Annotated in this window: 52 protein-coding genes and 1 pseudogene (2 of these 53 cut by a window edge); 36 read left to right on the top strand and 17 right to left on the bottom strand. The window is 71.2% G+C overall.

Annotated elements, in window-relative coordinates:
* On the bottom strand, nt 1–413 hold the start of the coding sequence (hrpB, locus tag ACX9I7_RS14195) for an ATP-dependent helicase HrpB (protein WP_459387535.1). 2116 nt of this gene lie to the left of the window's left edge; 413 of the gene's 2529 nt are visible here — the first part of the coding sequence; the start codon lies at nt 411–413; its stop codon lies off the left edge, out of view.
* A 117-nt stretch (nt 414–530) separates the two neighbouring features.
* Complete coding sequence (locus ACX9I7_RS14200; RefSeq protein ID WP_387577565.1) at nt 531–1328, bottom strand: class I SAM-dependent methyltransferase; 798 nt, start codon at nt 1326–1328, stop codon at nt 531–533.
* Between the two features lie 508 nt (nt 1329–1836).
* On the opposite strand from ACX9I7_RS14200, the gene rpsA reads away from it, so the two are divergent.
* The 7 genes from rpsA to ACX9I7_RS14235 all read left to right on the top strand — a co-directional run bounded on the left by rpsA (nt 1837) and on the right by ACX9I7_RS14235 (nt 7377).
* A complete protein-coding gene (gene rpsA, locus ACX9I7_RS14205) occupies nt 1837–3330 on the top strand; it encodes a 30S ribosomal protein S1 (RefSeq protein ID WP_189455052.1) in 1494 nt (497 codons plus the stop codon).
* Between the two features lie 178 nt (nt 3331–3508).
* Nucleotides 3509–4453, top strand: coding sequence for a PAC2 family protein (locus ACX9I7_RS14210; protein WP_126913648.1), 945 nt, complete (start codon nt 3509–3511; stop codon nt 4451–4453).
* Nucleotides 4454–4478: 25 nt separating this feature from the next.
* Complete coding sequence (gene coaE / locus ACX9I7_RS14215; protein WP_459387536.1) at nt 4479–5087, top strand: dephospho-CoA kinase; 609 nt, start codon at nt 4479–4481, stop codon at nt 5085–5087.
* Nucleotides 5088–5286: 199 nt separating this feature from the next.
* On the top strand, nt 5287–5865 hold the full coding sequence (locus ACX9I7_RS14220; protein WP_459387537.1) for a hypothetical protein: 579 nt from the start codon (nt 5287–5289) through the stop codon (nt 5863–5865).
* Between the two features lie 82 nt (nt 5866–5947).
* Nucleotides 5948–6268, top strand: a complete 321-nt coding sequence (locus ACX9I7_RS14225) for a type VII secretion target (RefSeq protein WP_459387538.1) — start codon at nt 5948–5950, stop codon at nt 6266–6268.
* Between the two features lie 7 nt (nt 6269–6275).
* Nucleotides 6276–7025: a WXG100 family type VII secretion target gene (locus tag ACX9I7_RS14230; RefSeq protein ID WP_459387539.1), complete on the top strand. Its 750-nt coding sequence runs from the start codon at nt 6276–6278 to the stop codon at nt 7023–7025.
* A gap of 28 nt (nt 7026–7053) precedes the next feature.
* The gene (locus tag ACX9I7_RS14235) at nt 7054–7377 is read left to right on the top strand and encodes a hypothetical protein (RefSeq protein WP_189455042.1); all 324 of its coding nucleotides are present in this window, start codon (nt 7054–7056) and stop codon (nt 7375–7377) included.
* 21 nt (nt 7378–7398) lie between these two features.
* On the opposite strand, the gene ACX9I7_RS14240 is transcribed toward ACX9I7_RS14235, so the two are convergent.
* The 3 genes from ACX9I7_RS14240 to ACX9I7_RS14250 form a co-directional block, all read right to left on the bottom strand.
* Nucleotides 7399–7689 carry a DUF6343 family protein gene (locus ACX9I7_RS14240; protein WP_358238562.1) on the bottom strand — a complete coding sequence of 97 codons (291 nt, stop codon included), beginning with the start codon at nt 7687–7689 and terminating at the stop codon, nt 7399–7401.
* Nucleotides 7690–7731: 42 nt separating this feature from the next.
* Complete coding sequence (locus ACX9I7_RS14245; protein WP_459387540.1) at nt 7732–8304, bottom strand: methylated-DNA--[protein]-cysteine S-methyltransferase; 573 nt, start codon at nt 8302–8304, stop codon at nt 7732–7734.
* A 64-nt stretch (nt 8305–8368) separates the two neighbouring features.
* The gene (locus tag ACX9I7_RS14250; protein WP_387577580.1) at nt 8369–9367 is read right to left on the bottom strand and encodes a glycerophosphodiester phosphodiesterase; all 999 of its coding nucleotides are present in this window, start codon (nt 9365–9367) and stop codon (nt 8369–8371) included.
* 246 nt (nt 9368–9613) lie between these two features.
* Between ACX9I7_RS14250 and uvrB the strand changes: the two genes are divergently transcribed.
* The 4 genes from uvrB to ACX9I7_RS14270 all read left to right on the top strand — a co-directional run bounded on the left by uvrB (nt 9614) and on the right by ACX9I7_RS14270 (nt 16003).
* A complete protein-coding gene (uvrB, locus tag ACX9I7_RS14255) occupies nt 9614–11761 on the top strand; it encodes an excinuclease ABC subunit UvrB (protein WP_387577582.1) in 2148 nt (715 codons plus the stop codon).
* 200 nt (nt 11762–11961) lie between these two features.
* On the top strand, nt 11962–12540 hold the full coding sequence (locus ACX9I7_RS14260; RefSeq protein WP_387577584.1) for a TerD family protein: 579 nt from the start codon (nt 11962–11964) through the stop codon (nt 12538–12540).
* Nucleotides 12541–12615: 75 nt separating this feature from the next.
* Nucleotides 12616–14850 carry a TerD family protein gene (locus ACX9I7_RS14265; protein WP_459387541.1) on the top strand — a complete coding sequence of 745 codons (2235 nt, stop codon included), beginning with the start codon at nt 12616–12618 and terminating at the stop codon, nt 14848–14850.
* A 136-nt stretch (nt 14851–14986) separates the two neighbouring features.
* On the top strand, nt 14987–16003 hold the full coding sequence (locus ACX9I7_RS14270) for a TerC family protein (RefSeq protein WP_387577588.1): 1017 nt from the start codon (nt 14987–14989) through the stop codon (nt 16001–16003).
* A 44-nt stretch (nt 16004–16047) separates the two neighbouring features.
* Here the strand turns inward: ACX9I7_RS14270 and ACX9I7_RS14275 are convergent, their stop codons facing one another.
* The 3 genes from ACX9I7_RS14275 to ACX9I7_RS14285 form a co-directional block, all read right to left on the bottom strand.
* A complete protein-coding gene (locus ACX9I7_RS14275; protein ID WP_459387542.1) occupies nt 16048–17358 on the bottom strand; it encodes an MFS transporter in 1311 nt (436 codons plus the stop codon).
* Between the two features lie 145 nt (nt 17359–17503).
* On the bottom strand, nt 17504–18160 hold the full coding sequence (locus ACX9I7_RS14280; protein ID WP_387577592.1) for an MBL fold metallo-hydrolase: 657 nt from the start codon (nt 18158–18160) through the stop codon (nt 17504–17506).
* Between the two features lie 10 nt (nt 18161–18170).
* Nucleotides 18171–18857, bottom strand: coding sequence for a maleylpyruvate isomerase family mycothiol-dependent enzyme (locus tag ACX9I7_RS14285; protein WP_459387543.1), 687 nt, complete (start codon nt 18855–18857; stop codon nt 18171–18173).
* 210 nt (nt 18858–19067) lie between these two features.
* On the opposite strand from ACX9I7_RS14285, the gene uvrA reads away from it, so the two are divergent.
* Nucleotides 19068–22094 (top strand): excinuclease ABC subunit UvrA, encoded by a 3027-nt coding sequence (uvrA, locus tag ACX9I7_RS14290; RefSeq protein ID WP_459387544.1) that lies wholly within the window; start codon nt 19068–19070, stop codon nt 22092–22094.
* Between the two features lie 108 nt (nt 22095–22202).
* Nucleotides 22203–22643: a Rieske (2Fe-2S) protein gene (locus tag ACX9I7_RS14295; RefSeq protein WP_358630198.1), complete on the top strand. Its 441-nt coding sequence runs from the start codon at nt 22203–22205 to the stop codon at nt 22641–22643.
* Nucleotides 22644–22671: 28 nt separating this feature from the next.
* Here the strand turns inward: ACX9I7_RS14295 and ACX9I7_RS14300 are convergent, their stop codons facing one another.
* Complete coding sequence (locus ACX9I7_RS14300; protein ID WP_358630195.1) at nt 22672–23628, bottom strand: hypothetical protein; 957 nt, start codon at nt 23626–23628, stop codon at nt 22672–22674.
* Nucleotides 23629–23937: 309 nt separating this feature from the next.
* On the opposite strand from ACX9I7_RS14300, the gene ACX9I7_RS14305 reads away from it, so the two are divergent.
* From ACX9I7_RS14305 to pgi, 13 genes and pseudogenes are all read left to right on the top strand, one after another.
* Nucleotides 23938–24534: a papain-like cysteine protease family protein gene (locus tag ACX9I7_RS14305; protein ID WP_387577643.1), complete on the top strand. Its 597-nt coding sequence runs from the start codon at nt 23938–23940 to the stop codon at nt 24532–24534.
* A gap of 5 nt (nt 24535–24539) precedes the next feature.
* On the top strand, nt 24540–25463 hold the full coding sequence (locus tag ACX9I7_RS14310) for a hypothetical protein (RefSeq protein WP_459387545.1): 924 nt from the start codon (nt 24540–24542) through the stop codon (nt 25461–25463).
* Nucleotides 25464–25619: 156 nt separating this feature from the next.
* Nucleotides 25620–27605 (top strand): excinuclease ABC subunit UvrC, encoded by a 1986-nt coding sequence (gene uvrC / locus ACX9I7_RS14315; protein WP_387577601.1) that lies wholly within the window; start codon nt 25620–25622, stop codon nt 27603–27605.
* 142 nt (nt 27606–27747) lie between these two features.
* Nucleotides 27748–28680, top strand: coding sequence for an RNase adapter RapZ (rapZ, locus tag ACX9I7_RS14320; RefSeq protein WP_189455010.1), 933 nt, complete (start codon nt 27748–27750; stop codon nt 28678–28680).
* Nucleotides 28677–29729, top strand: a complete 1053-nt coding sequence (locus ACX9I7_RS14325; RefSeq protein WP_189455008.1) for a gluconeogenesis factor YvcK family protein — start codon at nt 28677–28679, stop codon at nt 29727–29729. Before rapZ ends, ACX9I7_RS14325 begins: the two co-directional genes overlap by 4 nt.
* Nucleotides 29720–30727 carry a DNA-binding protein WhiA gene (gene whiA / locus ACX9I7_RS14330; protein ID WP_126913628.1) on the top strand — a complete coding sequence of 336 codons (1008 nt, stop codon included), beginning with the start codon at nt 29720–29722 and terminating at the stop codon, nt 30725–30727. The genes ACX9I7_RS14325 and whiA overlap by 10 nt, the downstream gene beginning before the upstream one ends.
* A 161-nt stretch (nt 30728–30888) precedes the next feature.
* Nucleotides 30889–33132, top strand: a pseudogene (locus tag ACX9I7_RS14335) (M14 family metallopeptidase); the annotation flags it as partial.
* A gap of 274 nt (nt 33133–33406) precedes the next feature.
* Nucleotides 33407–34411, top strand: coding sequence for a type I glyceraldehyde-3-phosphate dehydrogenase (gap, locus tag ACX9I7_RS14340; protein ID WP_189455004.1), 1005 nt, complete (start codon nt 33407–33409; stop codon nt 34409–34411).
* 125 nt (nt 34412–34536) lie between these two features.
* A complete protein-coding gene (locus tag ACX9I7_RS14345) occupies nt 34537–35748 on the top strand; it encodes a phosphoglycerate kinase (RefSeq protein WP_358630182.1) in 1212 nt (403 codons plus the stop codon).
* 6 nt (nt 35749–35754) lie between these two features.
* Nucleotides 35755–36531 (top strand): triose-phosphate isomerase, encoded by a 777-nt coding sequence (gene tpiA, locus ACX9I7_RS14350; RefSeq protein WP_387577605.1) that lies wholly within the window; start codon nt 35755–35757, stop codon nt 36529–36531.
* A 120-nt stretch (nt 36532–36651) separates the two neighbouring features.
* On the top strand, nt 36652–36888 hold the full coding sequence (gene secG / locus ACX9I7_RS14355) for a preprotein translocase subunit SecG (protein WP_126913623.1): 237 nt from the start codon (nt 36652–36654) through the stop codon (nt 36886–36888).
* Nucleotides 36889–37071: 183 nt separating this feature from the next.
* Nucleotides 37072–37407, top strand: a complete 336-nt coding sequence (locus tag ACX9I7_RS14360; RefSeq protein WP_003957010.1) for an RNA polymerase-binding protein RbpA — start codon at nt 37072–37074, stop codon at nt 37405–37407.
* A gap of 139 nt (nt 37408–37546) precedes the next feature.
* Entirely contained in the window at nt 37547–39199 is a 1653-nt protein-coding gene (pgi, locus tag ACX9I7_RS14365) for a glucose-6-phosphate isomerase (protein WP_459387581.1), read from the top strand.
* 94 nt (nt 39200–39293) lie between these two features.
* On the opposite strand, the gene pgl is transcribed toward pgi, so the two are convergent.
* Genes pgl through tkt form a run of 5 tightly spaced genes read right to left on the bottom strand, consistent with a single transcriptional unit; the run spans nt 39294 to nt 45881 of the window.
* Nucleotides 39294–40073, bottom strand: coding sequence for a 6-phosphogluconolactonase (gene pgl / locus ACX9I7_RS14370; protein ID WP_189455002.1), 780 nt, complete (start codon nt 40071–40073; stop codon nt 39294–39296).
* On the bottom strand, nt 40070–41125 hold the full coding sequence (gene opcA / locus ACX9I7_RS14375; RefSeq protein ID WP_459387546.1) for a glucose-6-phosphate dehydrogenase assembly protein OpcA: 1056 nt from the start codon (nt 41123–41125) through the stop codon (nt 40070–40072). The genes pgl and opcA overlap by 4 nt, the downstream gene beginning before the upstream one ends.
* On the bottom strand, nt 41122–42645 hold the full coding sequence (gene zwf, locus ACX9I7_RS14380; RefSeq protein WP_387577610.1) for a glucose-6-phosphate dehydrogenase: 1524 nt from the start codon (nt 42643–42645) through the stop codon (nt 41122–41124). The genes opcA and zwf overlap by 4 nt, the downstream gene beginning before the upstream one ends.
* A gap of 1 nt (nt 42646) precedes the next feature.
* Complete coding sequence (tal, locus tag ACX9I7_RS14385) at nt 42647–43762, bottom strand: transaldolase (RefSeq protein WP_189454997.1); 1116 nt, start codon at nt 43760–43762, stop codon at nt 42647–42649.
* Nucleotides 43763–43799: 37 nt separating this feature from the next.
* Entirely contained in the window at nt 43800–45881 is a 2082-nt protein-coding gene (gene tkt / locus ACX9I7_RS14390) for a transketolase (protein ID WP_387577612.1), read from the bottom strand.
* A gap of 455 nt (nt 45882–46336) precedes the next feature.
* Here tkt and ACX9I7_RS14395 point away from each other — a divergent pair, with 455 nt between their 5' ends.
* The 3 genes from ACX9I7_RS14395 to ACX9I7_RS14405 all read left to right on the top strand — a co-directional run bounded on the left by ACX9I7_RS14395 (nt 46337) and on the right by ACX9I7_RS14405 (nt 48868).
* Nucleotides 46337–47278: a heme o synthase gene (locus tag ACX9I7_RS14395; RefSeq protein WP_189454992.1), complete on the top strand. Its 942-nt coding sequence runs from the start codon at nt 46337–46339 to the stop codon at nt 47276–47278.
* Nucleotides 47279–47369: 91 nt separating this feature from the next.
* Nucleotides 47370–47729 (top strand): hypothetical protein, encoded by a 360-nt coding sequence (locus ACX9I7_RS14400; protein WP_358630166.1) that lies wholly within the window; start codon nt 47370–47372, stop codon nt 47727–47729.
* A gap of 77 nt (nt 47730–47806) precedes the next feature.
* A complete protein-coding gene (locus ACX9I7_RS14405) occupies nt 47807–48868 on the top strand; it encodes an amidohydrolase (protein WP_387577615.1) in 1062 nt (353 codons plus the stop codon).
* On the opposite strand, the gene ACX9I7_RS14410 is transcribed toward ACX9I7_RS14405, so the two are convergent.
* From ACX9I7_RS14410 to ACX9I7_RS14420, 3 genes are all read right to left on the bottom strand, one after another.
* Nucleotides 48841–49830, bottom strand: coding sequence for a COX15/CtaA family protein (locus ACX9I7_RS14410; RefSeq protein ID WP_387577617.1), 990 nt, complete (start codon nt 49828–49830; stop codon nt 48841–48843). The two genes, ACX9I7_RS14405 and ACX9I7_RS14410, sit on opposite strands and share 28 nt — an antisense overlap.
* A gap of 64 nt (nt 49831–49894) precedes the next feature.
* Nucleotides 49895–50683, bottom strand: a complete 789-nt coding sequence (locus ACX9I7_RS14415) for an ABC transporter permease (RefSeq protein ID WP_387577619.1) — start codon at nt 50681–50683, stop codon at nt 49895–49897.
* Nucleotides 50680–51606, bottom strand: coding sequence for an ABC transporter ATP-binding protein (locus ACX9I7_RS14420; protein WP_189454984.1), 927 nt, complete (start codon nt 51604–51606; stop codon nt 50680–50682). The genes ACX9I7_RS14415 and ACX9I7_RS14420 overlap by 4 nt, the downstream gene beginning before the upstream one ends.
* Nucleotides 51607–51743: 137 nt before the next feature.
* Here ACX9I7_RS14420 and ACX9I7_RS14425 point away from each other — a divergent pair, with 137 nt between their 5' ends.
* The 7 genes in view from ACX9I7_RS14425 to sufU are tightly spaced (at most 59 nt apart) and all read left to right on the top strand, a layout consistent with a single transcriptional unit that may run on beyond the window.
* The gene (locus ACX9I7_RS14425) at nt 51744–52544 is read left to right on the top strand and encodes a helix-turn-helix transcriptional regulator (protein ID WP_459387547.1); all 801 of its coding nucleotides are present in this window, start codon (nt 51744–51746) and stop codon (nt 52542–52544) included.
* On the top strand, nt 52541–53962 hold the full coding sequence (gene sufB, locus ACX9I7_RS14430; RefSeq protein WP_189454980.1) for a Fe-S cluster assembly protein SufB: 1422 nt from the start codon (nt 52541–52543) through the stop codon (nt 53960–53962). The genes ACX9I7_RS14425 and sufB overlap by 4 nt, the downstream gene beginning before the upstream one ends.
* Nucleotides 53963–54021: 59 nt before the next feature.
* Nucleotides 54022–55203 carry a Fe-S cluster assembly protein SufD gene (gene sufD / locus ACX9I7_RS14435; protein ID WP_459387548.1) on the top strand — a complete coding sequence of 394 codons (1182 nt, stop codon included), beginning with the start codon at nt 54022–54024 and terminating at the stop codon, nt 55201–55203.
* Nucleotides 55200–55520: a non-heme iron oxygenase ferredoxin subunit gene (locus ACX9I7_RS14440; RefSeq protein WP_126913610.1), complete on the top strand. Its 321-nt coding sequence runs from the start codon at nt 55200–55202 to the stop codon at nt 55518–55520. Before sufD ends, ACX9I7_RS14440 begins: the two co-directional genes overlap by 4 nt.
* A 7-nt stretch (nt 55521–55527) precedes the next feature.
* Nucleotides 55528–56292, top strand: coding sequence for a Fe-S cluster assembly ATPase SufC (gene sufC / locus ACX9I7_RS14445; RefSeq protein WP_358630146.1), 765 nt, complete (start codon nt 55528–55530; stop codon nt 56290–56292).
* A 2-nt stretch (nt 56293–56294) separates the two neighbouring features.
* Entirely contained in the window at nt 56295–57548 is a 1254-nt protein-coding gene (locus ACX9I7_RS14450) for a cysteine desulfurase (RefSeq protein WP_358630350.1), read from the top strand.
* Nucleotides 57549–57560: 12 nt separating this feature from the next.
* Nucleotides 57561–57671: the 5' portion of a Fe-S cluster assembly sulfur transfer protein SufU gene (sufU, locus tag ACX9I7_RS14455; protein WP_459387549.1), read on the top strand. The gene runs 363 nt beyond the window's last position; only the first 111 of its 474 coding nucleotides appear in the window; its start codon is at nt 57561–57563; its stop codon lies beyond the right edge, outside the window.

Below are 57671 nucleotides of genomic sequence, written 5' to 3' on the forward strand. Positions count from 1 at the left end.
AGGTGGCGTTCGTGGCACTCGTCGAGCACGACGACGTCGACGCCGGCGAGCTCCGGGTCGCGCTGGAGGCGCTGGAGCAGGACACCGGTGGTGACGACCTCCACCACGGTCGAGGGCCCGGCCCGGCGCTCGCCGCGCACGGTGAAGCCGACCTTCCCGCCGACCTCCTCGCCCAGCAGCCACGCCATCCGCCGCGCGGCGGCGCGCGCGGCGATCCGGCGGGGCTCGGCGACCAGGACGCGGCGCACGGGCCCGGAGCCGGTCAGCCCCGCCAGCGCGAGCGGTACGAGCGTCGTCTTCCCGGTCCCGGGCGGCGCGCACAGCACGGCCGCACCGTGCCCGTCCAGGGCATGGACAAGGGAGGGCAGGGCGGCGCGTACGGGCAGCTGTTCGAGGACGTCGGTGCGGATCACACGCCAAGTCTCGCCCACCGGCGGATGCGCCCCGTCAGGGGCGCGGGGAACTGCGCGCCTAGCCACGGACGGCCGGCAGCCGACAAACGGCCGTCTCCCCATAAGCAGCCCGCAGGGCTACTCGCACACGAAGATCGCCGTCCCCGGAATCAAATGCCCCCGCAGCGGGGACCAGCCACCCCACTCCTGCTGGTTCCACGCGGGCCACTCCGGCTCGACCAGGTCGACCAGCCGGAAGCCCGCGGCCACGACATCCCGCACCCGGTCCCCGACCGTCCGGTGGTGCTCCACGTACACCGCCCGGCCCGTCTCGTCCTGTTCCACGTACGGCGTGCGGTCGAAGTAGGACGCGGCGACGGACAGCCCCTCGGGCCCGGGCTCGTCCGGGAACGCCCAGCGGATGGGGTGGGTCACCGAGAACACCCAGCGGCCCCCCGGCCGCAGCACCCGCCGCACCTCGCGCATCAGCCGCACCGGGTCGGCGACGAACGGCACCGCGCCGTACGCGGAGCAGGCCAGGTCGAAGGAGCCGTCCGCGAAGGGCAGGGCGCAGGCGTCGGCCTCCACGAGGGGGAAGTCCACGCCGATCCGCAGGGCGTGCTGGAGCTGCCGGTGGGAGAGGTCGAGGGCCACCGGGCGGGCGCCCCGCGCGGCCAGCCAGCGCGAGCACTGGGCGGCGCCGGCGCCGATCTCCAGGACGTCGCGGCCCCTGAGCGATTCCGCCGGGCCCAGCAGGGCGGCCTCCGCCTCGTCGAGGCCCTCCGGCCCCCAGACGAAGCGGTCGTCGCCGAGGAAGCCGCCGTGCTCGTTCTGGTACTCGTCGGCGTTCCGGTCCCACCAGCCACGACTGGCCCGGCTGCTCTCGGCCTCGCCGGTCTCACGGCGGGTGGCCTCGGGCTCGTATTCTTGGATCATCTGATCATCCCGGCGGTCGCGCCTGGGCCGTGTGCCGGCCGGCGGTGGGGTGGTCGGTCGGTGGTGCGCGGCGGGCTCGGAGGCGGGTCGACGCGTCACGGGGACACGATCTTCGCAGGTTCCCCTCCGGAGCGTGACGCCAAGGGGTCGGCGGGGCCGCCCGGGGGTGGCGCGCCGGGGCGCTTCGGGACCCCCGTGGCCTCGCACAACCCGAGTTGTGCCGGATTTACCGCGATTCGTCCCGGGTGTGCGCCTTCGCGCATTGACCGTGTCCGGCTGCCCCCGTATGCTACAAGTTGCGCTGCGAGCCTGCGCGCCTCAGACGGAGCAGGTCGCGCTCGCACTTGTTGTATGTCCCCTCGGTTGTCGAGGCGCTCCCGGTTCCGCCGGGTCAAAAGCTCTTCACGGAGAGTGCGCCTCCAAGGCTGTCCGGCTTCGGCAGTGTGATACGGGCTCTCGGCGTAGCAGTACCTACGACTTCAATGTCCGTACCGGAGCCCTTTCCCACATGACGAGCAGCACCGAGACCACCGCCACCACCCCGCAGGTTGCGGTCAACGACATCGGTAACGAGGAAGCCTTCCTCGCCGCGATCGACGAGACGATCAAGTACTTCAACGACGGCGACATCGTCGACGGCGTCATCGTGAAGGTCGACCGGGACGAGGTCCTGCTCGACATCGGTTACAAGACCGAGGGTGTCATCCCCTCCCGCGAGCTCTCGATCAAGCACGACGTCGACCCGAACGAGGTCGTCAAGGTCGGCGACGAGATCGAGGCCCTGGTTCTCCAGAAGGAGGACAAGGAAGGCCGCCTGATCCTCTCGAAGAAGCGCGCCCAGTACGAGCGCGCCTGGGGCACCATCGAGAAGATCAAGGAAGAGGACGGCATCGTCACCGGTACCGTCATCGAGGTCGTCAAGGGTGGTCTCATCCTCGACATCGGCCTCCGTGGCTTCCTGCCGGCCTCCCTGGTCGAGATGCGTCGTGTCCGCGACCTCCAGCCCTACGTGGGCAAGGAGCTCGAGGCCAAGATCATCGAGCTGGACAAGAACCGCAACAACGTGGTCCTGTCCCGCCGCGCCTGGCTGGAGCAGACCCAGAGCGAGGTCCGTCAGACCTTCCTCACCACCCTCCAGAAGGGTCAGGTGCGCTCCGGCGTCGTCTCCTCCATCGTCAACTTCGGTGCCTTCGTGGACCTGGGTGGCGTCGACGGTCTCGTCCACGTCTCCGAGCTGTCCTGGAAGCACATCGACCACCCGTCCGAGGTCGTCGAGGTCGGCCAGGAGGTCACGGTCGAGGTCCTGGACGTCGACATGGACCGCGAGCGCGTCTCCCTGTCGCTCAAGGCCACCCAGGAAGACCCGTGGCAGCAGTTCGCCCGGACCCACCAGATCGGTCAGGTCGTCCCGGGTAAGGTCACCAAGCTCGTTCCGTTCGGTGCGTTCGTGCGCGTCGACGAGGGCATCGAGGGCCTGGTCCACATCTCCGAGCTGGCCGAGCGCCACGTGGAGATCCCGGAGCAGGTCGTCCAGGTCAACGACGAGATCTTCGTCAAGGTCATCGACATCGACCTCGAGCGTCGTCGCATCAGCCTCTCGCTGAAGCAGGCCAACGAGTCCTTCGGTGCCGACCCGTCCGTGGTCGAGTTCGACCCGACCCTGTACGGCATGGCCGCGTCCTACGACGACCAGGGCAACTACATCTACCCCGAGGGCTTCGACCCCGAGGCCAACGACTGGCTGCCGGGTTACGAGAAGCAGCGCGAGGAGTGGGAGCGCCAGTACGCCGAGGCGCAGCAGCGCTTCGAGCAGCACCAGGCGCAGGTCATCAAGTCCCGCGAGGCGGACGCCGAGGCTGCCGCCGCCGGTGACCAGGCCGCTGCCCAGGCCGCTCCGGCCGGTGGCTCGTACTCCTCGGAGTCGGCCGACACCTCCGGCGCCCTGGCGTCGGACGAGGCTCTCGCCGCCCTGCGCGAGAAGCTCGCCGGCGGCCAGAGCTGAGGCTCTGACCGACCGCGCTCAGCTGAATAGCTGACCGATGTAAGGCCCGCTCTCCTTGGAGAGCGGGCCTTACGCGCGTCTGCCGCCCCTTTTTCACCCCCGTGCTCCGGCCCGGACGGGAATGGTCGCGGTCCCCAAGAACGTTCTCCCTCAAGGAACATGAGGAGGAACGGTCACCGTGTTGGATCCGCAGGGTTTGTACGAATGGGAGCCCAAGGGGCTCGCCGTCGCCGACCTGGCTCTTGCCCAGGACACGGCCGGACTGGTCATGCTCTACCACTTCGAGGGCTACATCGACGCCGGTGAGACGGGCGAGCTGATCGTCAAGCGGCTGCTGGGCGACCTGCCGCACCAGGTCGTGGCCCGCTTCGACCACGACCGGCTCATCGACTACCGCGCGCGGCGCCCCCTGCTGACGTTCCAGCGCGACCGCTGGACCGCCTACGAGACGCCGAAGCTGGAGCTGTACCTGGTGCAGGACGCCACGGGCGCCCCGTTCCTCCTGCTCACCGGCCCCGAGCCGGACGTGGAGTGGGAGCGCTTCGCCGCCGCCGTACGCCTGCTCGTGGAGCGGCTCGGCGTACGGCTGTCCGTCAACTTCCACGGCATCCCCATGGGCGTCCCCCACACCCGGCCCGTCGGCATCACCCCGCACGGCAACCGCACCGACCTGATGCCCGGTCACCGCAGCTACTTCGACGAGGCCCAGGTGCCCGGCAGCGCCGAGTCGTTCGTCGAGTACCGCCTCGCGGAGGCCGGCCACGACGTCCTGGGCGTCGCCGCCCACGTCCCGCACTACGTCGCCCGCTCGTCCTACCCCGACGCGGCGCTGACGGCCCTGGAGGCGGTCACCGCCGCCACGGGGCTCGTCCTGCCCGACGCCGCGCACGCCCTGCGCACCGCGGCGCACCGCACCCAGGAGGAGATCGAGCGCCAGCTCGGCGAGGGCGACGAAGAGCTGATCACGCTCGTCCGGGGCCTTGAGCACCAGTACGACGCGGTGGCCGGGGCCGAGACCCGGGGCAATCTCGTCGCCGAGCCGGTCGAACTGCCCTCCGCCGATGAACTGGGCGCCGAATTCGAGCGTTTCCTCGCCGACAGGGAGGGCGACGGCGGCCGCTGACACCTCGCCCGATAGCGTGGGGCCCATGCTGAAGGTGGGCCTCACGGGCGGGATCGGCGCGGGCAAGAGCGAGGTGTCGCGGCTCCTCGCGTCCTACGGAGCGGTCGTCGTCGACTCGGACCGCATCGCGCGGGAAGTGGTGGAGCCGGGCACGCCCGGACTGGCGGCGGTCGTCGCCGAGTTCGGCCCCGGCGTCCTCACCGCGGAAGGCGCCCTCGACCGGCCCGCGCTGGGTGCGATCGTCTTCGCCGACAAGGGCCGGCTCGCCGCCCTCAACGCCATCGTGCACCCCCTCGTGCGCGCCCGCTCGGCCGAACTGGAGGCCGCCGCCGGCCCGGACGCCGTCGTCGTCCACGACGTGCCCCTCCTCGCCGAGAACGGGCTCGCCCCCCTCTACGACCTGGTGGTCGTCATCGACGCCGGCACCGAGACCCGGCTGGACCGGCTCGTCCGGCTGCGCGGCATGACCCCCGACGAGGCCCGCGCCCGGATGGCGGCCCAGGCCACCCGCGAGGAGCGACTGGCCGTCGCGGACCTGGTCATCGACAACGACGGCCCGCTGGAGGCGCTGGAGCCCCAGGTCAGGGCCGTCTGGGAGCAACTGCGCGAGCGGGCGGCGACGCACTCCGACTGAGTCGTTCATCAGATCGGGTGAGACCGTGGCGCGCCCCGCCGGTAGGCGACGGCCCCCGGTGAGCCCTTGGTGCGGGCCTTCCGGGCCCGTACCCGGCGGCCGGTGGCCGCGCGTACCGCGACGGCACCCCTCTCCGCGTCGCTAGCGTGTCGCCTCGAACGGCGTCACCGCGCGGCTGCTCCGAGGGGGAACGACGACCATGGCCATGCCGGAACTGCTCGGCGCGAGCCCCTTCGCGCCCACTCCCCGGCCGAGGTTCAAGACCCGCCTCGGCGGGGTCTGCCTCGTCGCGGCCGGACTGCTGCTCATGGAGTTCACCGCCACGTCCGCGGTGAAGGCCGCCGGCTACGCGGACCACCAGGGGACCATGACCATCGGCCACTGCCGGGTCACCCGGCAGGGCAGCGGCCACGAAGGCACCAGCTGTGACGGCGTGTTCCGCCCTCTGGACGGTGGCGCGGTGCGCACGGACGCGGAGATCGACGGGCCGTACGTTCCCGGCGAGCGGGTGAAGGTGTACCGGGAATGGGGCTCCTACTCGCTGGTCAGCGCGCGTGCGTTCTGGGGGTGGCTGATCCTGCTCTTCATGGCGCTTCCCGTCATGGCCCACGGTGTCCTGATCACCGTCGCCGGATTCCACCCCAGAACCGCCGGCCAGTTCAAGGCGGTGCGGGAAATGCTGCGCGGGGCCATGGTGGCCGAACACGTCCGGTGGCTGCGCCGGGTGGGAGGCGTGGGCATGCTGGCCTGCTTCTTGCTGGCGTGCGTATCGCCGTGACGCCCGTTCGGGCCTCCGAGTTCATTTCGACCCCCGAGGTCATTTCGACCTCCGAGTTCATTTCGAAAGGGAAAGGGCTGCCGTGTCCGGGCGACTTCGGGTGGAGACGGAATGGTTGGAGGAATTCTCCCGGCAGGTGGGCCGGGGCGCGGAGGACGCCTCGGAAATGACCTCCTACACCAGGGGATTCACCTCCTTCGACTTCATGGAACACGGGCTGCTGGGATTACTCGCGGGGCAGCACGCCGACGTACGGGACACCGTGCTGCGCACCCTCGACCGGCTGACCGCCGTGCTCCGGGAATCGGCGCGGGAACTGGACGCCGCCGCCTCGTACTACCGGCGCACCGACCTCGGAGTCGCCGCAGAGACGGACGCGGCCTACGGCCGGGCGAGGCGCTGACCCGGACATGGACTTCGCCGACATGGTCTTTGCCGACGTGGCCGAGCCGACCCGCCACCTCACCCCGCCCCAAAAGCCCGCGGAGTTCGTCCATCCGCTGAAACCCGTCAACGACGTCGGGGATTTCCTCAGCCCGGCCGGATGGTTCCTGAAACTGGCCGAGCTGATGGTGCCGGGCGACCCGATGGAATACGCGAAGCACGCCCTCGCCGGGGACTGGGAGTCGTACGCGCGCTGCGCCGACGTCTGGCGGAACCTGGGCCGTTCCTGCGACGACCTCGCCCGGAACCTCGGCTCCGGCACCGGCGCCGTCCGCGCGACCTGGCAGGGGAACGCGGCCGACGCCGCGCACGGCTACTTCGACGCCCTGCGCAAGAACCTGGAGGACGCGCGGGACGCCCTGTACGCGATCGACGACGAATACCGGGAGATCGCCCGCTCGGTGGCGTACACCGGCGAGGCCGTCGCCGCGTGCGTCAGCGCGATCCTCGACGCGCTCATCACCGTCTCCATCGCCGTCGCGGCCTCCGCCGCCTCCGGATGGACCGGATGGGGCGCCGCGATGGGGTACGCGCTCGGCGCCGCCGAGGCGAAGACCATCCTCGCGGAATGGGCCGCGATGACCAATCTCCTCAACGCGGCGCAGGTGGCCATGAACGTCAGCTGCGCGGCGATCGGGCGGACCGGTGGCGAGATCGCGGCCTCGCTCGGTGCCTTTCCGCTGCCGCGTACGGGTTACGACCACCCGGCCGTCTGACGCCGGAACAAAAAGAAAGGGCCGGGCGATGCCGGAACAGCACGTCGGATTCGAGGAGTTCGTGACCCCGGGCCGCGACCGGGCCCGGGCCCGCGTCGTCCACGAGGCGCTCCGGCACCTCGCCGACGGCAGCGGCGGTGAGGTCCTGCGGGAGATGGCCCAGGAGGTCCTCTCCGGCCGGATGCGCCTCCACGAGGCGGTGCGGGTGGGCGCGTACTCGGAAGCGCTCACCGAGAGCGTGGAGACCGCCCGGGCGGCCTGGGAACGCCTCTCGCCGGAGGAGCGGGAGCGGGGGACGGCCGAGGCGCGCCGCTTCCTGGCGGCCCGCGCCGAGCCGCCGGGCCCGTCGTGAGGCTCGCGCGGCCGCGGAGGGCTAGGGCTGCCCTTTTCCCTCTCCGGGGTGGTTTGTGTTCCTGACGGCCTCATACGGCGGGACGTCCCGGCCGGGCTGGTAGTGCGGCCCTTGCCGGATGTGCCGGATGATCACGACCAGGTCGATCACGGTCACGAGCATCACCACCCCGCACGCGATCGCCCACCCCGGCCGCCCCGCCAGCGCGAAGAACGCCGTCCCGGCGGCCGTCCACACCAGCCCGAAGGACGCCAGCCCGAACCGCAGCCGCAGCGGGCTGCGCGCCGTCATCGGTTCGTTGCCCGTACGCATGGCGCACCATCTCCCGTTTCCAGGATCCCTCGGGGGCGGGCCTCAGAACAGCGGTTCCGGGAGGACGCCCTCCAGCGACAGCAGGACCCGCTTGGCCTCCAGGCCCGGGCCGAAGCCGCCCAGGCCGCCGTCGCTCCCGATGACGCGGTGGCAGGGGACGACGATGGGCAGCGGATTGCTTCCCATGGCCGTGCCCACCGCGCGGGCCGCGCCGGGGTCGCCCAGGCGGGTGGCGAGGTCCTGGTAGGCGACGACGGTGCCGTAGGGGACGTGGGCGAGGAGCTCGCGCAGGGTGCGGCGGTTGAAGCCGGAGGTGAGGGACCAGTCCAGGGGCACGGAGAAGGCGCGGAGGCGGCCCGCGAAGTAGTCCCGGAGCTGGTCCACGGCCTCGGCGAGGAGGTCGTGGCAGGCGGAGGGCGCCGTCGCGGGGGCGGTGCCCAGGTGCCGTTCCAGCTCGGACAGGGTCCGCTCGGTCCTGTTGGCGTCGGCGTGGAAGACGACGGTCAGCAGGCCGTCCGGGGTCGCGGCGAGGCCCAGGGGACCCACGGGCGAGTCGGTCGTCGACCAGGCCCAGGCCCGGGGGCCGGGCGGCAGGGGGCGCTCGGAGTCCGTCACGCCCCCAGCCTAGAGCGTGGCGGGGCGCCCCCTGCCGGGGCCCCGGGCCCCGGACGGCGTCGTCTCAGACGGCGTCGTCCAGGGGCGCGTCCTCGTCGGCGGGGGCGTCGGCCGGGTCCGGGCCGGACCGGCCGTCGTCGTTCAGCATGGACGGGTCGTCCGCGTCGTCGTCCACGGCGGCGGCGATGACATGGGGGGCGTTGGTGATGATGCCGTCCACGCCCATCCGGGCCAGGCCGACCGCCTTGTCCTCGTCGTCGACGGTCCACGCGCAGACCTCGAGCCGCCGCCCGTGCGGGCCCTTGAGGGCGTGGGCCGCGTCGAGCCACTCGGCGGTGATCCGGGTGTGGTCCGGGTTGATCTGGTCGGCGAACGCGGCGTACGAGGGGAGGTCGGCGGCCTTCGGGGCGCCCAGGAAGCCCTTCTTGAGGTCGGGGCGGAGCTTGTGCAGCGTCTTCAGGGACGGCGCGCTGAAGCTCTGGACGACCAGTGCCTCGTCGATGTGCCGCCGGTCCAGCCAGCCGGAGCGGCGCAGCTCGGCCACGATCTGCCGCTCGATCCCCGGGTAGAGCTCCGGGGCCTTCACCTCCAGCAGCAGCTTCTGGTGGTTGTCGTCGACCCGGCGCAGATAGCGGTCGAGCGTGGGGACCCGTTCGCCGGCGAAACGGCTGTCGTACCAGCTGCCGGCGTCCAGCTTCTCGATCTCGTCGAGCGTGAAGTCCGCGACCTTCCAGGGAGCGCGTCCGGGGAAGCGCCGCTTGGCGTCCGTGGTGCGGTCCAGGGTGGTGTCGTGCATGACGATCAGGGCGCCGTCCTTGGTGCGCTGGACGTCGTTCTCCACCCAGACGGTGCCCAGCCGGGCCGCTCTGTCGATCGAGGCCAGGGTGTTCTCCGGCGCCTCGACGGGCACCCCGCGGTGACCGATGACGACGGGGGCGGCCGGGCCCTCGGCGGCGGTGGGCGCGGGCGCCGCGGCGACCCCGGGGGCGGGCACGCAGGCGAGCGTCGAGAGGGACAGACCGGCGAGCACACCGGTCACGGCGGAGGCGATGCGGATGCGCATGGGGGCTCCTCGCGGCGTCCGGGGCCGGGACGCCCGTCGCGCCGCCGGCCCTCGCGTACGGAACGTCGTACCTGGTGCACGGAAAGTGGTACAGCAAACGTGTACGTGATCGCGAGCGCCGGGGCAGCCGGAGGCGGAGAGCCTTTGCCCACATTTCGCCCGGCGTTCGCCCCGTGACCGGCGGGAAAACGGGGGCGGCGGGCCGGGGACGAGGCCGTTGTCAGTGGTGGGCCGTACGGTGGTCTCATGCGGCCCGTATCCAAGATCGAACGCAAGGTGGCGCCCTTCGAGGTCGTCAGCCCCTTCCAGCCCAGCGGTGACCAGCCGACGGCCATCGCGGAGCTGGAGCGGCGCATCCGCGCGGGTGAGAAGGACGTCGTCCTCCTCGGCGCGACCGGCACCGGCAAGTCGGCCACCACCGCGTGGATGATCGAGAAGCTGCAGCGGCCCACGCTCGTCATGGCGCCCAACAAGACCCTCGCGGCACAGCTCGCCAACGAGTTCCGCGAGCTCCTGCCCAACAACGCCGTCGAATACTTCGTGTCGTACTACGACTACTACCAGCCCGAGGCGTACGTCCCGCAGTCGGACACCTACATCGAGAAGGACTCCTCGATCAACGAGGAGGTCGAGCGGCTGCGCCACTCCGCCACCAACTCGCTGCTCACCCGGCGCGACGTCATCGTCGTGGCATCGGTCTCCTGCATCTACGGCCTGGGCACGCCGCAGGAGTACGTGGACCGCATGGTGCCGCTGAAGGTCGGCCAGGAGATCGACCGCGACACGCTGCTGCGCCGCTTCGTCGAGATCCAGTACACGCGCAACGACCTGGCCTTCACCCGGGGCACCTTCCGCGTGCGCGGCGACACCATCGAGATCTTCCCGGTCTACGAGGAACTGGCCGTCCGCATCGAGATGTTCGGCGACGAGATCGAGGCGCTCTCCACGCTCCACCCGCTCACCGGCGAGGTCATCTCCGACGACCAGGAGCTCTACGTCTTCCCCGCCAGCCACTACATCGCCGGCGCGGAGCGGATGGAGAAGGCCATCGCGGGCATCGAGCGCGAGCTGGAGGAGCGCCTGGCCCAGCTGGAGAAGCAGGGCAAGCTCCTGGAGGCCCAGCGGCTGCGCATGCGCACCACCTACGACATCGAGATGATGCGCCAGGTCGGCTCCTGCTCGGGCATCGAGAACTACTCGCTCCACATGGACGACCGCGAGGCCGGCTCCCCGCCCAACACCCTCCTCGACTACTTCCCCGAGGACTTCCTCCTCGTCATCGACGAGTCGCACGTCACCGTCCCGCAGATCGGCGCGATGTACGAGGGCGACGCGTCCCGCAAGCGCACGCTCGTCGAGCACGGCTTCCGTCTGCCCTCCGCCATGGACAACCGCCCGCTGAAGTGGGAGGAGTTCACCGAGCGCATCGGCCAGACCGTCTACCTCTCCGCGACGCCCGGCCCCTACGAGCTCTCGCGCGGCGACGGCTTCGTCGAGCAGATCATCCGTCCCACCGGCCTCGTCGACCCCGAGGTCGTCGTCAAGCCGACCGAGGGCCAGATCGACGACCTGGTCCACGAGATCCGCACCCGCACCGAGCGCGACGAGCGCGTCCTCGTGACCACCCTCACCAAGAAGATGGCCGAGGACCTCACCGACTACTTCCTGGAGCTCGGCATCCAGGTGCGCTACCTCCACAGCGACGTCGACACGCTGCGCCGCGTCGAGCTGCTGCGCGAGCTGCGCGCCGGCGAGTTCGACGTCCTGGTCGGCATCAACCTGCTGCGCGAGGGTCTCGACCTGCCCGAGGTCTCACTGGTGGCCATCCTCGACGCCGACAAGGAGGGCTTCCTGCGCTCCGGGACGTCCCTGATCCAGACGATCGGCCGCGCGGCGCGCAACGTCTCCGGGCAGGTCCATATGTACGCCGACAAGGTCACTCCCGCGATGGAGAAGGCCATCGACGAGACCAACCGCCGCCGCGAGAAGCAGATCGCCTACAACAAGGAGCGGGGCATCGACCCGCAGCCGCTCCGCAAGAAGATCGGTGACATCGTCGCCTCCCTCGCCCGCGAGGAGCTCGACACCGAGGAGCTGCTGGGCACGGGCTACCGCAAGGCCGGCAAGGAGCAGGGGAAGGCCCCCGTCCCGACGGCTCCGGCCGGCAAGGGGAAGAGCAAGGCCAAGGGCAAGGCCGGCAAGGCGGGCAAGGCCGAGGCGGCGGTGCTCACGGACCGCCCCGCCACGGAACTGGCCCAGCTCATCGAGGACATGACCGACCGTATGCGCGCGGCCGCGGCGGAGCTCCAGTTCGAGGTCGCGGCGCGGCTGCGCGACGAGGTGGGCGAGCTGAAGAAGGAGCTGCGGCAGATGCGCGAGGCGGGGCTGGCCTGACGAGCGGGCCGGCTGGCTCGGCGAGGGGTGCGACAGCATAGTCCAACCTGTCCGACCTGGTACGGAGCATGTTGCAAGACCGCCACAAACCCTTCCCGGAGGCGTACGCGGCCGTCGCGTGTGCATAGGGTCGTATGTGAAGACGGCCGTACGGAACACGTGTGGCCACGGGGGCACAGCCAACGAGAGAGGGACTGCGCGTGACGGTCAACTTGTCCAAGGGCCAGGGCATCAGCCTTCAGAAGGCCGACGGGGGCACCCTGACCGCGGTACGGATGGGGCTGGGCTGGCAGGCGGCCCCCCGCCGCGGGCTGTTCGGGACGCGGACGAAGGAGATCGACCTCGACGCCTCGGCGGTGCTCTTCGCCGACAAGCAGCCGGTCGACGTGGCCTTCTTCCAGCAGCTCGTCAGCAAGGACGGCTCGGTGCGCCACACCGGCGACAACCTTGTCGGCGGCGCGGGCCAGGGCGGTGACGACGAGTCGATCCTCGTCGACCTCCAGCGTGTCCCGGTGCACGTCAACCAGATCGTGTTCACGGTGAACTCGTTCACCGGCCAGACCTTCGCCGAGGTCCGCAACGCCTTCTGCCGCCTGGTCGACGAGACCACCGGCCAGGAGCTGGCCCGCTACACCCTGGACGGCGGCGGCCCGTACACCGCGCAGATCATGGCCAAGGTCCACCGCGCGGGCGACGGCTGGCAGATGACGGCCATCGGCACCCCGGCCAACGGCCGGACGTTCCAGGACCTGCTGGCGGAGATCCAGGCCGTCCTGTGACCGCCCCCGGCGGACGCGGGCGGCACGACACGATGAGCACGGCATAGGACGAGCACGACACGGGGGGAAACGGCGATGACGGCCGAGCTGGTGCGGGGGCAGAACCACCCGCTGCCCGGTACGCGACTGGAGATCCGGGTCTCGGCGGGCCACCCGGTGGTGGCGGGCGCGACGCTCGGTGACGCGGACGGCAGGGTGACCGACGCCCAGTGGGTCGCGCACCCCGCCTCGCCGCGTCTTCCCGGGCTGGAGGTGTCCGGACAGGCCGCCGCCGAGCACCGGCTGGCGGTCGACCTGGACGCCGTCCCGGAGGCCGCCCACCGGCTCGCCGTGGTGCTCGCCCTCCCGTCCGTGGCCTCGGCCCCGGCGCGCTTCGGCGCGATCGCGTCCCCCTTCCTCGCCGTGACGGACACGGACGGCACGGAGATCGCCAGCTACACGGTCACCGGACTGGACGCCGAGTCGGCGGTCGTCGCCCTCGAGCTCTACCGCCGGCAGGGCGCGTGGAAGGTGCGCGCGGTCGGCCAGGGGTACGCGGGAGGGCTGGCCGCGATGCTCCACGACCAGGGTCTGCCGGGTGCGGCGGAGCTGGCCGCCGGCATCGAGGAGGCGGTCGCCCGGGGCATGGCTCGCGCGGTCCAGGCACCGCTTGTCCAGGCGACCTCGGCCCGGGGGGAGGGCGCGCGTGCGGAGTCCGTCCGCGTGGAGTCCGTCCGCGTGGAGTCCGCTCAGGGCGAGGCCGTTCGTGGCGGGCCGGCTCGCGCCGAGGCCGCCCGCGCGGAGTTCGCGCACGCCGAGCACGCTCGCGTCGAGCCCGCTCAGGTCGAGCCCGCTCAGGTCGAGCCCGCTCAGGCCGAACCCGCGCCCGGCGACGGCGAGGCCGGGGCGGTCGACGAGCGGGGGCGGGACGACGCGGCCGGGGCGGGTGCCGTGCCCGAGTCCGCCGCCCCGCAGGACCGGGCGGCGGTAGGGGCCCAGGCGGCCCCGGCCTCCTCCGGGCCCATCAGCTACCGGCATCCCCGCCGCCGGAGCGGCCCGCAGGCCCCGGCGGCGGGCCCGGAACAGCCGTCCTCGGCGCCGCGTGAACCGGCACCGGCATCGGCACCGGCATCGACACCTCCGGCTCCGGACGGGGCCGGTCCGGACCGGGCCGCTCCGGCCGACGGGCCGGGGGCGTCCGGGCCCGTCGCGGGCGATGCCACCGGCTGGTCCATGGACGAGCGGCTCTACAACCAGGTCTGGGGCATGTTCGAGGACCTGACCCGGACGGTCGCCGCCTACCGCAGCGCGGTCGACTTCGCGGAGTCCCGCCTGGAGCGCGAGCTGGACCAGGTGCTCTCCGACCCCGCCACCCGCGTCGGCCCTGCGGCGGACACGGCCCGCGAGGAGGCCCGCGCCCGCCACGCCGAGCTGGTCGACCAGGCGCGGGCCGTGCTCGACCGGGACCTCGCCCAGCTCGTCGCGGAGGCCGAGGTCGTCGAGCACGCCCTGCCGCCCGCCTACGCCCGCTGGGACAGCCCCGTCTGGCAGGGCTACCAGGTGCCGCTGTCGGCCCCGATGGCGCTGCGACTGGGCGATCTGCACCTGCCGGAGCGCCCCGGTCTGCGCATCCCCATGCTGGTGCGGCTGCCGCTGGAGCGCGGCCTGTGGATCGACGCCGGCCGGGCCGGCGGCCCGGACGCGGGCCTGCCGGACTCGGCCGAACTGCGCAGGCTGGCCGTGGACTGCGCGGTCGCGCACGCCGTGCGGCTGCTGGCCGTCCACCCCGTGGGGGACTACACGCTCCACGTCATCGACCCGGCCGGCGCGGCGGGCCCGGCCCTGGCACCGCTGCTCGAGAGCGGGGCGCTGAAGGAGCCGCCGCCCACCGGGGCGCGCGGCGTGTCGGACGTGCTGGCACGTCTGACACGCCGGGTCGACCTGGTGCAGATGGCGGTGCGCAACCGCGCCCTGGACTCGCTGCCCCCGGACCTCGACACGGGCGAGCAACTGCTGATCGTCAACGACTTCCCGCACGGCTTCGACGACCGCGCCGTCACCCAGCTGCGCTACCTGGCGGACGAGGGGCCGTCCGTGGGCGTCCACCTGCTGATGGTGGCCGACCGGGACGACGCGCGGGCCTACGGGCCCGTCCTCGACCCGCTGTGGCGGTCGTTGCTGAGGATCACGCCGGTGCCGGACGACCACCTCGCCGACCCGTGGGTCGGGCACGCCTGGACGTACGAGCCGTCGCGGGTGCCCGCGGGGAGCGATGTCGTGGGTCAGGTGCTCCGCCAGGTCGGCCAGGCGCGGCGCGCGTACGGCATCTGACCCCTCTCCAGCCAGCCCCTGACCCCCCTCCAACCGGCCTCCGACCTGCGGACTTGAGTGTCTCTTTACTATTCCTTGGTTCTTCCTGTACTGTTCTGAGGACTGCCGTACGCCCGTACGACGTGCCGGAGGAACAGTGGACGTCTCCTTGACCCTGTGGGTGCTGACCGTCCTCGGTCTGTGCGCCCTCGTCGCCGCCGACTTCTTCATCGGGGGCCGCAAGCCCCATGAGGTCTCCCTCAAGGAGGCCGGGGTCTGGACGGCGGTCTGGATGGTCCTGGCCGGGCTCTTCGGGCTGGGGCTCCTGGTCTTCGGGGGCGGGCAGCCCGCCGGCGAGTTCTTCGCGGGCTTCATCACCGAGAAGTCGCTGAGCGTCGACAACCTTTTCGTCTTCGTCCTGATCATGGCGAAGTTCTCCGTGCCGTCGATCTACCAGCAGCGAGTGCTCATGGTCGGCGTGCTCATCGCCCTGGTGCTGCGGGCCGTCTTCATCGGCGCCGGCGCCGCGATCATCGCCAACTTCTCCTGGATCTTCTATCTCTTCGGCGCCTTCCTGATCTGGACGGCCTGGAAGCTGATCCAGGAGGCGCGGGGCGGCGAGGAGGAGGAAGAGTTCGAGGAGAACCGCTTCCTGAAGCTGGTCGAGCGCCGCTTCCCCTCCACCGACCGCTACCACGGCACCAAGCTGTTCATCGTGGAGAACGGCAAGCGGCTGATGACCCCGATGCTGATCGTCATGCTGGCGATCGGCACGACGGACGTGCTCTTCGCCCTCGACTCCATACCGGCGATCTTCGGCCTCACCCAGGACCCGTACATCGTCTTCACCGCCAACGCCTTCGCGCTCATGGGCCTGCGGCAGCTGTACTTCCTGATAGGCGGGCTGCTGAGGAAGCTGGTCCACCTCTCCTACGGCCTGTCCGTGATCCTCGGCTTCATCGGCGTCAAGCTGGTGCTGCACGCCCTGCACGAGAGCGGCGTCGCGGTCCCCGAGATCAGCATCCCGGTCTCGCTCGGCGTCATCTGCGCGGTGCTGATCGTCACCACGATCACCAGCTTGCGTGCCTCGGCCGACTCGGCCAAGGAGCCGGCGGAGATACCGGAGTCCCGCTCCCCGGAGGGGGAGCGGGACAAGGAGAGCGCCCGCGCCTGACGGCCGGGACGGGAGCGGGCCGGGACGAGTCAGACTCGATCGGGTCAGGCCGGGGCGGGGTCGGTGGCCGGGCGGGAGGCGATCGTGGCGGGTCGGGTCTCGGGCAGCAGCAGGAAACAGCCCAGGCTCAGCAGGGCGATGCCGGTGAGATAGGCGGCGACGCCCCAGGGCGGCCCGCCCGAGCCGGCGGTCGCCGTCGCCACCAGGGGGGTGACGGCCCCGCCGAGCACTCCGGCGAGGTTGTAGCCGACGGAGGCGCCGGTGCAGCGCACCCTGGCGTCGTAGAGCTCGGGCACATACGCGCCGACCACGCCGAACGCGGTGATGAAGGCCAGCATCGCGACGACGAAGCCCAGCAGCATCAACGCGGGGCGGCCGGTGCGCAGCAGGGCCATGAGGGGGAACATCCACAGGGCCACGGCGGTGCAGCCGGTCAGGCACAGGGTGCGGCGGCCGAAGCGGTCGCCGAGGAGGGCGACGACGGGGGTGGCCGCGCCGGAGACGGCGACCGCCGCCATGACGCAGCCGAGCATGAGCGTGCGGTCGAGGCCGAGGCGCTCGGTGCCATAGGACAGAGACCAGGTGGTGACCGTGTAGAAGACGGAATAGCCGATGGACAGGCCGCCGGCGGTGAGCAGGACGAGCCGCCAGTGGCCGCGGACGACCTCGGCGAAGGGGAGGGTCGCGCGGCTCTCGTTCTCGGCGAGCGCCTGGAAGTCCGGGGTCTCCGCCAGTTGGGTGCGCAGCAGCAGGCCGGCCGCGGCCAGGACGCCCGCCGCCCAGAACGGCACGCGCCAGCCCCAGGACAGGAAGAGGTCGTCGGGGAGGGTGGCCGAAAGGGCCAGGGTGATGCCGTTGGCCAGCAGGAATCCCACGGACGGGCCGGTCTGGGGGAAGCTCGACCACAGCGCGCGGCGATGGGCGGGGGCGTGTTCGACGGTGAGCAGTACGGCGCCGCCCCATTCGCCGCCGACTCCCAGGCCCTGGAGGAAGCGCAGCACGAGCAGCAGCAGCGGGGCGGCCATGCCGATCCGCTGGTAGGTGGGGACGAAGCCGACGGCGACGGTCGCGAGGCCCGTCAGCAGCAGGGAGAAGACGAGCACGGGGCGGCGGCCCAGCCGGTCGCCGATGTGACCGAAGAGCACCGAGCCCAGCGGGCGGGCGATGAAGCCGACGCCGAAGGTGCCGAAGGCGGCGAGGGTGCCGACGAGGGGGGAGACGGTGGGGAAGAACAGCGGGCCCAGCACGAGGGCGGCCGCGGTGCCGTAGGCGAAGAAGTCGTAGAACTCGATGGTGGTTCCGACCATGGACGCCGCCGCGAGGCGGAGCAGGGCCGGGGGGCGGTCGCGATTCATGTACTGCCCAACTTCCCCCGGGGGCGGGGGAAACGGGGCGTGCGGGGGCGTTGCCGGGGGCGCGCCGGAAGGGCGCCGTCCGCCTGGTGTGCGGACGGCGCGCTACCAGCGGTCCGTCATCGGTGGCGGGCCAGGCCGCCGGGCGTCACCAGCCGCGCTCGCGCCACTCCGCGAGGTGCGGGCGCTCGGCGCCGAGGGTGGTGTCGTTGCCGTGGCCCGGGTAGACCCAGGTCTCGTCCGCGAGCTCGCCGAAGATCTTGGTCTCGACGTCGTGGAGGAGGCTGGCGAACGCCTTGGGGTCGTCGTGGGTGTTGCCCACGCCGCCGGGGAAGAGGCAGTCGCCGGTGAACACGTGGGCGTGGCCGTGGGGGTCGTCGTAGACCAGCGCGATGCTGCCCGGGGTGTGACCGACCAGGTGACGGGCCGTCAGCTCCACCCGTCCGACGCGGATGACGTCGCCGTCGTCGACGAGCACGTCGGTCGGCACGGGGATGCCCTCGGCGTCCTCGCGGCCGGCGTAGGTACGGGCGCCGGTGGCGTCCACGACCTCGCGCAGCGCGCCCCAGTGGTCCGCGTGCTGATGGGTGGTCACGACGGAGGCGATGCCGCTGTCGCCGATCAGGGTGAGCAGGGTGTGGGGCTCGGCGGCGGCGTCGATCAGCAACTGCTCGTCCGTCGCGCGGCAGCGCAGCAGATAAGCGTTGTTGTTCATGGGTCCGACCGCGACCTTGGAGATCATCAGATCGGCCAACTCGTGTACGTCCGCAGGTCCGCCGACCTCTACCGCTCCGCTGTACATCATGGTCGACAGCCTATAGCGCGGGCAGAACGGGCAGCGGAGCGCCACCTGTTTCGAGTTCCGCGCCGTTCCGGCGGCCCGCCAGCCAGCCCAGCAGGGCGGGGGTCGTGCCGGTCACGGTGAGGGGCTCGCCCTCCGCGCGGCCGGAGGTCCAGGTGCCGCCGTCGGTGGAGACCAGCCGGAGCGCCGGGACGTCGGCGTTGCCGGAGAAGCGGTCCGCGAGGAAGCCGATCTCGCGGGTGGTGAAGCCGGCGGGCAGATCCTCCAGCTCGTAGCCGATGCCGAGGTCGACGTGGTGGAGCTCGACCTCGATCAGCCGGCGGAAGGGGACGTTGGCGGCGGCGTCGGTCACGCCGTTGCGCAGGGTGACGGTGCGGTTCCAGTCGGCGGGGGCGTTCGCCGTGTCCAGGAAGCGGGCGGCCGCCGACCGCAGGTCGTCGAGCTGGACGGTCAGCTCGCGGGGCGCGCCGTTGTCGATGTCGGCGTCGCGGGCCTCGGCGCTCGCGTACATGGGGCGGCCCTCCAGCACGTTCACGAGAGCGTCCGCGTTGCGCGCGAGATGGGTCAGGACGTGGCCCCGGGTCCAGCCGGGCAGCCGTGACGCCTGGGCCACGGCGGCGTTGTCCAGCGTGCCGGCGGCGGTGAGCAGCCGGTCGGTCGCCTCACGTACAGCGTTCAGGTCGTGCACATGATCAGTCATGGCGCCGACGATAGCTCCGCCACTCCTTCGGGTGAAGGAGGTCGATCCGGCCCGTAAATCGAATGTGCGTGCTATAGGCTCGTGGGTGGCATCGCTGACGACTTTCGTGCGGCCCCTGGTTGTCAGACCTCCCCCGTACTCTGGATCGGGGGCGAGGATCAGCCCCCTTCAGCTCTCCAGAGCCGACTCTCAAGAAAGGTGCCGACTGGCGTGGCAGACCGTCTCATCGTCCGTGGCGCTCGCGAGCACAACCTCAAGAACGTCTCGCTCGACCTCCCGCGCGACTCCCTGATCGTCTTCACCGGACTCTCGGGGTCGGGCAAGTCCTCCCTCGCGTTCGACACGATCTTCGCCGAGGGGCAGCGCCGCTACGTGGAGTCGCTCTCCTCCTACGCCCGGCAGTTCCTCGGGCAGATGGACAAGCCCGATGTGGACTTCATCGAGGGCCTCTCCCCGGCGGTCTCCATCGACCAGAAGTCGACCTCGCGCAACCCGCGCTCCACGGTCGGCACCATCACCGAGGTCTACGACTACCTCCGGCTGCTCTTCGCCCGGATCGGCAAGCCCCACTGCCCCGAGTGCGCGCGTCCCATCTCCCGGCAGTCGCCCCAGGCGATCGTGGACCGGGTGCTGGAGCTGCCCGAGGGCAGCCGCTTCCAGGTGCTCTCGCCGCTGGTGCGCGAGCGCAAGGGCGAGTTCGTCGATCTCTTCTCCGACCTCCAGGCCAAGGGCTACAGCCGGGCCCGGGTCGACGGGCAGACGATCCAGCTCACCGACCCGCCGAAGCTGAAGAAGCAGGAGAAGCACACCATCGAGGTGGTCGTCGACCGCCTCACCGTCAAGGACAGCGCCAAGCGCCGGCTGACCGACTCCGTCGAGACCGCGCTGGGCCTCTCCGGCGGCATGGTCGTCCTCGACTTCGTCGACCTCGCCGAGGACGACCCCGAGCGTGAGCGGATGTTCTCCGAGCACCTCTACTGCCCGTACGACGATCTGTCCTTCGAGGAGCTGGAGCCGCGCTCCTTCTCCTTCAACTCGCCCTTCGGCGCCTGCCCCGAGTGCACCGGCATCGGCACGCGCATGGAGGTCGACCCCGAGCTGATCGTCCCCGACGAGGACAAGTCCCTCGACGAGGGCGCCATCAGCCCCTGGTCGCACGGCCACACCAAGGACTACTTCGGCCGGCTGGTCGGCGCGCTCGCCGACGCGCTGGGCTTCCGCACCGACATCCCCTGGGCCGGGCTGCCCCAGCGGGCCAAGAAGGCCCTGCTCCACGGCCACAAGACCCAGATCGAGGTGCGCTACCGCAACCGCTACGGCCGCGAGCGTGCCTACACCACCGCCTTCGAGGGCGCGGTGCCGTTCGTCAAGCGGCGCCACTCCGAGGCGGAGAGCGACACCAGTCGTGAGCGCTTCGAGGGCTACATGCGCGAGGTGCACTGCCCCACGTGTGAGGGCACGCGGCTCAAGCCCATCGTCCTCGCGGTCACCGTGCAGGGCCGGTCCATCGCGGAGGTCTCCGCGATGTCGATCAGCGAGTGCGCGGACTTCCTGCGTGACATGAAGCTCACCGGCCGTGAGAAGAAGATCGCCGAGCGGGTGCTCAAGGAGGTCAACGAGCGCCTGAAGTTCCTCGTCGACGTCGGCCTGGACTATCTCTCGCTCAACCGCGCCGCAGGCACCCTCTCCGGAGGCGAGGCCCAGCGCATCCGGCTGGCCACGCAGATCGGCTCCGGCCTCGTCGGCGTGCTCTACGTCCTGGACGAGCCCTCCATCGGCCTCCACCAGCGCGACAACCACCGGCTGATCGAGACCCTCGTCCGCCTGCGCGACATGGGCAACACCCTGATCGTCGTCGAGCACGACGAGGACACCATCAAGGTCGCCGACTGGGTCGTCGACATCGGCCCCGGCGCCGGTGAGCACGGCGGCAAGGTCGTCCACAGCGGGCCCCTCAAGGAGCTGCTGGCCACCGAGGCGTCGATGACCGGCCAGTACCTGTCCGGCAAGAGGTCCATCGCCCTCCCCGACGTCCGCCGCCCCGTGGACCCCGGCCGCAAGCTCACCGTGCGCGGCGCCCGGGAGAACAACCTGCGCGACATCGACGTGTCGTTCCCCCTGGGCGTGCTCACGGCCGTCACCGGTGTCTCCGGCTCCGGCAAGTCGACGCTCGTCAATGACATCCTCTACACCCACCTGGCACGCGAACTGAACGCCGCCCGGGCCGTTCCGGGCCGGCACACCCGCGTGGAGGGCGACGACCTCGTCGACAAGGTCGTCCACGTCGACCAGTCGCCCATCGGCCGTACGCCGCGCTCGAACCCCGCCACGTACACCGGCGTCTTCGACCACGTCCGCAAGCTCTTCGCCGAGACGATGGAGGCCAAGGTCCGCGGCTACCTGCCCGGCCGCTTCTCCTTCAACGTCAAGGGCGGCCGCTGCGAGAACTGCGCGGGCGACGGCACCATCAAGATCGAGATGAACTTCCTGCCGGACGTGTACGTGCCGTGCGAGGTCTGCCACGGCGCGCGCTACAACCGGGAGACCCTGGAGGTCCACTACAAGGGCAAGTCCATCGCCGAGGTGCTGGACATGCCCATCGAGGAGGCCCTCGAGTTCTTCGAGGCCGTGCCGACGATCGCCCGCCACCTGCGCACGCTCCACGAGGTGGGGCTCGGCTACGTCCGCCTGGGGCAGTCGGCGCCGACGCTCTCCGGCGGCGAGGCCCAGCGCGTCAAGCTCGCCAGCGAGCTGCAGAAGCGGTCGACCGGACGGACGGTGTACGTCCTGGACGAGCCGACGACCGGTCTGCACTTCGAGGACATCAGCAAGCTGATCAGCGTGCTGTCCGGGCTGGTCGACAAGGGCAACACGGTCATCGTCATCGAGCACAACCTCGACGTGATCAAGACCGCCGACTGGGTCGTCGACATGGGCCCCGAGGGCGGCTCCGGCGGCGGCCTCGTCGTCGCGGAGGGCACGCCCGAGGAGGTGGCGGCGGTACCGGCCAGCCACACGGGCAAGTTCCTGCGCGACATGCTGGGGGATCGCGTGAGCGACGCGTCGGTGCCGGCGCGGAAGGCGCCGAAGACCGCGAAGCGGGCTTCGGCGAAGCCGGCGAAGAAGACAGTGGCGGCGAAGTCCGCTACCGCGAAGAAGACGGTCTCGGCGAGGACGACGGCCGTTACCGCGAAGAAGACCGCGGCGAAGAAGACCGCGGCCCGTAAGAAGGGCTGAGGCGGTTCGGCACCGCCGGATCCCGCCGCGACGGCCGATCGCCGTCGCGGCGGGGGGTGACGGTATCGTCGCCACGTCGTACCACCCGTACCACCGCTGGAGCTCCCCATGACGTCCCCCTCGGCTTCCTCCGCCTCCTCCGCCTCCCGTCGTACCGTGCTGCGCGGAGCCGCTCTGGTGGGGGCCGCCGGGGTCGGTGCCGCCGCCTGCGCCGGGGGGACGGGTGCCAAGGGGCCGGCCACCCCCACCGCGCCCGTCGACCTGGGGGCGGCCGGTGAGGTCCCCGTCGGTGGCGCGCGGCTCTACCGGGAGCAGAAGCTCGTCGTCTCGCGGTCCGCCGAGGGGGAGTACAAGGCGTTCAGCGCGGTGTGCACCCACGCGGGCTGCGTCGTCACCAAGGTCGAGAACGGGAAGATCAGCTGCCCCTGCCACGGCAGCACGTTCGACGCCGCCACCGGCAAGGTCCTCCAGGGCCCGGCCGGCGCGCCCCTGCCCGCCGTCCCCGTCAAGGCCGACGGCGGCAAGCTGATCGCCGGTCCCTCCGCCTGAGCGAGACCCTCCGCCCGAGCCCCGGCCGCTACGACCAGTCCCAGGCGATCCCCACTATCCCCGGACGGACCCCCTGCTCCACCAGGTGCACCTCCCGGTGCCGTCCCGCCAGGGTCAGCTCCTGCTGACCGGAGCGCGGCGCCCCCGCCGCGCTCTGGCTGAAGCGGCGGCACCGCACCGGCAGCGCGGCCTCGTCGAAGCGCACCCGCAGCACGTACTGACCGCCCGCGAAGCTGAACCCCCGCACGTACTCGCCGCTCGGGCCGCCCGTGCCGTCGTCGAAGCCGTAGCCGAAGACATGGGTGTCCCCGGCGCGCAGCCGGGCGTCGAAGAGCAGCTCCGCGACGAGGACGCCCGCCGCCGCGTGCCACCGGACCCGGCCCACCCGGCAGTTCTCCCCGGCCCGTACGGTCATCCGGCCGGGGTCGCAGCCCTCGTCGCCGTGGTGGATGGCCACATAGCGGTCCACACCGTCGCGGTGCGCCCGCACCACGTGGTGCGAGTCGCGGGCGCGCATCTCGCGGCCCGCGCCGATGGACACCCGCTCCAGATGGCAGACGGTGTGGAGGCCGCCGTCCTCCGGCGACTCCAGCTCCGCCAGCAGCCGCTCCAGGGCCCGGGACTCCTCCACCAGCGAGCGGTACGAACGCGCGGCCGGCCGGTCCGGCGCCGTGCCCGACGGCGCCGGGGCGGCGAGTAACCCGGTCAGGGCCCGTTCCGGCAGATCGAGCACGTCCTCCAGCAGCCGCACGGCCCGCAGGGACTCCGGCCGCCGGGGTCTGCGGAGGCCCTGCTGCCAGTAACTCAGGGTCGTCACCCCCACCTTGACCCCGCGCTGCGCCAGCCGGTGCTGCACCCGGTGCAGTGCCAGCCCGCGCACCGACAGCGCCGTGCGCAGCGCCAGGTGGAAGGGGCCCGATCGCAGCGCCCGGGCCAGCTCGCTCTCGGCGACGCCTGTGGTGCGCGCTGTGCTGGTGCGCGTCATTCCGCTCGCTCCTCTGTCCGCGCTCTCCCGCTGTGAAGTCCGCTGTGAAGCCCCCGTGCGCCTGTGAATATTCACGATCGGCGGGTGCCTCGGCCATGCCTCGGCGTGCGGCTTTCCTACTGGACGGCCACGAGCCGTTCACATCCGGCGGGATTCGTTCACATCCGGGCCTCAGGCCGTATTGAAGCCGGTTGACCAGCCCCCGACAACACCCGATGCTCCTCACACGCGTCCGGACGCGCTCCTCCATCAGCACCCCCCACCCCACGGGAGGAACGCGAAATGTCCCGTGCTTCGGCATCGGCAACCATAGAAAAGCCCCGCATACGCGGCAGACGGCTGTCCCTGACGGCCTTGTTCGCCGCCGTCCTGTTCGCCGTCCCCACCACGGCGAGCGCGGCGACCGGCGAACAGCACGCGCTGCGGGCGACGAACAGACTGAACATCGGCATGCAGGCGCAGCAGAAGACGAACTGGTGCTGGGCCGCCTCCGGCAACACCATCGCCACCTGGTTCGGCCGCAACTACAGCCAGAACCAGTTCTGCAACGCCGCCTTCAACCGCGCCCAGGGCTCCACGTGCCCCAACAACCAGGCCACGCTGGGCAATGTGCAGAACGCCCTCGACTGGGCCGGCATCAACGAGGGCCGGTACGTCAACGGCTGGCTGCGGTACACGACCGTCAAGTCCGAGATCGACGCGGGCCGTCCGGTCGAGACCCGCATCCAGTGGCAGTCCGGCGGCGGCCATATGCACGTCCTCTACGGGTACGACGACGCGAACAGCATGGTCTACTGGGGCGACCCCTGGCCCTCCAGCAACCGCTACAACTGGGCGTCGCACGACTGGTACGTGAACAACAACCAGTTCTCCTGGACCCATTCGCTCTACGGGATCGGGGCGTGAGGGCCATGACCGACCGGTACACATCGAGGAACGCCGCCCGCGTGGCCGCCGCCGGCGCCCTGACCGCCGCGCTGCTGGGGCTCGCCCCGCTCGCCCACGCCGCGCCGCCCCCGGCCGTCCCCGCGCCGCCGTCGGCCGCCGGGGTCGCCGAGGCCCATGACGCGGCCGCCGCGCCCGGCACGCTGGCCACGCTCTCCCGCTTCTTCGCCCGTGACGGCGCGAACCGTGACGGCGCGAACCGGGACAGCGCGAACCGTGACGGCGCGCCCGCGAAGGCCGACCAGCTCGCGAAGACGGACGCGCGCCCGAGGATCGACGGCGCGACCGTCCCCGTCTACACGCTCGCCCCGGAGTTCGTGGCGGGCAAGGAAGGCGCCCCGATCGCCCGGCTGGACTTCCTCGCCAGCACCGCCGTCTCGGCCGACGGGCAGAAGGCGTCGGTGTGGACCGCGCGCACCGGGAACACCTGGAGCGTCGTCAACATCGCCACCGGCGACGACGAGACCCGCTACGCGGCCGCCGGCGCCCGCAAGCTCAGCGGCGGCACGGTCTTCCGCGAGCCGCAGATCAACGCCTGGTACGTCCAGCGCGGCGACCGCGTCCTGCCCCTCGACGAGGACGCCGTGCGGGCGGTCGGCGAGCAGGGCACCACGGTCGGCGCCTACCGGGACCGGGTGCGCAAGGCCTACGGCGCCAAGCTGCCGGGCTCGGCCTACGACAGGAAGGGCGTGGCCGGCGGTTACGACGCGAAGGGCGACGCGGCGTCCGTCGCACCGGGGACCGATGCGGACCGGTCGGTGACCGCGGCACCGGAAGGTGACGGCGGCTCCCCGATCGCGGCCCCCGTCGCGACGGCCGGCGGGGCGGCGGCCCTGGCCCTCGGGCTGGGAGCCGTGGCGGTGCGCAGGCACAGGCTGCGGCGCCGCTGACGGCACCCCCCACGGGGTCCGTCCCCCGCTTCCGCTCCGGCCTCGGCGGCCACCACCGCCGGGGCCGGAGTCGCGTCGAGAACGGGGTGCCGGACCGGTGGGCGGACCGGTGGCCGGACGGTGGAGTTGTCAGTGCCCGCAAGTAGGGTGTGTGACATGGCCGACCCCAGCAGCTACCGACCCAAGCCGGGACAGATCCCCGACTCGCCGGGGGTGTACAAGTTCCGCGACGAGCACGGCCGGGTGATCTACGTCGGGAAGGCGAAGAGCCTCCGCCAGCGGCTCTCGTCGTACTTCCAGGACCTCGCCGGCCTCCACCCGCGCACCCGCACCATGGTCACCACGGCCGCCTCCGTGGAGTGGACGGTGGTCTCCACCGAGGTCGAGGCGCTCCAGCTGGAGTACTCCTGGATCAAGGAGTACGACCCCCGCTTCAATGTGAAGTACCGGGACGACAAGAGCTACCCCTCCCTCGCGGTCACGCTCAACGAGGAGTTCCCCCGCGTCCAGGTCATGCGCGGCCCCAAGAAGAAGGGCGTGCGCTACTTCGGCCCGTACGCCCACGCCTGGGCCATCCGGGAGACCGTCGACCTGATGCTGCGGGTCTTCCCCGTCCGCACGTGCTCGGCCGGGGTGTTCAAGCGCTCCCACCAGATCGGCCGCCCCTGCCTCCTCGGCTACATCGGCAAGTGCTCCGCCCCCTGCGTCGGCCGCGTCACCCCCGAGGAGCACCGCGAACTGGCCGAGGAATTCTGCGACTTCATGGCCGGGCGTACCGGCGCGTACATCCGCCGTTTGGAACAGCGGATGCATGATGCCGCCGAGGAGATGGAGTACGAGAAGGCCGCCCGGCTGCGGGACGACATAGAGGCGCTCCGCCGCGCCATGGAGAAGAACGCCGTCGTCCTGGCCGACGCCACCGACGCCGACCTGATCGCGGTCGCCGAGGACGAGCTCGAAGCGGCCGTGCAGATCTTCCATGTGCGCGGCGGCCGGGTGCGCGGCCAGCGCGGCTGGGTCACCGACAAGGTCGAGGCCGTCGACACGGCGGGCCTCGTCGAGCACGCCCTCCAGCAGCTCTACGGCGAGGAGAGCGGCGACGCCGTCCCCAAGGAGGTCCTCGTCCCCGCCCTGCCGGATCCGGTGGAGCCCGTCGCCCAGTGGCTGACCGGCCGCCGCGGCTCCCGCGTGGACCTGCGCATCCCCCAGCGCGGCGACAAGAAGGACCTGATGGCCACCGTCCAGCGCAACGCCCAGCAGGCGCTCGCGCTGCACAAGACCAAGCGCGCCTCCGACCTCACCACCCGCTCCCGGGCCCTGGAGGAGATCACCGAGGCCCTCGGCCTGGACTCGGCGCCGCTGCGCATCGAGTGCTTCGACATCTCCCACCTCCAGGGACAGGACGTCGTGGCGTCCATGGTCGTCTTCGAGGACGGCCTGGCCCGCAAGAGCGAGTACCGCCGCTTCCAGATCAAGGGCTTCGAGGGCCAGGACGACGTCCGCTCGATGCACGAGGTCGTGAGCCGCCGCTTCCGCCGCTATCTGCGGGAGAGCCTGAAGACGGGGGAGTGGGCCGAGGAGACCGCGGGCGACGAGCCCGGCGGCGAGGTCCCCGCCGAGAACGGCGACCGGCCCAAGCGCTTCGCCTACCCGCCCCAGCTCGTCGTGGTCGACGGCGGGCAGCCGCAGGTGGCCGCCGCCCAGCGGGCCCTGGACGAGCTCGGGGTCACCGACGTGGCCGTGTGCGGCCTCGCCAAGCGGCTGGAGGAGGTCTGGCTGCCCGGCGAGGACGACCCGGTCGTCCTGCCCCGCACCAGCGAGGGCCTCTACCTCCTGCAGCGCGTGCGCGACGAGGCCCACCGCTTCGCCATCGCCTACCAGCGCGGCAAGCGCTCCAGAAGCATGAAGGCCGGACCGCTCGATACGGTCCCCGGCCTGGGCGAGACCCGCAAACAGGCGCTGCTCAAGCACTTCGGCTCGGTCAAGCGGCTGCGCGCCGCGACGGTCGACGAGATCTGCGCGGCGCCCGGCATCGGCCGCAAGACGGCCGAGACCGTCGCCGCGGCGCTGGCCGCGACGGCACCACCCGCCCCGGCCGTCAACACGGCCACGGGCGAGATCATGGACGACGCGGAGGAATGATGGACCTGACCGCACAGGACGGACCCGGCGGCCCGCGCCCGGACCGGCGCGGTCCGTCGTCCGGGCCGCACGCCCGGGAAGGCCTCAGTATGGAAGGGAAGACGACGCCGGTGGCGCCGTCGGCAGAACGGGGGAAGACAGAATGAACGTGACCGACCGGGACGGAGCACAGGTGAGTACGGGCACGACGGTGGACGCGACCGGCGAGACGGCGGGCATCCCCGAGCTGGTCATCATTTCCGGCATGTCGGGGGCGGGCCGCAGCACCGCCGCCAAGTGCCTGGAGGACCTCGGCTGGTTCGTCGTGGACAACCTGCCGCCCGCCCTGATCCCCACCATGGTGGACCTCGGCGCCCGCTCCCAGGGCAATGTGGCCCGCATCGCCGTCGTCGTGGACGTCCGCGGCCGGCGCTTCTTCGACAACCTCCGCGAGTCGCTCGCCGACCTGGAGGCCAAGAAGGTCAAGCGCCGGGTGATCTTCCTGGAGGCGTCCGACGACGCCCTGGTGCGCCGCTTCGAGTCCGTGCGCCGCCCCCACCCCCTCCAGGGCTCGGGCCGCATCGTCGACGGCATCGCCGCCGAGCGCGACCTGCTGCGCGAGCTGCGCGGCGACGCCGACCTCGTCATCGACACCTCCAGCCTCAACGTCCACGAGCTGCGCGCCAAGCTGGACGCCCAGTTCGCCGGCGAGGAGGAGCCGGAGCTGCGGGCCACCGTCATGTCCTTCGGCTACAAGTACGGCCTGCCCGTCGACGCCGATCTCGTCGTCGACTGCCGCTTCCTCCCCAACCCCCACTGGGTGCCCGAGCTGCGCCCCTTCACCGGCCTCAACGAGGAGGTGTCCGGCTACGTCTTCAACCAGCCCGGCGCCAAGGAGTTCCTCGACCGCTACACCGAGCTCCTCCAGCTCATCGCCGCCGGCTACCGCCGCGAGGGCAAGCGCTATGTGACGATCGCGGTCGGCTGTACCGGCGGCAAGCACCGCTCCGTCGCCATGTCGGAGAAGCTCGCCCACCGTCTCGTCTCGGAGGGTGTCGAGACCGTCGTCGTCCACCGGGACATGGGGCGCGAGTGACCGGCCGGACCTTCCGGATGCGTCGCGTCCGCAAGCTGGTGCCCGGCCGCGCGAGCGGCCGGGCCGAGCGCCGTGCCTACCGGGGCGCCCAGCCCAAGGTCGTCGCCCTCGGCGGCGGCCACGGCCTGTCGGCCTCTCTCGCCGCGCTGCGCCGGATCACCGGCGATCTGACCGCCGTCGTCACCGTCGCCGACGACGGCGGCTCCAGCGGCCGGCTCCGCGACGAGCTGGGCGTGCTGCCCCCCGGCGATCTCCGCAAGGCCCTCGCGGCGCTCTGCGGCGACGACGATTGGGGGCAGACCTGGGCCCGGGTGGTCAAGCACCGCTTCGAGAGCCGGGGCGAGCTCCACGGCCACGCCGTGGGCAATCTGCTGATCGTCGCCCTCTGGGAGCAGCTGGGCGACCACGTCCAGGCGCTGGACCTGGTCGGCAAGCTGCTGGGCGCCCACGGCCGGGTGCTGCCGATGTCGGCGGTCCCGCTGGAGCTCCAGGCGCTGGTCAAGGGCCACGACCCGGCCGCTCCCGACGACATCACCACCGTGTGCGGCCAGGCCACCGTGGCGCTCACCCCGGGCGAGGTGCAGTCCGTGCACGTCGTCCCGGAGGACCCGCCGGCGGTGCCCGAGGCCGTGGCGGCCGTGCTGGACGCGGACTGGGTGGTGCTCGGCCCGGGCTCCTGGTTCTCCTCCGTCATCCCCCACCTGCTGGTGCCCGAGCTGCTGGAGGCGCTTCAGGAGACCAAGGCCCGCCGGGTGCTCTCACTGAACCTCGCCCCGCAACCCGGGGAAACCGATGGCTTCTCCCCGCAGCGTCATTTGGAGGTTTTGGCCCGACACGCCCCTAAACTCGCCCTGGACGTGGTGCTGGCCGACGAGGCCGCCGTGCCCGACCGGGACAGCCTCGAGGACGCCGCCAAGCGGCTCGGGGCCACGGTCGAGCTGGCGCCGGTCGCCTCGCCCGACGGCTCCCCGACGCACGACCCGGAGCTGTTGGCCGCCGCGTACGACCGTATTTTTCGGATGCATGGAAGGATCGGCCCATGGCGATGACGGCAGCGGTGAAGGACGAAATCTCCCGGCTCCCCGTCACCCGGACCTGCTGCCGGAAAGCAGAGGTCTCGGCGGTCCTGCGCTTCGCCGGCGGGCTGCACCTGGTCAGCGGGCGCATCGTGATCGAGGCGGAGCTGGACACCGGGATCGCGGCCCGGCGGCTCCGCAAGGACATCCTGGAGATCTTCGGGCACGCCTCCGACCTGGTGGTCATGGCCCCGGGCGGGCTCCGCAGGGGCAGCAGGTACGTGGTGCGGGTGGTGGCGGGCGGTGACCAGCTGGCGCGCCAGACCGGCCTGGTCGACGGCCGCGGCCGGCCGATCCGCGGGCTGCCCCCGCAGGTCGTCTCCGGGGCCACCTGTGACGCCGAGGCCGCCTGGCGCGGCGCCTTCCTGGCCCACGGCTCCCTCACCGAGCCCGGCCGGTCCTCCTCCCTGGAGGTGACCTGCCCCGGCCCGGAGGCGGCGCTGGCGCTCGTGGGCGCGGCCCGCCGGCTCCAGATCGCGGCCAAGGCCCGCGAGGTGCGCGGTGTGGACCGGGTCGTCGTCCGCGACGGCGACGCGATCGGCGCGCTGCTGACCCGGCTCGGCGCCCATGAGTCCGTGCTGGCCTGGGAGGAGCGGCGGATGCGCCGCGAGGTGCGGGCCACCGCCAACCGGCTGGCGAATTTCGACGACGCCAACCTGCGCCGCTCGGCGCGGGCCGCCGTCGCCGCGGGCGCCCGGGTGCAGCGGGCGCTGGAGATCCTCGGCGAGGAGGTCCCCGAGCACCTGGCGGCCGCCGGCCGGCTGCGGATGGAGCACAAGCAGGCCTCCCTGGAGGAGCTCGGCGCGCTCGCCGACCCGCCGCTGACCAAGGACGCCGTCGCCGGCCGGATCCGCCGGCTGCTGGCCATGGCCGACAAGCGCGCCCAGGACCTGGGCATCCCCGGCACCGAGTCGAACCTCTCCGACCTGTCGGACCTGTCGGAGGAGATGGCCGAGGGCATGGTCGGCTGACCGGCCCCGCCGCCGGCCCGACGCCGCCCCCGCTCACCCGCAAGGGTGGCGGGGGCGACGCGCTGTCCGGGCGGGCGGAAAACGCGTTGTTGACATGATCATGGTGACTCACGAGCCTGGCGTCCGTGCACCGACGTGACAGTCAACGACAAGGGGGGCTCATGAGACGCGGCACGAGAACGGCCCTCGCGGCGGCCACGCTGTTGTGCGGCGGCGGCCTCGCGGCGGCACCCTCAGCCCAGGCGGCACCACCCGCCACGGCGGCCCCGGGCGCCGGCCCGGACACCCTGACCGCGTGGACCGCCCGGGTCACCGGCGCGCAGGTCCCGCTCCTCCTCCGGGCCGGCGTCGACGGCCATGAACTGGGCCGGCGCGTCGTCGGCGGCGAGAAGACGACCCTCGAGGTCGTCCTCACCGCCGCACAGGCCGGGGAACTGCGCCGCCAGGGCGTCGACATCACCGAGAAGCGCGTGCGCGGCCGGCAGGGCCTGGGCGCCACGGGCGACGGGGTCTTCCGCCCGTACAGCGGGAAGAACGGCCTCCAGCGGGAGATCACCGACACCGCCCGCACCCACCCCGGCCTCACCAAGGTCGTCAGCATCGGCAAGACCGTACGCGGCCAGGACATCCTCGCCCTCAAGGTCGCCAAGGACGCCACCGCGCGCCACGACGGCGACCGGCCCGCCGTGCTCTACATGTCCAACCAGCACGCCCGCGAGTGGATCACCCCGGAGATGACCCGGCGGCTGATGCACCACTACCTCGACCGCTACGGCAAGGACGACCGGATCACGAAGCTCGTGGACTCCACCGAACTGTGGTTCGTCCTCTCCGCCAACCCCGACGGCTACGACTACACCTTCCAGAGCCCGGCCACCCGCCTGTGGCGCAAGAACCTCCGCGACAACGACGGCGACGGAAAGATCACCTCGGCGGACGGCGTCGACCTCAACCGCAACTTCCCCTACAAGTGGGGCTACGACAACGAGGGTTCGTCCCCGCGCCCGGCCTCCGGGACGTACCGCGGGCCCGCCGCCGCCTCCGAACCGGAGACCAAGGCACTGGACTCCTTCGAGAAGGAACACCGCTTCACCTACGCCATCAACTACCACTCCGCCGCCGAACTCCTGCTCTACGGCGTCGGTTGGCAAGTGGCCACCCCCACCCCCGACGACGTCCTCTACAAGGCGCTCGCCGGCACCCCCGAGAAGTCCGCGATACCCGGCTACCGGCCCCAGGTCTCCTCGGAGCTCTACACCACCAACGGCGAGGCGGACGGCCACGCGGCCAACGTCAACGGCACCATGATGTTCACCCCCGAGATGTCGACCTGCGAGACCGCCTCAGGGGTCGACCCCAACGACCGCTGGGACCCGGCCGACTGCCGCTCCTCCTTCAACTTCCCCGACGACGAGAAGCTGATCCAGCAGGAGTTCACCAAGAACATCCCCTTCGCCCTCTCCGTCGCCGAGTCCGCGCACCACGCCGACCGCCCCTCCTCCTCGGTCGGCCTCGACGCCCCCGACTTCACCCCGCACGCCTTCACCACGTCCCACGCCCGTGACGGCGAGCAGACCGTCGCCGTCACCGCCCGCAAGAGCCTCACCGGCATCCGCGCCCACTACAGCGTCGACGGCGAGCCCGAGACCACCGTGCCCGTCAAGGCCTGGGACGGCGGCGACCGCTACGGCGGCGAGGACAACCTCCGCTTCGACCAGTACCGCGCCACCCTCCAGGGCGCCCACGCGGGCTCCACCGTCCGCGTCCGGTTCAGCGGACAGACCCGCGACGGGCACGGGACCACCAGCGAGCCGTTCACCTTCACCGTGGCCGACACCCCGCGCGCCGACACCCTCGTCGTCACGGACGAAGGTCCCGGCGGCGCCTCCCGGCACGCCCCGGACTACGTCAAGGCCCTCACCGACAACGGCCGCAAGGCCACCGTCTGGGACGTCGCCACCCAGGGCGCGCCGCCCGCGCTGGGCGTGCTCAGCCACTACGACACCGTCCTGTGGAACTCCGGGGACGCCCGCCCCGACGGCGCGACCCTCCTGGCCGTGCGCGACTTCGTCAACGAGGGCGGCAAACTGATCGCCGCGGGCACCAAGGCGGGCGGCGAGTCCCGGGTCGGCGACGCCGACACCGACGACTTCGCCCAGTACTACCTGGGCGCGGGCGCTCGCACCTCGTTCGCCCAGGCCACGCGTTTCACCGGCACCGGTGAGCTCACGGGCACCACGGCCGCCCTCGGCGCCGGCGGGAGCCCGCCGGCGCTCGCCGGGGCCTACCGCCCGATCTCCGACGAGCTGCCGCCCGACACCTTCCCGCAGTTCCGCACCGCCGTGGCCGGCGAGTACCGCTCACCGGTGACACAGGGTGACGGACCGGGGGTGCGGGACGGCGGTGCCGCGGCCCTCACCACCCGGGACACCGTCCTGCTGGGCTTCGGTCTTGAACGCGTGTCCGACCCGCGCGAGCGGGCCGGGCTGATCGGTGCCGCACTGCGCGCCATCGGCGGTTGACCTGCAGCTGAGCGCGATTGGGCACGACTGAGCGCGCCTGACGGCCCCCGCCGCCAATGTCACGTACCTCCCCTGTTAGAGGTAGGGTCGGTGATGGTCGGGGACATCCCAATACAGCCGCCGGGCAGTCCCGGCACACCAACGAGGAGATCGGTTCGTGACGATCCGCGTAGGCATCAACGGCTTTGGCCGTATCGGTCGTAACTACTTCCGCGCGCTCCTGGAGCAGGGTGCGGACATCGAGATCGTCGGTGTCAACGACCTGACCGACAACGCCACTCTGGTGCACCTGCTGAAGTACGACTCGATCCTGGGTCGCCTCAAGCAGGAGGTCAGCCACACCGACGACACGATCACCGTCGGCGACATGACCTTCAAGACGATGGCCGAGCGCGACCCGGCAGCGCTGCCGTGGGGCGAGCTGGGCGCCGACATCGTCATCGAGTCCACCGGCATCTTCACCAAGCGTGAGGACGCGGCCAAGCACCTGGCCGCCGGCGCGAAGAAGGTCCTCATCTCGGCTCCGGCCAAGAACGAGGACATCACCATCGTGATGGGCGTCAACCAGGACAAGTACGACGCGGCCAACCACCACGTCATCTCCAACGCCTCCTGCACCACCAACTGCGTGGCGCCGATGGCCAAGGTTCTCGACGAGAACTTCGGCATCGTCAAGGGCATGATGACGACGGTCCACGCGTACACCAACGACCAGCGCATCCTGGACTTCCCGCACTCCGACCTGCGCCGCGCCCGCGCCGCCGCGGAGAACATCATCCCGACCTCGACGGGTGCCGCCAAGGCCACCGCCCTGGTCCTCCCGCAGCTCAAGGGCAAGCTGGACGGCATCGCCATGCGCGTCCCGGTCCCGACCGGCTCGGTCACCGACCTGGTCCTCGAGCTCGACCGCGAGACCAGCAAGGAAGAGATCAACGCCGCCTTCCAGAAGGCCGCCGAGGGTCAGCTCAAGGGCATCCTCGACTACACCGAGGACGCGATCGTCTCCTCCGACATCGTGAACTGGCCGGCCTCCTGCACCTTCGACTCCTCCCTGACCATGGTCCAGGGCAAGCAGGTCAAGGTCGTCGGCTGGTACGACAACGAGTGGGGCTACTCCAACCGCCTGGTGGACCTGACGGTCTTCGTCGGCGGCCAGCTCTGACCTTCGCCTGACCGGCAGTCCGCACTACTGTCACCAGGCACCGAGTGTGGGGATGGGGCTCGCACGACGCGACGACGCGTCGTACGGGCCCCGTCTTATGACTAACGAAGTCACGGAGTCACTGCATGAAGACGATCGATGAACTGATCGAAGGCGGCGTCGAGGGGAAGCGGGTCTTCGTCCGCGCCGACCTGAACGTGCCGCTCGAGGGCAGCACCATCACCGACGACGGCCGCATCCGCGCCGTCGCGCCGACGATCGCCAAGCTCGCCGCCGCGGGCGCCAAGGTGATCGTCGCCTCCCACCTGGGCCGTCCCAAGGGCGCCCCGGAGGACCGGTTCTCCCTCGCCCCGGCCGCGAAGCGGCTCGGCGAGATCCTGGGCAAGAGTGTCTCGTTCGCCACCGACACGGTCGGTGACAGCGCGAAGGCCACCGTCGCCGCACTGGCGAACGGCGAGGTCACGCTGCTGGAGAACCTCCGTTTCAACGCGGGCGAGACCAGCAAGGACGACGCCGAGCGCGGCGCCTTCGCCGACGAGCTCGCCTCGCTCGCCGACCTCTACGTCGGCGACGGCTTCGGTGCCGTGCACCGCAAGCACGCCTCGGTCTTCGACCTCCCCAAGCGGCTCCCGCACGCCGCCGGCGACCTGATCGCCACCGAGGTCGGCGTCCTGAAGAAGCTCACCGACGAGGTCCAGCGCCCCTACGTGGTCGTGCTGGGCGGCGCCAAGGTCTCCGACAAGCTGGGTGTCATCGACAACCTGCTGAAGAAGGCCGACCGCATCCTCATCGGCGGCGGCATGTCGTACACCTTCCTGGCCGCCAAGGGCCACGAGGTCGGCATCTCGCTGCTCCAGGAGGACCAGAAGGGCACGTGCCTGGAGTACCTGGCGGAGGCCGAGAAGCGGGGCGTGGAGTTCGTCCTGCCGGTCGACGTGCTGGTCTCGGCCGACTTCCCCGACCTGAAGACGAAGGCCCCGGCCAACCCCGAGGTCGTCGCCACGGACGCCATGCCCGCCGACAAGGAGGGCCTGGACATCGGCCCGAAGACGCGTGAGCTCTACGCGGCCAAGCTGGCCGACGCGGGCACGGTCTTCTGGAACGGCCCGATGGGCGTCTTCGAGCACCCCGACTACGCCAACGGCACCAAGGCCGTCGCCCAGGCCCTGCTGGACTCGGACGGGTTCACCGTCGTCGGTGGTGGCGACTCCGCCGCGGCCGTGCGCATCCTGGGCTTCGACGAGAACGCTTTCGGCCACATTTCGACCGGCGGCGGCGCCAGCCTCGAGTACCTCGAGGGCAAGACGCTCCCCGGCCTCGCCGCACTGGAGGACTGAACCACCGTGAGTGCACGCACCCCGCTGATGGCGGGCAACTGGAAGATGAACCTCAACCACCTTGAGGCCATCGCCCACGTCCAGAAGCTCGCCTTCTCCCTCGCGGACAAGGACTACGACGCCGTAGACGTGGCCGTCCTGCCGCCCTTCACCGACCTCCGCTCGGTGCAGACCCTGGTCGACGGCGACAAGCTGAAGATCACGTACGGCGCCCAGGACATCTCGGCGTACGACTCCGGCGCGTACACCGGTGAGATCTCCGGTGGCATGCTCGCCAAGCTCAAGTGCTCCTTCGTCGCGGTGGGCCACTCCGAGCGCCGCCAGTACCACGGCGAGTCGGACGAGCTCTGCAACGCCAAGGTGAAGGCCGCCTTCAAGCACGGCATCACCCCGATCCTCTGCGTCGGCGAGGGCCTGGACGTCCGCAAGGCGGGCAACCAGGTCGCCTACACCCTGGCGCAGGTCGAGGGCGGCCTCGCGGACATCCCGGCCGAGCAGGCCGCGACGATCGTGATCGCCTACGAGCCCGTCTGGGCCATCGGCACCGGCGAGGTCGCCACGCCCGAGGACGCCCAGGAGGTCTGCGGTGCCATCCGCGGCCGTCTGGCCGAGCTGTACGACCAGGAGCTGGCCGACAAGGTCCGCATCCAGTACGGCGGCTCCGTGAAGTCCGGCAACATCGCGGCGATCATGGCGCAGCCCGATGTCGACGGCGCCCTGATCGGCGGTGCCTCGCTCGACGCGGACGAGTTCGTCAAGATCGTCCGCTTCGCCGACCAGTAGCGGCTATGACGGCGGCCCCCCGCCGTCGTACCCTGTCGGGGCCGGGACCGGCGTGAACGCGCCGCTGCCCGGCCCCACACGCGTTTTCCATCCAGTCAGTCCGAGAGAGTTGGTCCAGCCGTGGTCATCGGGTTCTCGATCGCCCTCATCGTCTTCAGCTTGCTGCTGATGATGCTGGTGCTCATGCACAAGGGGAAGGGCGGCGGCCTGTCCGACATGTTCGGCGGTGGCATGCAGTCCTCCGTCGGCGGTTCCTCGGTCGCCGAGCGCAACCTCGACCGGATCACCATCGTGATCGGTCTGCTCTGGTTCGCGTGCATCGTCACGCTGGGCGTGCTGATGAAGGTCGGCAGCTGACGCTCCGTCGCGGACGCGGCCTATGATTGAGGGCGCGTCCTCGCGGCCGGGCTGTAACTCCTGCCACTGGACGCGCGTTGGGCCTTACGTAGACTGAGGCGCCCGCAGCGGAGCGGACTGTCGACCCCGCGGCGCAGCCGCTGTTCGGCACAGTGCAGCACCATCACGCAGGGAGTTACGACCGTGGCAAGTGGCAACGCGATCCGAGGAAGCCGGGTCGGGGCGGGGCCCATGGGAGAGGCGGAGCGGGGCGAATCGGCACCCCGACTGCGGATCTCCTTCTGGTGCTCCAACGGGCACGAGACGCAGCCGAGCTTCGCCAGCGACGCCCAGGTGCCCGACACCTGGGACTGCCCCCGCTGTGGCTTCCCGGCCGGCCAGGACCGGGACAACCCACCGGACCCGCCGCGCACGGAGCCGTACAAGACCCACCTCGCCTATGTGCGCGAACGGCGCAGCGACGCCGACGGCGAGGCCATCCTCGCCGAGGCGCTCGCCAAGCTCCGTGGGGAGATCTAGCGCGACGAAAGCGGCCCGGCCGGACACCTTCTGAAGGTGTCCGACCGGGCCGCTCGTCGTTTGCGCCGGGAATCGACGGCTGATCAATTAGGTTGGAGACAGCGGGGAAATTACGAGGAGAAGTGGACCGATGTCCGAGATGAACGCAGAGAGCCGCACCAGGCTGGACCGCACTCCCGAGTGGAACGCGCTCGCCAAGCACCGTGACGAGCTGGGGGAGGTGCACCTGCGCGAGCTGTTCGCCGACGACCCGGGCCGGGCCGACAAGTACACCGTCTCCGTCGGCGACCTCCACCTCGACTACTCGAAGCACCTGGTCACCGACGAGACCCTGCGGCTGCTGCGCGAACTGGCGGCGTCGGCCGACGTCGCCGGCCTGCGGGACGCGATGTTCCGCGGCGAGCGGATCAACACCACCGAGGACCGCGCGGTGCTCCACACCGCCCTGCGCGCACCGGAGTCGGCCGTCATCGAGGTCGACGGCGAGAACGTCGTGCCCGCCGTGCACGCGGTCCTGCGGAAGATGCAGATCTTCACCGACCGGGTCCGTTCGGGTGAGTGGAAGGGCCACACCGGAAAGCGCATCAAGAACGTCGTCAACATCGGCATCGGCGGATCCGACCTCGGACCGGCGATGGCTTTCGAGGCACTGCGCGCCTACACCGCCCGCGACATGACGTTCCGTTTCGTCTCCAACGTGGACGGCGCCGACCTCCACGAGGCGGTCCACGACCTCGACGCCGCCGAGACGCTCTTCATCGTGGCCTCCAAGACCTTCACCACGATCGAGACCATCACCAACGCCACCTCCGCGCGGAACTGGCTCCTCACCGAGCTGCGCGCCGGCGAGGACGCGGTCGCCAAGCACTTCGTCGCGCTGTCCACGAACGCGGAGAAGGTCGCCGACTTCGGCATCGACACCGCCAACATGTTCGAGTTCTGGGACTGGGTCGGCGGTCGCTACTCGTACGACTCCGCCATCGGCCTCTCCCTGATGCTCGCCATCGGCGGCGACCGCTTCCGCGAGATGCTGGCCGGCTTCCACCTGGTCGACGAGCACTTCCGGTGCGCGCCGCCGGAGGAGAACGCGCCGCTGCTGCTCGGCCTGCTGGGCGTCTGGTACGGCAACTTCCACGGCGCGCAGTCGCACGCGGTGCTGCCCTACAGCCACTACCTGTCGAAGTTCGCGGCCTACCTCCAGCAGCTGGACATGGAGTCCAACGGCAAGTCGGTGGACCGTGACGGACAGCCCGTCAGCTGGGAGACCGGCCCGGTCGTCTGGGGCACCCCGGGCACCAACGGCCAGCACGCGTATTACCAGTTGATCCACCAGGGCACGAAGCTCATCCCGGCGGACCTGATCGGCTTCGCCCGGCCGGTGGACGACCTCCAGCCCGGTCTGGTCGCCCAGCACGACCTGCTGATGGCCAATCTCTTCGCCCAGGGCCAGGCCCTCGCCTTCGGCAAGACCCCCGAGGAGGTCGCGGCGGAGGGCGTCCCGGCGGAGCTCGTCCCCCACAAGACGTTCAAGGGCAACCACCCGACGACGACGATCCTCGCGAGCGAGCTGACGCCGTCGGTGCTCGGTCAGCTCATCGCGCTGTACGAGCACAAGGTCTTCGTCCAGGGCGCGATCTGGAACATCGACTCCTTCGACCAGTGGGGCGTCGAGCTCGGCAAGGTCCTCGCGAAGCGGGTGGAGCCGGCGCTGACGGAGGGCACGGACGTGCCCGGTCTCGACGCGTCGACGGCGTCGCTGGTTTCGCGGTACCGCGAGCTTCGCGGGCGCTAGCCGTTGGGCTTCGGCGGGGGCACCCCCAATACGGCGATGGCCCGCCCCCCTTCAGCAAGGGGGGCGGGCCATCGCCGTATCTTCCGGGTGCCCGTCAGGGCGACGCCGGGGGGTACAGGTCGCGGGGGAGGCGGGCCGCCGCGGCCTGGTCCAGGAGCCAGAGCGTGCGGCGCGAGCCGTACGCGCCGGCGGCCGGCGCCTGCACCTCACCCGCACCGCTCAGCGCGAGCGCCACCGCCCCGGCCTTGTCCTCGCCCGCCGCCAGCAGCCAGACCTCCCGGGCCGCCCGGATCGCCGGGAGGGTCAGGGAGACCCGCGTCGGCGGGGGCTTCGGCGCGCCGTGGACGCCGACGACCGTCCGCTCCGTCTCCCGTACACCCGGAAGCTCCGGGAAGAGGGAGGCGACGTGGGTGTCCGGGCCGACGCCCAGCAGCAGGACGTCGAAGGCCGGCACGGGGCCATGGTCCTCCGGGCGGGCCGCGGCGGCGAGCTCGGCCGCGTAGGCCTCCGCCGCCGCGTCCGCGTCGTCGTACGTGCCGTCCGCCGCGGGCATGAAGTGCACCCGCTTCGGGTCCAGCGGCACCGCGTCCAGCAGGGCCTCGCGGGCCTGCGTGGCGTTGCGCTCGGGGTCGCCCTCCGGGAGGAAGCGCTCGTCGCCCCACCACAGGTCCAGCCGGGACCAGTCGACCGCGTCCCGGGCGGGCGCCGCGGCGAGGGCCGCGAGCAGCCCGTTGCCGTTGCGCCCACCGGTGAGGACGACGGACGCGGAGCCGCGGGCGGCCTGGGCGTCCACGATCTTCGTGATCAGCCGGGCCGCCGCGGCCTGGGCCATCAGCTCCTTGTCCCGGTGCACGACGATCTGGGGCGTGCTCACTTCTTCGCCGCCTTCTTGCCCTGGGCCTGGCCCTGGCCCTGGGACTGACCCTGGGTCTGGCCCTGGGAGGGCGCGGAGGGCTTGGGCGCGGCGGAGGGCTCGTCCGACTTCGGCGCCGCCGGCGCCTGGTTCAGCCGGTCCACGCCGTACTTGACCGAGGACGCGTAGATGTCGTCCGGGTCCAGCCGGCGCAGCTCCTCCGCGAGGAGCTCGGCCGTGTCGCGGCGCTTGAGCGCCACGGCCCGGTCGGGCTGGCCGCGCATGGAGAGCGTGGCCAGGGAGCCGTCGGGACGGTCCAGGGTGACGACGCCCGTCTTGGTCTCCAGACGGACGGCCGTGAGGCCGGGGCCGTTCGAGACCGAGCGCGTCACCGGCGCCCCGAGGCGGTCGGCCAGCCACATGGCCAGCAGCTCGCCGCTGGGGTTGTAGGGCTCGCCCTCGACCTCGGCCGAGGTGATCTCGATACCGGGCTGCTGGTCCAGGGCGGCCGCGAGCATGGAGCGCCACGGCGTGATCCGGGTCCAGGCCAGGTCGGTGTCGCCGGGCGCGTAGTGCGCGGCGCGGGCCGACAGCTCGGCGACGGGGTCCTCGGCGGTGTAGGCGTCGGTGACCCGGCGCTGGCCGAGCGCGCCGAGGGGGTCCTTGGCCGGGTTGGCCGGGGAGCCGACGGGCCACCAGACCACCACGGGGGCGTCCGGCAGCAGCAGCGGCAGCACGACCGACTGGGCGTGGTCTATGACCTCGCCGTACAGCCGCAGCACCACCGTCTCGCCGGCGCCGGCGTCCACGCCCACCCGCACCTCGGCGTCGAGGCGGGCCTGGGCGCGCTCGCGCGGCGAGCGGCTGACGCGCTTGATGACGACGAGCTTGCGCGAGGGGTGCTCGCGGGAGGCGTTGTTGGCCGCCTTGAGCGCGTCGTAGGCGTGCTCCTCGTCGGTGACGATGACCAGGGTCAGCACCATGCCGATGGCGGGAGTGCCGATGGCCCGGCGGCCCTGGACCAGCGCGTTGTTGATCTTGCTGGCCGTGGTGTCCGTAAGGTCGATCTTCATGGCCGACGCCAGCTCCGTCCGTCTCGTGCGAGCATCTCGTCCGCCTCGACCGGCCCCCAGGTGCCGGCCGGGTACTGCGCGGGCTTGCCGTTCTTGTCCCAGTACTCCTCGATCGGGTCGAGGATCTCCCAGGAGAGCTCGACCTCCTTCAGGCGCGGGAAGAGGTTCGACTCGCCGAGCAGGACGTCGAGGATGAGCCGCTCGTACGCCTCGGGGCTGGACTCGGTGAAGGACTCGCCGTAGGCGAAGTCCATCGAGACGTCCCGGACCTCCATCGAGGTGCCCGGCACCTTCGAGCCGAAGCGCACGGTCACGCCCTCGTCCGGCTGCACCCGGATGACCAGGGCGTTCTGCCCCAGCTCCTCGGTGGCGGTCTGGTCGAAGGGGGAGTAGGGGGCGCGCTGGAAGACGACCGCGATCTCGGTGACGCGGCGGCCCAGCCGCTTGCCGGTGCGCAGGTAGAAGGGGACGCCCGCCCAGCGGCGGTTGTCGATCTCCAGCTTGATCGCGGCGTAGGTGTCGGTCTTCGACTTGGGGTCGGTGCCGTCCTCCTCGAGGTAGCCGACGACCTCCTCGCCACCCTGCCAGCCGTGGGTGTACTGGCCGCGCACCGTCTCCTTGCCGAGGTCCTTGGGCAGCGAGACCGCGCCCAGCACCTTGGTCTTCTCCGCGGCCACCGCGTCGGCGTCGAAGGAGGCGGGCTCCTCCATCGCGGTCAGCGCCAGCAGCTGCAGGAGGTGATTCTGGATGACGTCACGGGCGGCGCCGATGCCGTCGTAGTAGCCGGCACGGCCGCCGATGCCGATGTCCTCGGCCATGGTGATCTGCACGTGGTCGACGAACGACCGGTTCCAGATCGGCTCGAAGAGGGTGTTGGCGAACCGCAGCGCCAGGATGTTCTGGACCGTCTCCTTGCCGAGGTAGTGGTCGATGCGGAAGACCGCCTCGGCCGGGAACACCTCGTGGACGATCCGGTTGAGCTCCTGGGCGCTCTTCAGGTCGTGACCGAAGGGCTTCTCGATGACGGCGCGCCGCCACGAGCCCTGCTTCTGGTCGGCCAGGCCGTGCTTCTTCAGCTGCTGGACGACCTTGGGGAAGAACTTCGGCGGGACGGACAGGTAGAAGGCGAAGTTGCCGCCCGTGCCCTGCGCCTTGTCGAGCTCCTCGATGGTGGAGCGCAGCGTGTCGAAGGCGTCGTCGTCGTCGAAGTCGCCCGAGACGAACCGGCAGCCCTGGACCAGCTGCTGCCAGACCTCCTCGCGGAAGGGGGTGCGCGCGTGCTCCTTGACGGCGTCGTGCACCACCTGGGCGAAGTCCTCGTCCGCCCACTGCCGGCGGGCGAAACCGATCAGGGAGAAGCCCGGCGGCAGCAGGCCGCGGTTGGCCAGGTCGTAGACCGCGGGCATCAGCTTTTTACGGGACAAATCGCCCGTGACGCCAAAGATGACCAGGCCCGACGGCCCCGCGATACGCGGGAGCCGTCGGTCCAGAGCGTCACGCAGCGGATTGCTGCTGCTCAATTCATGCCTCCGGAGCGAGGCGCTTGAGCTCCGCCTCAGTGGACTTCAGCAGGTCGTTCCACGAGGCCTCGAACTTCTCGACGCCCTCGTCCTCCAGCAGCTGGACGACCTCGTCGTACGAGACGCCCAGCTTCGCGAGCGCGTCGAGCTCGGCCTTGGCCTGCTCGTACGTGCCGCGCACCGTGTCACCGGTGATCCGACCGTGGTCGGCGGTGGCCTCCAGGGTGGCCTCCGGCATGGTGTTCACCGTGTTCGGCGCCACCAGGTCGTCCACGTACAGCGTGTCCTTGTAGGCCGGGTCCTTGACGCCGGTCGAGGCCCACAGGGCGCGCTGCTTGTTGGCGCCGGCCTTCTCCAGGGCCAGCCAGCGGTCCGAGGAGAAGACCTCCTCGTACGCCTGGTAGGCCAGGCGGGCGTTGGCCAGGGCGGCCTTGCCGCGCAGCTCCTTGGCCTCGGCGGTGCCCATGGCGTCCAGCCGCTTGTCGATCTCGGTGTCCACGCGGGACACGAAGAAGGACGCGACCGAGTGGATCAGGGAGAGGTCCTGGCCCGCGGCCTTGGCCTTCTCCAGACCGGTCAGGTAGGCGTCCATCACCGCGCGGTAGCGCTCGAGGGAGAAGATCAGCGTGACGTTGACGCTGATGCCCTTGCCGATCACCTCGGCGATGGCCGGCAGGCCCGCCTTGGTGGCCGGGATCTTGATCAGGGTGTTGGGGCGGTCCACCAGCCAGGCCAGCTGCTTGGCCTCGGCGACCGTGGCGACCGTGTTGTGCGCCAGGCGCGGGTCGACCTCGATGGAGACCCGGCCGTCCTGACCGCCGGTGGCGTCGAAGACCGGGCGCAGGATGTCGGCGGCGTCGCGGACGTCCGCCGTCGTGATCATGCGGATGGCCTCTTCGACGGTGACCTTGCGGGCGGCGAGGTCGGCGAGCTGCTGCTCGTAGCCCTCACCGCTGGAGATCGCCTTCTGGAAGATCGACGGGTTGGTCGTGACACCCACCACGTGGCTCTGGTCGATGAGCTCGGCCAGGTTGCCGGACGTGATGCGCTTGCGGGACAGGTCGTCCAGCCAGATCGCGACGCCTTCGTCGGAGAGGCGCTTGAGTGCGTCTGTCATGGGTTCTGCATCTCCTACAGGTTGTATACGGGCGCCGTCAGCGACGGGCGGCGTCGGCGATCGACTCGCGGGCGGCCTCGACCACGGCGTCCGCGGTCAGGCCGAACTCGCGGTAGAGCACCTTGTAGTCGGCGGAGGCGCCGAAGTGCTCCAGCGAGACGATCCGGCCGGCCTCGCCGACGTAGCGGTACCAGGTCAGGCCGATGCCGGCCTCGACGGCCACCCGGGCCTTGACGTCCGGCAGCAGCACGCCGTCGCGGTACGCCTGGTCCTGCTCCTCGAACCACTCGACGGACGGCATCGAGACCACGCGGGTCGGGACGCCGTCGGCCTGGAGCGCCTCGCGGGCCTCGACGGCCAGCTGGACCTCGGAACCGGTGGCGATCAGGATCACCTGCGGACGGCCGCCCTCGGCGTCGAGCAGGACGTAGCCGCCCTTGGCCGCGCCCTCGTTGGCCTCGTACGTCGGGACGTTCTGGCGGGTGAGGGCCAGACCGTGCGGCGCGGGCTTGGTGGTGTGCCGCTTGACGATCTCGCGCCAGGCGATGGCCGTCTCGTTGGCGTCGGCCGGGCGGACCATGTTCAGGCCCGGGATGGCGCGCAGCGCGGCCATGTGCTCGACCGGCTGGTGGGTCGGGCCGTCCTCGCCGAGGCCGATGGAGTCGTGCGTCCACACGTAGGTGACCGGCAGCTTCATCAGCGCGGCCAGGCGCACGGCCGGGCGCATGTAGTCGGAGAACACCAGGAAGGTGCCGCCGTACACGCGGGTGTTGCCGTGCAGCGCGATGCCGTTCATGGTCGAGCCCATGGCGTGCTCGCGGATGCCGAAGTGGATCGTGCGGCCGTACGGGTTCGCCTCCGGGAGGGGGTTGCCCTCGGGGAGGAAGGACGACGACGCGTCGATCGTGGTGTTGTTCGAGCCGGCGAGGTCGGCGGAGCCGCCCCACAGCTCGGGGATCACGCCGCCCAGCGCCTTGAGGACCTCGCCGGACGCCTTGCGGGTCGCGACGTCCTTGCCGGCCGGGAAGACCGGGAGGGCCTTCTCCCAGCCGTCGGGCAGCTCGCCCGCGACGATGCGGTCGAAGTCGGCGGCGCGCTCCGGGTTGGCCTCGCGCCAGACCTGGACCTGCTTGTCCCAGGCGGCCCGGGCCGCGCGGCCGCGGTCGACGACCTGACGGGCGTGCGCCAGGACCTCGTCCTCGACCTGGAAGTGCTGCTCGGGGTCGAAGCCCATGACCTTCTTGGTCGCGGCGACCTCGGCCTCGCCGAGCGCCGAGCCGTGGGAGGCCTCGGTGTTCTGGGCGTTCGGGGCCGGCCAGGCGATGATCGTGCGGGCCGCGATGATCGACGGGCGCTCGGTCTCGGCCTTGGCGGCCTGGAAGGCCGCGTACAGCGCCTGGATGTCGAAGTCGCCGTTGGCGCCCTGCTCGATGCGCTGGACGTGCCAGCCGTAGGCCTCGTAGCGCTTGAGGACGTCCTCGGAGAAGGCGGTCTCGGTGTCGCCCTCGATCGAGATGTGGTTGTCGTCGTAGAGGGCGACGAGGTTGCCCAGCTTCTGGTGACCGGCCAGCGAGGACGCCTCGGCGGAGATGCCCTCCTCCAGGTCGCCGTCGGAGACGATCGCCCAGACGGTGTGGTCGAAGGGGGACTCGCCCTTCGGGGCCTCCGGGTCGAACAGGCCGCGCTCGTAGCGGGCGGCCATGGCCATGCCCACGGCGTTGGCGATGCCCTGGCCCAGCGGGCCGGTGGTGGTCTCCACACCGACGGTGTGGCCGTGCTCCGGGTGGCCCGGGGTCTTGCTGTCCCAGGTGCGGAAGGCCTTGAGGTCCGCGAGCTCCAGCCCGTAACCCGCCAGGAAGAGCTGGGTGTACAGGGTCAGGCTGGTGTGGCCCGGGGAGAGGACGAACCGGTCGCGGCCGACCCAGTCGGCGTCACTGGGGTCGTGCCGCATCAGCTTCTGGAAGAGCAGGTAGGCCGCGGGAGCCAGGCTCATGGCCGTGCCGGGATGGCCGTTGCCGACCTTCTGCACGGAGTCCATGGCCAGGACGCGGGCGGTATCGACTGCCCTCTGGTCCAGTTCGGTCCATTCGAGGTCTGTGGTGGTCGGCTTGGTGCTCACCCTCGGATCAGGGCTCCTCTCCACATATGCGATCTGCCGGGGGCGGTATGTTCCGCCACGACGCGGCGCTGACGAGCCTACCCCCGCCTGGACGGGCGTTTTTTCGACTCACAGTCGTGCTGCGCGGCTCTCATTTGATCGTCGAGTTCCGGTCGAGTGATCCTCGATCATTTGATCGCCGACCCGGGCAACCGCACCCGGGCGGGATTCATTCCCGTCCCGCTGCGGGGGCCTCCACTCCAGCCTGCCGGGCCCGGCGCCCGCCCGCCTCCCGGAGGGGACCGTTCTGCCGGGTTCGGCCCCGTTCGGCCCGCTGAACCCGGCGCCTCAACACGACCCCACCCCGGCGGAGGCCCCGCTGTCCCCTGCGTCTAGAGTGGCGTAGTACGCGCAAGCCTTTACCCGGGATTCATGCCCGGACGAGCTTGCTGGCCTTATCTCTCTCAGGGGTGTGCGTGACGGCCGTCGAATCCCGTCCTGCGGGGGTGCTCGTCGAGAGCCCTGGTCACCGGCCGTTCGGGGCCCGGGTCAAGGGTTTCGTGGCACTGACGAAGCCGCGCGTCATCGAGCTGCTGCTGATGACGACGGTGCCGGTGATGTTCCTCGCGGCCGAGGGCGTCCCGGACCTGTGGCTGGTGCTGGCCACCTGCGTCGGCGGTTACCTGTCCGCCGGTGGCGCGGGTGCGTTCAACATGTACTACGACCGTGACATCGACGCGATGATGGACCGTACGTCCCAGCGTCCGCTGGTCACGGGCATGGTGTCCCCCCGCGAGTGCCTGGTGTTCGCCAGCGCGCTGACCGTCGGCTCGACGATCTGGTTCTGGTTCCTGGTCAACCCCCTGTCGGCGATGCTCTCGCTCGGCGCCAACGCGTTCTACGTCGTCGTCTACACGATGATCCTCAAGCGGCGTACCGCGCAGAACATCGTCTGGGGCGGCATCGCGGGCTGCCTGCCGGTCATCATCGGCTGGTCCGCGGTGAAGAACGAGGTCTCCTGGGCCTCCCTGATCCTCTTCCTCGTCATCTTCTTCTGGACACCGCCGCACTACTGGCCGCTGTCGATGAAGGTGAAGGACGACTACGAGCGCGTCGGCGTGCCGATGCTGCCGGTCATCGCGGGCAACAAGGCCGTGGCCAAGCAGATCGTCCTCTACAGCTGGGTGATGGTCGGCGTATCGCTGCTGCTCCAGCCGCTGGGGTACACCGGCTGGTTCTACACGGCCGTCGCCGTGCTGTGCGGCGCCTTCTGGCTGAAGGAGGCCCACGCCCTCCAGGCCCGCGCCAAGGCCGGCATCACGGGCGCGAAGCTCAAGGAGATGCGGCTCTTCCACTGGTCGATCACCTACGTCTCGCTGCTGTTCACGGCGGTCGCGATCGACCCGTTCCTCCGGTAGGACCGCGGACCGTCCGATGGGCGGCGCGGGTGGCCAAGGCCACCCGCGCCGCCCATCGCCGTTTGTGCTACCCGTCGGTAGCATCCTGGCCATGGCAGACGACACCAAGCAGGCAGCGGCCGACGCCCCGCAGGCCGACAACAAGCGGGCCGCCAAGCTGGCCAAGCAGATCACCGCCTTCGCCAAGAGCCACGGCGGTGACGCCGAAGGCCAGCTCGCGCACATCGCCCGCGGCACCACCCGGATCGCCCTCGTCGGCGCCAACGGCGAGTGGGGCAACCTCGTCGCCCGCGACATGGAGACCGCGCGGGAAGCCGCCAGGCTCGCCGGGATCACCCTCCACGACGACTTCGACGGGGAACTGGCCGCCAAGGTCCGCACGGGCCCCTACGAGTGGTCCCGCATGGCCGGCATCCAGATCGGCGGGCCGAGGAACCCCGGCGATAACTGACGGCCCCCTCGTCCGTTAGACCCACCGGGAGCGGCGCCCCGGCGCCGCGCGGTGGGGACCGGCGAGGAGGGGGCGCGATGGACGGCAGGATGGACGGCGGCATACCGCCGCTCGTCGACCAGTACAGCCACGGCGCCGTCCACGCGGACCTCGGGCTCGGGGAGTTCGAGACCCATCTGGCCGAGGCCGCCGGGTCCACCGGGCCCGCACCGCCCGGCACCACCTTCTTCGACAGCCGCGCCGGCCTGGCCGTACGCCGCTGGTGCCCGCCCCTGCTGGGGCTGGAGCCGCACTGCGCGCCCGTGAGCTATCTGGCCCGCCGCCGCGAACTGGGCGCCTACCGCGCCGGCCGCCTCCTGCTGCGCGGCGCGGGCATCGGGACGTTCCTGCTGGAGGCGGGCGCCACACCCGCCCTCACCTCGCCGGACGAACTGGCCCACGCCGCCGAGGGCCGCGCCCACGAGGTCGTCCGGCTCGAACCGCTGGCCGCCCGGATCGCCGACACGACCGGAGGTTTGGACGCCTTCCTCGCGTATACGGCCGAAGCGCTCTACGCGGCCTCCGGAAGCGCCACCGCCTTCGCCACCGGCGTCACCTTCTGCGACGACAGCCCCCCGGACGCCACCGAGGTGCGCGAGGCCGCCGGACGCTGGCTGCGCACGCGCCGCACGGGCGACACGCCGGACGACCCCGTGCTCGTCCGCCATCTGCTGTGGAGCGCGGTCGCCACGGGACTGCCCGTCCAGCTGCACTGCGCGCGGCCGCAGCGGCTGGCCGGCTTCCTGCGGGCCACCGCGAGCCGGGGCGTGGACCTGGTGCTGCTCCCGGACCCCTGGCACCGGCGGCAGGCGGCCCAGCTGGCCGCCGCCTTCCCGCACGTCTACGCGGACGTCGGGGCCCGGCCGGAGGAGACACTGCGCGAGGCACCGTTCGGCAAGCTGCTGTTCTCGACCGGGGCGCGGGCCCTGGCGGAGCTCTACGTGGTGGCCGCCCGGCTGTTCACACGCGCCATGGACAAGCTGATGCGCGACTGGGTGGCCGACGGCTGGTGCCGGGCGGCGGAGGCGGCACGGATCGCCTCCCTCGTCGCCGCCGGCACCGCGCGCAGGGTCTACCGGCTGGACGCGGCGGCCGTCTGAAGCGCCTCGTGCTCACCGGCGGGAGCAGGCAGCACCGGCGCCTCGCCGCGCTCGCGCAGCGACAGGAACACCCGCAGCACGGCGACCCACATCAGGCAGGAGCCGAGCATGTGGGCGCCGACGACGATCTCGGGCGAGTCGTTGAAGTACTGCACATAGCCGATCACGCCCTGCAGCATGATCACGACGAACAGCTCGACGACCTTGCGGCGCGGCCCCTCGGGGGACTTCACGGCCCGCAGCGCGAACCACAGCGCCACGGTGAGGCCGACGACGATGTAGACGAAGTCGACGTGCAGCTGGGTGACCTCATGCCAGTCCAGCGGGATGCGGTGGACGTCCTTGGAGGCGTCGCCCGCGTGCCTGCCCGAGCCCGTGACCACCGTGCCCGCCACGATCAGCAGCGCGCTCGCGACCACCAGCACCCAGCCGAGCTGCCGCACCGGGCGGGCCACCACGTCACGCGGCTCGTCGTCGCCCTCACGGGTCCGCAGCCACATGATCGTGGCCACCGTCAGCAGCGAGGTCGCCGCCAGGAAGTGCGCGGCGACGATGTACGGGTTGAGGCCCGTCAGCACGGTGATGCCGCCGATGATGCCGTTGCTCGCGACGATCCAGAACTGCGCCCAGCCCAGCTTCGTCAGGCTGCGGCGGCGCGGGGCACGCGCGCGTGCCGCCACGATCGCCACACCGACCACCGCGCACAGCACATACGTCAGCATGCGGTTGGTGAACTCGATGACGCCGTTGATGCCCATCGCGGGCGTGGGCGTCAGGCTGTCCTCGGTACAGGTCGGCCACGTCGGGCAGCCCAGCCCGGACTGGGTGAGCCGCACCGCGCCGCCCGTCACGACGATGATCACGGACATGACCACGCAGGCGAGCGCGGCCCGCTCGACGAAGCGGGCGGAGGGCTGCCAGCGGTCGGCGACGAGCTGGAGGGGGTTCAGCGTTTTCGGCACGAAGTCATCGTAAGGGGGTGCTTGTGCACGGATTCACGAGGGTCCCGCGTGCCCCGGCCGCGTCCTACTCCCAGCGGAAGAGGCGCGCCGCCGCGCCCAGGCCCAGGACGGCCCACACGCCGAGGATCCCGAGGTCGGCCCAGGGCACGCCCGCGCCGTCGCGCAGCACGTCGCGCAGGCCGCCGGAGAGCGCCGAGATCGGCAGCGCCTCCAGTGCCGCGCGGACGGCGCCCGGGAACTTCTCCAGCGGGACGATCACCCCGCCGCCGACCAGCAGCAGCAGGAAGACCAGGTTGGCCGCCGCGAGCGTCGCCTCGGCCTTGAGCGTCCCGGCCATCAGCAGGCCGAGCCCCGAGAACGCGGCCGTCCCCAGGACGAGCAGCAGGACGACGGCGAGCGGGTCGCCGTGCGGCGACCAGCCGAGCGAGAACGCGACGGCCGTCAGCAGCACGATCTGCAGGACCTCGGTGACCAGCACGGCGGCCGTCTTCGCGGTCATCAGCCCCCAGCGCGGCAGGGGGGACGCGCCGAGCCGCTTGAGCACGCCGTAGCGGCGCTCGAAGCCCGTCGCGATGGCCTGCCCGGTGAAGGCCGTGGACATCACGGCCAGGGCCAGCACACCGGGGGTCAGGAAGTCGACGGACTTGCCTTCACCGCCCGTCTTCGAAGTCGGCACAGTGATGATGTCGACGGCGCTGAAGAGCACCAGCAGGAGCGTGGGGATGACCACGGTCAGCAGCAGCTGCTCGCCGTTGCGCAGCAGCATCCGGGTCTCCAGCGCGGCCTGCGCGCGGATCATCCGCGACAGCGGCGCGGCCCCGGGCCGGGGGGCGAAGGTGCCGGTGGCGGTCATGCGCGCAGCTCCCTACCAGTCAGTTCGAGGAAGACGTCCTCGAGCGTGTGCCGCTCGACCGTTATGCGGTCCGGCATGACCCCGTGCTGGGCGCACCAGGTCGTCACCGTCGCGAGGAGCTGCGGGTCGACCGTGCCGTTGACGCGGTACGAGCCGGGGGCCGGCTCGGCGGCGGCGGAGTCGGCGGGCAGCGCCTTGAGGAGCGAGGCGAGGTCCAGGCCGGGCCGGCCGCTGAAGCGCAGGGTGTTCTCGGCGCCGCCCTTGCAGAGCTGCTCCGGGCTGCCCTGGGCGATGACCTTGCCGCCGTCGATGATGGCGACGTCGTCGGCGAGCTGTTCCGCCTCGTCCATGTAGTGGGTGGTCAGGACGACCGTGACGCCGTCGGCGCGCAGCTCGCGCACCAGGTCCCAGGTGGCGCGGCGGGCCTGCGGGTCCAGGCCGGCCGTCGGCTCGTCGAGGAAGACCAGCTCGGGGCGGCCGACGACGGCCATGGCGAGCGAGAGGCGCTGCTGCTGGCCGCCGGAGAGCCTGCGGTACGTCGTACGGCCGCAGTCGCCCAGCCCGAGACGCTCGATCAGCATGCCCACGTCCAGCGGGTGGGCGTGGAGGGACGCGGTGTGGCGCAGCATCTCCTCGGCGCGGGCGCCCGCGTAGACGCCGCCGCTCTGGAGCATCACGCCGACGCGGGGGCGCAGGTCCGCGGCGTCGGCGAGGGGGTCCAGGCCGAGGACGCGGACGGTGCCGGCGTCGGGCCGCCGGTAGCCCTCGCAGGTCTCGATGGTGGTGGTCTTGCCGGCGCCGTTGGGGCCGAGGACGGCGGTCACGCCGCCGCGCGCGACGGTCAGGTCGAGACCGTTCACCGCGGTCTTCGTCCCGTACCGCTTGACCAGGCCGTGGACCTCGACCGCGGGCTCTTCATGCATGCGGGGAAGTGTACGGAGGGCGGGGCGGAACGGACCCCGGCGGGGGTCGCGGTTAGGTGACCCTAAGTGATCAAAGCCACCGTTCCGTGACCCGGTGGAGCTTGTCGGCCTTCGGGTAATTACGCAACAATGGTGTTGTGAAATACGCGGGCGAGGCTTCGCAGGGCCCCGTGGCCGAGGTGGCCGCCGGGTCGCGCCCGGTGCTGCCCGCGCCGTCGCGAGGGGTGCCCGCTCCCGAGCAGCGCGCTCACGACGAGCAGCACGGCACCCGCAATCGCGTCGCCCGGTCCATCCTCGATCACGGGCCCTCCACCGCCGCCGAGCTGGCCGTGCGGCTGGAGCTGACCTCCGCCGCCGTCCGCCGCCACCTCGACACCCTCGTCGCCGACGGTGTCGTCGAGGCCCGCGAGAAGCGCGTCTACGGGGCGCGCACCCGCGGCCGGCCCGCCAGGGTCTTCGCCCTCACCGACTGCGGCCGGGACGCCTTCGACCAGGCCTACGACAAGCTCGCCCAGGACGCCCTGCGCTGGATCGCCCAGTCCGCCGGAGGCGGCGAGATGGGCGAGGCCGCCGTCGCCGCGTTCGCCCGGGCCCGGATGGCCGCCCAGGCCGAGGGGTATCGCGAGGCCCTGGAGGCCGCCGCCCCCGAGGACCGCGCGGAGGTACTCGCCCGGGCATTGACCGCGGACGGGTACGCTGCTACGGCGCGTAGCGCACCGGTCGGCGAACAGCTTTGCCAGCACCACTGCCCGGTCGCCCATGTCGCCGAGCAGTTCCCGCAGCTGTGCGAGGCGGAGACCGAGGTCTTCTCCCGCCTGCTCGGGACACATGTGCAGCGTCTTGCCACCATCGCCCACGGCGACGGGGTGTGCACGACGTTCATCCCCAAAAAGACCACCACCGCATCCACCAGCACGGCCGGGAGGAACCCCGCATGACTCTCCCCACGGAGACTGCCCACCCTGAGCTCGAGGGCCTGGGCACGTACGAATACGGCTGGGCCGACTCCGACGAGGCCGGTGCCGCGGCCAAGCGCGGCCTCTCCGAGGAGGTCGTCCGCGACATCTCGGCCAAGAAGTCCGAGCCCGAGTGGATGCTCAAGCTCCGCCTGAAGGGCCTGCGGCTCTTCGACAAGAAGCCCATGCCGACCTGGGGCTCCGACCTCTCCGGCATCGACTTCGACAACATCAAGTACTTCGTGCGCTCCACCGAGAAGGCCGCGGCCTCCTGGGAGGACCTGCCGGAGGACATCAAGAACACCTACGACAAGCTGGGCATCCCCGAGGCCGAGAAGCAGCGCCTGGTCGCCGGTGTCGCCGCCCAGTACGAGTCCGAGGTCGTCTACCACCAGATCCGCGAGGACCTGGAGGAGCAGGGCGTCATCTTCCTGGACACCGACACCGCCCTGAAGGAGCACCCCGAGCTCTTCCAGGAGTACTTCGGCACGGTGATCCCGGTCGGCGACAACAAGTTCGCCTCCCTGAACACCGCCGTGTGGTCCGGCGGCTCGTTCATCTACGTCCCGAAGGGTGTCCACGTCGACATCCCGCTGCAGGCCTACTTCCGTATCAACACGGAGAACATGGGCCAGTTCGAGCGGACGCTGATCATCGTCGACGAGGACGCCTACGTCCACTACGTCGAGGGCTGCACCGCCCCGATCTACTCCTCCGACTCGCTGCACAGCGCGGTGGTGGAGATCATCGTCAAGAAGGGCGGCCGCTGCCGCTACACGACCATCCAGAACTGGTCGAACAACGTCTACAACCTGGTCACCAAGCGCGCCGTGGCCTACGAGGGCGCGACCATGGAGTGGGTCGACGGCAACATCGGCTCCAAGGTGACGATGAAGTACCCGGCCGTCTACCTGATGGGCGAGCACGCCAAGGGCGAGACCCTGTCCATCGCCTTCTCCGGCGAGGGCCAGCACCAGGACGCCGGCGCCAAGATGGTCCACATGGCGCCGAACACCTCCTCCAACATCGTCTCCAAGTCGGTGGCGCGAGGCGGCGGTCGCACCTCCTATCGCGGTCTGATCGAGATCGGCGAGGGCGCCCACGGCTCCAAGTCGAACGTGCTCTGCGACGCCCTGCTGGTGGACACCATCTCCCGGTCGGACACCTACCCCTACGTCGACGTCCGCGAGGACGACGTCTCCATGGGCCACGAGGCGACCGTCTCCAAGGTCAGCGACGACCAGCTCTTCTACCTGATGAGCCGCGGCCTGTCCGAGGACGAGGCCATGGCCATGATCGTGCGCGGCTTCGTCGAGCCGATCGCCCGCGAGCTGCCCATGGAGTACGCGCTGGAGCTCAACCGGCTGATCGAGCTGCAGATGGAAGGAGCGGTCGGCTAGCCCCGCCACCGCCTCCCGCAGCGAACCCTTTGTGACAGGAAGAGAGCACGACGACAGCCATGGCTGACAACACTCCCGCCGGCAGCACGACCGACGGCGCCATCCAGGTGGGCGGCCCCCGGCAGCCCATCGACGCCCGGGTGAGCGCGCCCGCCTCCTTCGACGTCGCGGACTTCCCGGTCCCCCACGGCCGCGAGGAGGAGTGGCGCTTCACCCCGCTGGCCCGCCTGCGCGGTCTGCACGACGGCACGGCGGTGGCGGACGGCGCCGGCGTCAAGGTCGAGGTCGAGGCCCCCGAGGGCGTGACCGTGGAGACCGTCGGCCGGGACGACGCCCGGCTGGGCCGCTCCGGCAAGCCGGTCGACCGGGTCGCCGCCCAGGCGTACAGCTCCTTCGAGAAGGCCTCGGTCGTCTCGGTCCCCAAGGACACCGTGCTCTCCGAGCCCGTGCGGATCTCCGTGCGCGGCGAGGGCGGGGTGGCCTTCGGTCACCAGGTCGTCGAGATCGGCGCCTTCGCCGAGGCCGTCGTCGTCATCGACCACACCGGTGACGCCACCCTCGCCGCCAACGTCGAGTACCTCGTCGGCGACGGCGCCAAGCTCACCGTCGTCTCCGTCCAGGACTGGGACGACACCGCCGTCCACGCCGCCCAGCACACCGCGCTGGTCGGCCGCGACGCCTCCTTCAAGTCCGTGATCGTCACCTTCGGCGGCGACCTGGTCCGCCTCCACCCCCGGGTCGTCTACGGCGCCCCCGGCGGCGAGGCCGAGCTCTACGGCCTGTACTTCACCGACAACGGCCAGCACCAGGAGCACCGCCTCTTCGTCGACCACGACACCCCGCACTGCCGCAGCAACGTCGTCTACAAGGGCGCGCTGCAGGGCAAGGACGCCCACGCGGTCTGGATCGGCGACGTCCTCATCCGCGCGGAGGCCGAGGGCACCGACACCTACGAGCTCAACCGCAACCTCGTCCTCACCGACGGCGCCCGCGTCGACTCCGTCCCCAACCTGGAGATCGAGACCGGTGAGATCGTCGGCGCCGGCCACGCCTCGGCGACCGGCCGCTTCGACGACGAGCAGCTCTTCTACCTGATGGCCCGCGGCATCCCGGAGTACGAGGCCCGCCGCCTGGTCGTGCGCGGCTTCTTCGCCGAGCTCGTCCAGCAGATCGGCATCCCCGAGCTGGAGGAGCGCCTCATCGCCAAGATCGAGGCAGAGCTGGAGGCGGCGGTCGCATGAGCGAATTCGTGAAGGTGGCCTCCCTCGGCGAGCTCGAGGAGGACACGCCCAAGCGCGTCGAGGTCGACGGCACCCCGGTGTCCCTCGTCCGCACCGAGGGCGAGGTGTTCGCGATCAACGACATCTGCTCGCACGCGAACGTCTCCCTCTCCGAGGGCGAGGTGGAGAACTGCCACATCGAGTGCTGGCTCCACGGCTCCAGCTTCGACCTGCGCACCGGCAAGCCCGACTGCCTCCCCGCGACGCAGCCCGTCCCCGTTTACCCCGTCAAGATCGAAGGGGACGACGTGCTCGTCTCCGTCACCCAGGAGTCCTGAGTTCCCCATGGCAACGCTTGAGATCCACGACCTCCACGTCTCCGTCGAAGCCGAGAACGGCCCCCGGGAGATCCTCAAGGGCGTCGACCTGACCGTGAAGCAGGGCGAGACCCACGCCATCATGGGCCCCAACGGCTCCGGCAAGTCCACCCTGGCCTACTCGCTGGCCGGCCACCCCAAGTACACGATCACCGGCGGCACCGTCACCCTCGACGGCGAGGACGTCCTGGAGATGTCCGTCGACGAGCGCGCCCGCGCCGGTGTCTTCCTCGCCATGCAGTACCCGGTCGAGGTCCCCGGCGTCTCGGTCTCCAACTTCCTGCGCACCTCCGCCACCGCCGTGCGCGGCGAGGCCCCCAAGCTGCGCACCTGGGTGAAGGAGGTCAAGGAGGCCATGGCGCGTCTCCAGATGGACCCCGCCTTCGCCGAGCGCAACGTCAACGAGGGCTTCTCCGGCGGTGAGAAGAAGCGCCACGAGATCCTCCAGCTGGAGCTCCTCAAGCCGAAGATCGCGATCCTCGACGAGACCGACTCCGGCCTGGACGTCGACGCCCTGCGCGTCGTCTCCGAGGGCGTCAACCGCGTCCGCGAGACCGGTGAGGTCGGCACCCTGCTGATCACCCACTACACGCGCATCCTGCGCTACATCAAGCCCGACTTCGTCCACGTCTTCGCCAACGGCCGCGTCGTCGAGTCCGGCGGCGCCGAGCTCGCCGACAAGCTGGAGAACGAGGGCTACGAGGCGTACGTGAAGGGTGGCGTAACGGCGTGACGATACTGCTGCCGGGCCTCCTCGACACCGACGCGATCCGCAAGGACTTCCCGATCCTGGACCGTGTGGTCCACGACGGGAAGAAGCTGGTCTACCTGGACAACGCGGCCACCTCCCAGAAGCCGCGTCAGGTCCTGGACGTGCTCAACGCCCACTACGAGCGGCACAACGCCAATGTCCACCGCGGCGTGCACGTGCTCGCCGAGGAGGCCACGGCGCTGTACGAGGGCGCCCGCGACAAGATCGCCGCTTTCGTCAACGCCCCGAGCCGCGATGAGGTGATCTTCACCAAGAACGCCTCCGAGTCGCTCAACCTCGTGGCGAACATGCTCGCCTGGGCCGACGAGCCCTACCGGGTCGACCACGACACCGAGATCGTCATCACGGAGATGGAGCACCACTCCAACATCGTGCCGTGGCAGCTGCTCTCGCAGCGCTCGGGCGCGAAGCTGAAGTGGTTCGGCCTCACCGACGACGGCCGCCTCGACCTGTCGAACATCGACCAGGTCATCACGGAGAAGACCAAGGTCGTCTCCTTCGTGCTGGTCTCCAACATCCTGGGCACGGTCAACCCGGTCGAGGCGATCGTCCGCCGCGCCCAGGAGGTCGGCGCGCTCGTCGTCATCGACGCCTCCCAGGCCGCCCCCCACATGCCCCTGGACGTCCAGGCGCTCCAGGCCGACTTCGTGGCCTTCACCGGCCACAAGATGTGCGGCCCGGACGGCATCGGCGTCCTGTGGGGCCGCCAGGAGCTGCTGGAGGACCTCCCGCCGTTCCTCGGCGGCGGCGAGATGATCGAGACCGTCTCGATGCACTCCTCCACCTACGCCCCCGCGCCCCACAAGTTCGAGGCCGGTACGCCCCCGATCGCCCAGGCCGTCGGCCTCGGCGCCGCGGTGGACTACCTCACCTCGATCGGCATGGAGAACATCGCCCGCCACGAGCACGTGATCACGGAATACGCGATCCGCCGGCTCCAGGAGGTCCCCGACCTCCGCATCATCGGCCCCACCACGGCCGAGGACCGCGGCGCGGCCGTCTCCTTCACGCTCGGCGACATCCACCCGCACGACGTGGGCCAGGTCCTCGACGAGCAGGGCATCGCGGTCCGGGTCGGCCACCACTGCGCCCGTCCCGTCTGCCTGCGCTACGGAATTCCGGCGACCACGCGAGCGTCGTTCTACCTGTACTCCACCCCCGCTGAGGTCGACGCGCTGATCGAGGGCCTGGAGCACGTACGGAACTTCTTCGGGTGACAAGGGCTGACTGTGAAGCTTGATTCGATGTACCAGGACGTGATCCTGGACCACTACAAGAATCCCCACGGGCGCGGTCTGCGGGACGGCGACGCCGAGGTCCACCACGTCAACCCCACCTGC

The organism is Streptomyces sp. L500 (assembly GCF_054551825.1).

Bases quoted from the DNA above. Each gene is read 5' to 3' on its own strand.
- ACX9I7_RS14200 (WP_387577565.1), bottom strand. From the start codon at position 1,328: ATGATCCAAGAATACGAGCCCGAGGCCACCCGCCGTGAGACCGGCGAG.
- rpsA (WP_189455052.1), top strand. From the start codon at position 1,837: ATGACGAGCAGCACCGAGACCACCGCCACCACCCCGCAGGTTGCGGTC.
- coaE (WP_459387536.1), top strand. From the start codon at position 4,479: ATGCTGAAGGTGGGCCTCACGGGCGGGATCGGCGCGGGCAAGAGCGAG.
- ACX9I7_RS14220 (WP_459387537.1), top strand. From the start codon at position 5,287: ATGGCCATGCCGGAACTGCTCGGCGCGAGCCCCTTCGCGCCCACTCCC.
- ACX9I7_RS14230 (WP_459387539.1), top strand. From the start codon at position 6,276: ATGGACTTCGCCGACATGGTCTTTGCCGACGTGGCCGAGCCGACCCGC.
- ACX9I7_RS14235 (WP_189455042.1), top strand. From the start codon at position 7,054: ATGCCGGAACAGCACGTCGGATTCGAGGAGTTCGTGACCCCGGGCCGC.
- ACX9I7_RS14240 (WP_358238562.1), bottom strand. From the start codon at position 7,689: ATGCGTACGGGCAACGAACCGATGACGGCGCGCAGCCCGCTGCGGCTG.
- ACX9I7_RS14250 (WP_387577580.1), bottom strand. From the start codon at position 9,367: ATGCGCATCCGCATCGCCTCCGCCGTGACCGGTGTGCTCGCCGGTCTG.
- uvrB (WP_387577582.1), top strand. From the start codon at position 9,614: ATGCGGCCCGTATCCAAGATCGAACGCAAGGTGGCGCCCTTCGAGGTC.
- ACX9I7_RS14265 (WP_459387541.1), top strand. From the start codon at position 12,616: ATGACGGCCGAGCTGGTGCGGGGGCAGAACCACCCGCTGCCCGGTACG.
- ACX9I7_RS14275 (WP_459387542.1), bottom strand. From the start codon at position 17,358: ATGAATCGCGACCGCCCCCCGGCCCTGCTCCGCCTCGCGGCGGCGTCC.
- ACX9I7_RS14280 (WP_387577592.1), bottom strand. From the start codon at position 18,160: ATGATGTACAGCGGAGCGGTAGAGGTCGGCGGACCTGCGGACGTACAC.
- ACX9I7_RS14285 (WP_459387543.1), bottom strand. From the start codon at position 18,857: ATGACTGATCATGTGCACGACCTGAACGCTGTACGTGAGGCGACCGAC.
- ACX9I7_RS14295 (WP_358630198.1), top strand. From the start codon at position 22,203: ATGACGTCCCCCTCGGCTTCCTCCGCCTCCTCCGCCTCCCGTCGTACC.
- ACX9I7_RS14300 (WP_358630195.1), bottom strand. From the start codon at position 23,628: ATGACGCGCACCAGCACAGCGCGCACCACAGGCGTCGCCGAGAGCGAG.
- ACX9I7_RS14310 (WP_459387545.1), top strand. From the start codon at position 24,540: ATGACCGACCGGTACACATCGAGGAACGCCGCCCGCGTGGCCGCCGCC.
- uvrC (WP_387577601.1), top strand. From the start codon at position 25,620: ATGGCCGACCCCAGCAGCTACCGACCCAAGCCGGGACAGATCCCCGAC.
- rapZ (WP_189455010.1), top strand. From the start codon at position 27,748: ATGAACGTGACCGACCGGGACGGAGCACAGGTGAGTACGGGCACGACG.
- whiA (WP_126913628.1), top strand. From the start codon at position 29,720: ATGGCGATGACGGCAGCGGTGAAGGACGAAATCTCCCGGCTCCCCGTC.
- ACX9I7_RS14345 (WP_358630182.1), top strand. From the start codon at position 34,537: ATGAAGACGATCGATGAACTGATCGAAGGCGGCGTCGAGGGGAAGCGG.
- pgi (WP_459387581.1), top strand. From the start codon at position 37,547: ATGAACGCAGAGAGCCGCACCAGGCTGGACCGCACTCCCGAGTGGAAC.
- opcA (WP_459387546.1), bottom strand. From the start codon at position 41,125: ATGAAGATCGACCTTACGGACACCACGGCCAGCAAGATCAACAACGCG.
- tal (WP_189454997.1), bottom strand. From the start codon at position 43,762: ATGACAGACGCACTCAAGCGCCTCTCCGACGAAGGCGTCGCGATCTGG.
- ACX9I7_RS14400 (WP_358630166.1), top strand. From the start codon at position 47,370: ATGGCAGACGACACCAAGCAGGCAGCGGCCGACGCCCCGCAGGCCGAC.
- ACX9I7_RS14405 (WP_387577615.1), top strand. From the start codon at position 47,807: ATGGACGGCAGGATGGACGGCGGCATACCGCCGCTCGTCGACCAGTAC.
- ACX9I7_RS14415 (WP_387577619.1), bottom strand. From the start codon at position 50,683: ATGACCGCCACCGGCACCTTCGCCCCCCGGCCCGGGGCCGCGCCGCTG.
- ACX9I7_RS14420 (WP_189454984.1), bottom strand. From the start codon at position 51,606: ATGCATGAAGAGCCCGCGGTCGAGGTCCACGGCCTGGTCAAGCGGTAC.
- sufB (WP_189454980.1), top strand. From the start codon at position 52,541: ATGACTCTCCCCACGGAGACTGCCCACCCTGAGCTCGAGGGCCTGGGC.
- sufD (WP_459387548.1), top strand. From the start codon at position 54,022: ATGGCTGACAACACTCCCGCCGGCAGCACGACCGACGGCGCCATCCAG.
- ACX9I7_RS14440 (WP_126913610.1), top strand. From the start codon at position 55,200: ATGAGCGAATTCGTGAAGGTGGCCTCCCTCGGCGAGCTCGAGGAGGAC.
- sufC (WP_358630146.1), top strand. From the start codon at position 55,528: ATGGCAACGCTTGAGATCCACGACCTCCACGTCTCCGTCGAAGCCGAG.